Annotated in this window: 52 protein-coding genes, 1 tRNA gene and 2 riboswitches (1 of these 55 cut by a window edge); of the genes, 23 read left to right on the forward strand and 30 right to left on the reverse strand. The window is 74.4% G+C overall.

Going from position 1 to position 56,857, the window contains the following annotated elements; genetic code table 11:
• Together ACI78T_RS16100 and ACI78T_RS16105 are read left to right on the forward strand one after the other, a co-directional pair.
• On the forward strand, positions 1–237 hold a 237-nt coding region (locus ACI78T_RS16100), incomplete at its 5' end, for a hypothetical protein (RefSeq protein ID WP_456559126.1).
• An 83-nt stretch (positions 238–320) separates the two neighbouring features.
• On the forward strand, positions 321–1,718 hold the full coding sequence (locus ACI78T_RS16105; protein WP_456559127.1) for a glycine--tRNA ligase: 1,398 nt from the start codon (positions 321–323) through the stop codon (positions 1,716–1,718).
• Here ACI78T_RS16105 and ACI78T_RS16110 read toward each other — a convergent pair.
• A complete protein-coding gene (locus ACI78T_RS16110) occupies positions 1,688–2,287 on the reverse strand; it encodes a hypothetical protein (RefSeq protein ID WP_456559128.1) in 600 nt (199 codons plus the stop codon). The genes ACI78T_RS16105 and ACI78T_RS16110 overlap by 31 nt on opposite strands.
• 84 nt (positions 2,288–2,371) lie before the next feature.
• Here ACI78T_RS16110 and dusB point away from each other — a divergent pair, with 84 nt between their 5' ends.
• From dusB to ppdK, 3 genes are all read left to right on the forward strand, one after another.
• Complete coding sequence (gene dusB, locus ACI78T_RS16115) at positions 2,372–3,535, forward strand: tRNA dihydrouridine synthase DusB (protein ID WP_456559129.1); 1,164 nt, start codon at positions 2,372–2,374, stop codon at positions 3,533–3,535.
• Complete coding sequence (locus ACI78T_RS16120; protein ID WP_456559130.1) at positions 3,532–3,969, forward strand: hypothetical protein; 438 nt, start codon at positions 3,532–3,534, stop codon at positions 3,967–3,969. Before dusB ends, ACI78T_RS16120 begins: the two co-directional genes overlap by 4 nt.
• Before the next feature lie 159 nt (positions 3,970–4,128).
• Positions 4,129–6,828 (forward strand): pyruvate, phosphate dikinase, encoded by a 2,700-nt coding sequence (ppdK, locus tag ACI78T_RS16125; protein WP_456559131.1) that lies wholly within the window; start codon positions 4,129–4,131, stop codon positions 6,826–6,828.
• An 18-nt stretch (positions 6,829–6,846) separates the two neighbouring features.
• On the opposite strand, the gene ACI78T_RS16130 is transcribed toward ppdK, so the two are convergent.
• From ACI78T_RS16130 to ACI78T_RS16140, 3 genes are all read right to left on the reverse strand, one after another.
• Complete coding sequence (locus ACI78T_RS16130; RefSeq protein ID WP_456559132.1) at positions 6,847–6,993, reverse strand: hypothetical protein; 147 nt, start codon at positions 6,991–6,993, stop codon at positions 6,847–6,849.
• Positions 6,994–7,067: 74 nt separating this feature from the next.
• Positions 7,068–9,290, reverse strand: a complete 2,223-nt coding sequence (katG, locus tag ACI78T_RS16135; RefSeq protein ID WP_456559133.1) for a catalase/peroxidase HPI — start codon at positions 9,288–9,290, stop codon at positions 7,068–7,070.
• Positions 9,291–9,327: 37 nt separating this feature from the next.
• Positions 9,328–9,759: a Fur family transcriptional regulator gene (locus tag ACI78T_RS16140; protein ID WP_456559134.1), complete on the reverse strand. Its 432-nt coding sequence runs from the start codon at positions 9,757–9,759 to the stop codon at positions 9,328–9,330.
• Between the two features lie 116 nt (positions 9,760–9,875).
• On the opposite strand from ACI78T_RS16140, the gene ACI78T_RS16145 reads away from it, so the two are divergent.
• The 4 genes from ACI78T_RS16145 to ACI78T_RS16160 are packed head-to-tail and all read left to right on the forward strand — an operon-like array spanning position 9,876 to position 13,476.
• A complete protein-coding gene (locus ACI78T_RS16145; protein WP_456559135.1) occupies positions 9,876–10,505 on the forward strand; it encodes a YdcF family protein in 630 nt (209 codons plus the stop codon).
• Between the two features lie 9 nt (positions 10,506–10,514).
• Positions 10,515–11,024 (forward strand): hypothetical protein, encoded by a 510-nt coding sequence (locus ACI78T_RS16150; RefSeq protein ID WP_456559136.1) that lies wholly within the window; start codon positions 10,515–10,517, stop codon positions 11,022–11,024.
• Positions 11,024–12,907 (forward strand): DNA primase, encoded by a 1,884-nt coding sequence (dnaG, locus tag ACI78T_RS16155; RefSeq protein ID WP_456559137.1) that lies wholly within the window; start codon positions 11,024–11,026, stop codon positions 12,905–12,907. Before ACI78T_RS16150 ends, dnaG begins: the two co-directional genes overlap by 1 nt.
• A complete protein-coding gene (locus ACI78T_RS16160; RefSeq protein WP_456559138.1) occupies positions 12,904–13,476 on the forward strand; it encodes a hypothetical protein in 573 nt (190 codons plus the stop codon). Before dnaG ends, ACI78T_RS16160 begins: the two co-directional genes overlap by 4 nt.
• A gap of 7 nt (positions 13,477–13,483) precedes the next feature.
• Here the strand turns inward: ACI78T_RS16160 and ACI78T_RS16165 are convergent, their stop codons facing one another.
• A complete protein-coding gene (locus ACI78T_RS16165) occupies positions 13,484–13,693 on the reverse strand; it encodes a hypothetical protein (protein ID WP_456559139.1) in 210 nt (69 codons plus the stop codon).
• 138 nt (positions 13,694–13,831) lie between these two features.
• On the opposite strand from ACI78T_RS16165, the gene ACI78T_RS16170 reads away from it, so the two are divergent.
• A tRNA-Asn gene (locus ACI78T_RS16170) sits at positions 13,832–13,904 on the forward strand.
• A gap of 377 nt (positions 13,905–14,281) precedes the next feature.
• On the opposite strand, the gene ACI78T_RS16175 is transcribed toward ACI78T_RS16170, so the two are convergent.
• A complete protein-coding gene (locus ACI78T_RS16175) occupies positions 14,282–15,106 on the reverse strand; it encodes a class I SAM-dependent methyltransferase (protein WP_456559140.1) in 825 nt (274 codons plus the stop codon).
• A gap of 91 nt (positions 15,107–15,197) precedes the next feature.
• On the reverse strand, positions 15,198–17,744 hold the full coding sequence (locus tag ACI78T_RS16180; protein WP_456559141.1) for an ATP-binding protein: 2,547 nt from the start codon (positions 17,742–17,744) through the stop codon (positions 15,198–15,200).
• A gap of 144 nt (positions 17,745–17,888) precedes the next feature.
• Between ACI78T_RS16180 and helR the strand changes: the two genes are divergently transcribed.
• The gene (gene helR / locus ACI78T_RS16185) at positions 17,889–20,093 is read left to right on the forward strand and encodes an RNA polymerase recycling motor ATPase HelR (RefSeq protein ID WP_456559142.1); all 2,205 of its coding nucleotides are present in this window, start codon (positions 17,889–17,891) and stop codon (positions 20,091–20,093) included.
• 4 nt (positions 20,094–20,097) lie between these two features.
• Here the strand turns inward: helR and ACI78T_RS16190 are convergent, their stop codons facing one another.
• The 11 genes from ACI78T_RS16190 to ACI78T_RS16240 form a co-directional block, all read right to left on the reverse strand.
• On the reverse strand, positions 20,098–21,333 hold the full coding sequence (locus ACI78T_RS16190; RefSeq protein ID WP_456559143.1) for a 3-deoxy-7-phosphoheptulonate synthase: 1,236 nt from the start codon (positions 21,331–21,333) through the stop codon (positions 20,098–20,100).
• Between the two features lie 79 nt (positions 21,334–21,412).
• On the reverse strand, positions 21,413–23,182 hold the full coding sequence (gene cobC / locus ACI78T_RS16195) for an Rv2231c family pyridoxal phosphate-dependent protein CobC (protein WP_456559144.1): 1,770 nt from the start codon (positions 23,180–23,182) through the stop codon (positions 21,413–21,415).
• Complete coding sequence (locus ACI78T_RS16200) at positions 23,179–23,523, reverse strand: cobalamin biosynthesis protein (protein WP_456559145.1); 345 nt, start codon at positions 23,521–23,523, stop codon at positions 23,179–23,181. Before ACI78T_RS16200 ends, cobC begins: the two co-directional genes overlap by 4 nt.
• Positions 23,520–24,368: an energy-coupling factor ABC transporter ATP-binding protein gene (locus tag ACI78T_RS16205; protein WP_456559146.1), complete on the reverse strand. Its 849-nt coding sequence runs from the start codon at positions 24,366–24,368 to the stop codon at positions 23,520–23,522. The genes ACI78T_RS16200 and ACI78T_RS16205 overlap by 4 nt, the downstream gene beginning before the upstream one ends.
• Positions 24,365–25,102 (reverse strand): cobalt ECF transporter T component CbiQ, encoded by a 738-nt coding sequence (cbiQ, locus tag ACI78T_RS16210; protein ID WP_456559147.1) that lies wholly within the window; start codon positions 25,100–25,102, stop codon positions 24,365–24,367. Before cbiQ ends, ACI78T_RS16205 begins: the two co-directional genes overlap by 4 nt.
• Positions 25,099–25,395, reverse strand: a complete 297-nt coding sequence (locus ACI78T_RS16215) for an energy-coupling factor ABC transporter substrate-binding protein (RefSeq protein WP_456559148.1) — start codon at positions 25,393–25,395, stop codon at positions 25,099–25,101. The genes cbiQ and ACI78T_RS16215 overlap by 4 nt, the downstream gene beginning before the upstream one ends.
• Complete coding sequence (locus ACI78T_RS16220) at positions 25,392–26,075, reverse strand: energy-coupling factor ABC transporter permease (RefSeq protein WP_456559149.1); 684 nt, start codon at positions 26,073–26,075, stop codon at positions 25,392–25,394. The genes ACI78T_RS16215 and ACI78T_RS16220 overlap by 4 nt, the downstream gene beginning before the upstream one ends.
• Positions 26,062–27,441: a cobyrinate a,c-diamide synthase gene (locus ACI78T_RS16225; protein WP_456559150.1), complete on the reverse strand. Its 1,380-nt coding sequence runs from the start codon at positions 27,439–27,441 to the stop codon at positions 26,062–26,064. The genes ACI78T_RS16220 and ACI78T_RS16225 overlap by 14 nt, the downstream gene beginning before the upstream one ends.
• On the reverse strand, positions 27,438–28,052 hold the full coding sequence (cobO, locus tag ACI78T_RS16230; RefSeq protein ID WP_456559151.1) for a cob(I)yrinic acid a,c-diamide adenosyltransferase: 615 nt from the start codon (positions 28,050–28,052) through the stop codon (positions 27,438–27,440). The genes ACI78T_RS16225 and cobO overlap by 4 nt, the downstream gene beginning before the upstream one ends.
• Positions 28,052–30,082 carry a putative cobaltochelatase gene (locus tag ACI78T_RS16235; RefSeq protein WP_456559152.1) on the reverse strand — a complete coding sequence of 677 codons (2,031 nt, stop codon included), beginning with the start codon at positions 30,080–30,082 and terminating at the stop codon, positions 28,052–28,054. Before ACI78T_RS16235 ends, cobO begins: the two co-directional genes overlap by 1 nt.
• Before the next feature lie 41 nt (positions 30,083–30,123).
• A riboswitch (adenosylcobalamin (AdoCbl) riboswitch) is annotated at positions 30,124–30,217 on the reverse strand.
• A gap of 51 nt (positions 30,218–30,268) precedes the next feature.
• Complete coding sequence (locus ACI78T_RS16240) at positions 30,269–31,780, reverse strand: cobyric acid synthase (protein ID WP_456559153.1); 1,512 nt, start codon at positions 31,778–31,780, stop codon at positions 30,269–30,271.
• A 51-nt stretch (positions 31,781–31,831) separates the two neighbouring features.
• Here ACI78T_RS16240 and cbiE point away from each other — a divergent pair, with 51 nt between their 5' ends.
• Both cbiE and cobM read left to right on the forward strand, forming a co-directional pair.
• Complete coding sequence (cbiE, locus tag ACI78T_RS16245; protein ID WP_456559154.1) at positions 31,832–33,052, forward strand: precorrin-6y C5,15-methyltransferase (decarboxylating) subunit CbiE; 1,221 nt, start codon at positions 31,832–31,834, stop codon at positions 33,050–33,052.
• Positions 33,049–33,792, forward strand: coding sequence for a precorrin-4 C(11)-methyltransferase (gene cobM / locus ACI78T_RS16250; protein WP_456559155.1), 744 nt, complete (start codon positions 33,049–33,051; stop codon positions 33,790–33,792). The genes cbiE and cobM overlap by 4 nt, the downstream gene beginning before the upstream one ends.
• Here the strand turns inward: cobM and ACI78T_RS16255 are convergent.
• Complete coding sequence (locus ACI78T_RS16255) at positions 33,789–34,871, reverse strand: cobalt-precorrin-5B (C(1))-methyltransferase (RefSeq protein ID WP_456559156.1); 1,083 nt, start codon at positions 34,869–34,871, stop codon at positions 33,789–33,791. The genes cobM and ACI78T_RS16255 overlap by 4 nt on opposite strands.
• Positions 34,872–34,897: 26 nt before the next feature.
• Between ACI78T_RS16255 and ACI78T_RS16260 the strand changes: the two genes are divergently transcribed.
• Entirely contained in the window at positions 34,898–35,635 is a 738-nt protein-coding gene (locus ACI78T_RS16260; RefSeq protein ID WP_456559157.1) for a cobalt-precorrin-6A reductase, read from the forward strand.
• Here the strand turns inward: ACI78T_RS16260 and ACI78T_RS16265 are convergent.
• The 4 genes from ACI78T_RS16265 to ACI78T_RS16280 all read right to left on the reverse strand — a co-directional run bounded on the left by ACI78T_RS16265 (position 35,623) and on the right by ACI78T_RS16280 (position 40,196).
• Positions 35,623–37,119: a precorrin-2 C(20)-methyltransferase gene (locus tag ACI78T_RS16265; protein ID WP_456559158.1), complete on the reverse strand. Its 1,497-nt coding sequence runs from the start codon at positions 37,117–37,119 to the stop codon at positions 35,623–35,625. The genes ACI78T_RS16260 and ACI78T_RS16265 overlap by 13 nt on opposite strands.
• Positions 37,116–37,736: a precorrin-8X methylmutase gene (locus tag ACI78T_RS16270; RefSeq protein WP_456559159.1), complete on the reverse strand. Its 621-nt coding sequence runs from the start codon at positions 37,734–37,736 to the stop codon at positions 37,116–37,118. The genes ACI78T_RS16265 and ACI78T_RS16270 overlap by 4 nt, the downstream gene beginning before the upstream one ends.
• A gap of 73 nt (positions 37,737–37,809) precedes the next feature.
• Positions 37,810–38,634, reverse strand: a complete 825-nt coding sequence (locus tag ACI78T_RS16275; RefSeq protein WP_456559160.1) for a Vgb family protein — start codon at positions 38,632–38,634, stop codon at positions 37,810–37,812.
• Positions 38,635–38,960: 326 nt separating this feature from the next.
• Positions 38,961–40,196, reverse strand: a complete 1,236-nt coding sequence (locus tag ACI78T_RS16280) for a DUF222 domain-containing protein (protein WP_456559161.1) — start codon at positions 40,194–40,196, stop codon at positions 38,961–38,963.
• Between the two features lie 197 nt (positions 40,197–40,393).
• Here ACI78T_RS16280 and ACI78T_RS16285 point away from each other — a divergent pair, with 197 nt between their 5' ends.
• Positions 40,394–41,038, forward strand: a complete 645-nt coding sequence (locus ACI78T_RS16285; RefSeq protein WP_456559162.1) for a dihydrofolate reductase family protein — start codon at positions 40,394–40,396, stop codon at positions 41,036–41,038.
• Between the two features lie 4 nt (positions 41,039–41,042).
• Here the strand turns inward: ACI78T_RS16285 and ACI78T_RS16290 are convergent, their stop codons facing one another.
• The gene (locus tag ACI78T_RS16290) at positions 41,043–42,191 is read right to left on the reverse strand and encodes a precorrin-3B synthase (RefSeq protein ID WP_456559163.1); all 1,149 of its coding nucleotides are present in this window, start codon (positions 42,189–42,191) and stop codon (positions 41,043–41,045) included.
• 70 nt (positions 42,192–42,261) lie between these two features.
• Here ACI78T_RS16290 and ACI78T_RS16295 point away from each other — a divergent pair, with 70 nt between their 5' ends.
• From ACI78T_RS16295 to cobN, 5 genes are all read left to right on the forward strand, one after another.
• The gene (locus tag ACI78T_RS16295; protein ID WP_456559164.1) at positions 42,262–43,368 is read left to right on the forward strand and encodes a sensor histidine kinase; all 1,107 of its coding nucleotides are present in this window, start codon (positions 42,262–42,264) and stop codon (positions 43,366–43,368) included.
• On the forward strand, positions 43,365–44,024 hold the full coding sequence (locus ACI78T_RS16300; protein WP_456559165.1) for a response regulator: 660 nt from the start codon (positions 43,365–43,367) through the stop codon (positions 44,022–44,024). Before ACI78T_RS16295 ends, ACI78T_RS16300 begins: the two co-directional genes overlap by 4 nt.
• Before the next feature lie 78 nt (positions 44,025–44,102).
• Positions 44,103–44,516 carry a hypothetical protein gene (locus ACI78T_RS16305; RefSeq protein ID WP_456559166.1) on the forward strand — a complete coding sequence of 138 codons (414 nt, stop codon included), beginning with the start codon at positions 44,103–44,105 and terminating at the stop codon, positions 44,514–44,516.
• Positions 44,517–44,572: 56 nt separating this feature from the next.
• A complete protein-coding gene (locus tag ACI78T_RS16310; protein WP_456559167.1) occupies positions 44,573–45,142 on the forward strand; it encodes an FKBP-type peptidyl-prolyl cis-trans isomerase in 570 nt (189 codons plus the stop codon).
• A gap of 1 nt (position 45,143) precedes the next feature.
• A riboswitch (cobalamin riboswitch) is annotated at positions 45,144–45,274 on the forward strand.
• 31 nt (positions 45,275–45,305) lie between these two features.
• Positions 45,306–48,911, forward strand: a complete 3,606-nt coding sequence (gene cobN, locus ACI78T_RS16315) for a cobaltochelatase subunit CobN (protein ID WP_456559168.1) — start codon at positions 45,306–45,308, stop codon at positions 48,909–48,911.
• Position 48,912: 1 nt separating this feature from the next.
• Here the strand turns inward: cobN and ACI78T_RS16320 are convergent, their stop codons facing one another.
• Together ACI78T_RS16320 and ACI78T_RS16325 are read right to left on the reverse strand one after the other, a co-directional pair.
• Positions 48,913–49,797 carry a siderophore-interacting protein gene (locus ACI78T_RS16320; RefSeq protein WP_456559169.1) on the reverse strand — a complete coding sequence of 295 codons (885 nt, stop codon included), beginning with the start codon at positions 49,795–49,797 and terminating at the stop codon, positions 48,913–48,915.
• 91 nt (positions 49,798–49,888) lie between these two features.
• The gene (locus ACI78T_RS16325; RefSeq protein ID WP_456559170.1) at positions 49,889–50,488 is read right to left on the reverse strand and encodes a helix-turn-helix domain-containing protein; all 600 of its coding nucleotides are present in this window, start codon (positions 50,486–50,488) and stop codon (positions 49,889–49,891) included.
• A gap of 77 nt (positions 50,489–50,565) precedes the next feature.
• On the opposite strand from ACI78T_RS16325, the gene ACI78T_RS16330 reads away from it, so the two are divergent.
• Entirely contained in the window at positions 50,566–51,525 is a 960-nt protein-coding gene (locus tag ACI78T_RS16330) for an NAD(P)/FAD-dependent oxidoreductase (RefSeq protein ID WP_456559171.1), read from the forward strand.
• Positions 51,522–52,145, forward strand: a complete 624-nt coding sequence (locus ACI78T_RS16335; protein WP_456559172.1) for an SAM-dependent methyltransferase — start codon at positions 51,522–51,524, stop codon at positions 52,143–52,145. Before ACI78T_RS16330 ends, ACI78T_RS16335 begins: the two co-directional genes overlap by 4 nt.
• Before the next feature lie 48 nt (positions 52,146–52,193).
• Here the strand turns inward: ACI78T_RS16335 and ACI78T_RS16340 are convergent, their stop codons facing one another.
• The 3 genes from ACI78T_RS16340 to ACI78T_RS16350 all read right to left on the reverse strand — a co-directional run bounded on the left by ACI78T_RS16340 (position 52,194) and on the right by ACI78T_RS16350 (position 55,786).
• Complete coding sequence (locus tag ACI78T_RS16340; protein WP_456559173.1) at positions 52,194–53,216, reverse strand: acetamidase/formamidase family protein; 1,023 nt, start codon at positions 53,214–53,216, stop codon at positions 52,194–52,196.
• Positions 53,213–54,661, reverse strand: a complete 1,449-nt coding sequence (locus ACI78T_RS16345; protein WP_456559174.1) for an APC family permease — start codon at positions 54,659–54,661, stop codon at positions 53,213–53,215. The genes ACI78T_RS16340 and ACI78T_RS16345 overlap by 4 nt, the downstream gene beginning before the upstream one ends.
• 81 nt (positions 54,662–54,742) lie before the next feature.
• Complete coding sequence (locus tag ACI78T_RS16350) at positions 54,743–55,786, reverse strand: ABC transporter substrate-binding protein (RefSeq protein ID WP_456559175.1); 1,044 nt, start codon at positions 55,784–55,786, stop codon at positions 54,743–54,745.
• Positions 55,787–55,806: 20 nt separating this feature from the next.
• Here ACI78T_RS16350 and ACI78T_RS16355 point away from each other — a divergent pair, with 20 nt between their 5' ends.
• Positions 55,807–56,265: a MarR family winged helix-turn-helix transcriptional regulator gene (locus ACI78T_RS16355; protein WP_456559176.1), complete on the forward strand. Its 459-nt coding sequence runs from the start codon at positions 55,807–55,809 to the stop codon at positions 56,263–56,265.
• 6 nt (positions 56,266–56,271) lie between these two features.
• Here the strand turns inward: ACI78T_RS16355 and ACI78T_RS16360 are convergent, their stop codons facing one another.
• Positions 56,272–56,857, reverse strand: partial view of an esterase/lipase family protein gene (locus tag ACI78T_RS16360; protein WP_456559177.1) — the 3' portion only. 146 nt of this gene lie beyond the right edge of the window; 586 of the gene's 732 nt are visible here — the last part of the coding sequence; the start codon falls outside the window, past its right edge; its stop codon occupies positions 56,272–56,274.

The raw sequence follows: 56,857 nt of genomic DNA on the forward strand, positions 1-56,857 counted from the left end.
CGGAGGCCTCCGCACCGCACGCTCGAGTTCGGCACACCTCCGTCGGTCAACGTGACGGTGGGACCTCGGGCGCGCGCCCGGCGCCGCACCTGGCCCTGGATCGCCGGGCTCGCGCTCGTGCTGCTGGTGCTGGGCGTCGTCCTGCTGGTGATGATGCTGCGCGGCGCGACCATCGACGGCACGGCCGACCTGCTCGGGCAGGCAGGGGTGACCGCCGTCGTCCGCTCCACCGGCTGAGCCGGGGGCCGCCGGGCGGCTGGACGGCGCCAACTACCGTGGGCAGGTCAACCGCCGACCGCCAGCCGGATGGAGCCCTCCGCGTGAGCACCGCCAAGCACGACCCCCAGCGACTCGACAAGGTCGTCAACCTCTGCAAGCGCCGGGGGTTCGTCTTCCCGTCGGGTGAGATCTACGGCGGGACCCGCTCCGCGTGGGACTACGGCCCCCTGGGCGTCGAGCTCAAGGAGAACATCAAGAAGCAGTGGTGGCGGACCGTCGTCCAGAGCCGGGACGACATCGTCGGCCTCGACTCGTCGGTGATCCTGCCGCGCCAGGTGTGGGTGGCGTCGGGCCACGTCGGCGTCTTCACCGACCCGCTGACCGAGTGCCAGAACTGCCACAAGCGCTTCCGGGCCGACCACCTCGAGGAGGAGTTCGAGGCGAAGAAGGGCCGGGCGCCCGAGAACGGCCTGCTCGACATCACCTGCCCGAACTGCGGCACGAAGGGCGCGTGGACCGAGCCGCGCGACTTCAACATGATGCTGAAGACCTACCTCGGCCCGGTCGAGGACGAGAACGGCCTGCACTACCTGCGCCCGGAGACCGCCCAGGGCATCTTCGTGAACTTCGCCAACGTCATGGGCGCCGCCCGCAAGAAGCCGCCGTTCGGCATCGGGCAGATCGGCAAGTCGTTCCGCAACGAGATCACGCCGGGCAACTTCATCTTCCGCACCCGCGAGTTCGAGCAGATGGAGATGGAGTTCTTCGTCGAGCCGGGCAGCGACGAGCAGTGGCACCAGTACTGGATCGACGAGCGGACCCGCTGGTACACCGACCTGGGCATCGACCCGGACAACCTGCGGCACTTCGAGCACCCGAAGGAGAAGCTGTCGCACTACTCGAAGCGCACCGTCGACATCGAGTACCGCTTCGGCTTCCAGGGCTCGGAGTGGGGCGAGCTCGAGGGCATCGCCAACCGCACCGACTTCGACCTGTCGACGCACTCCGAGCACTCGGGCACGGATCTCTCGTACTTCGACCAGGCGACCAACACTCGCTGGACGCCGTACGTCATCGAGCCCGCGGCCGGCCTCACCCGCTCGCTGATGGCGTTCCTCATCGAGGCCTACACCGAGGACGAGGCGCCCAACGCCAAGGGCGGCGTCGACACCCGCACGGTGCTCAAGCTCGACCCGCGGCTGGCCCCGGTGAAGGCCGCCGTCCTGCCGCTGTCGCGCAACGCCGACCTCTCGCCGAAGGCCAAGGACCTCGCCGCGACCCTGCGCCGGAACTGGAACGTCGACTTCGACGACGCCGGGGCCATCGGCCGCCGGTACCGCCGCCAGGACGAGGTCGGGACGCCGTTCTGCATCACCGTCGACTTCGACACCCTCGAGGACCAGGCGGTGACCATCCGCGAGCGCGACTCGATGAGCCAGGAGCGGGTCGCCCTGGACCAGGTCGAGTCCTACCTGGGAGCGCGCCTCCCCGGCTGCTGATCCGCGTGGGTGCGCCGAGGCCGGGTCCCCTGCGCGGGGACCCGGCCCCGGCGCGCCCCGTCGGACCAGCGGATGCCGCTGAGCCCGAACTCCTCGTCGGCCGCCCGCTCCAGCCGGGCGACGGCGGGGAGCCACCCGTCGTCGTCGCCGTTGGCCAGCTGCAGCACCGCAGCCGCGGCGTCGGTCAGCGCGGTGTGCAGGCGCGGCCCCAGCAGCAGTTCCTGGACGTTCAGCTCCTCGTAGACAGCTGTCAGCGGGACGAGGTCGCCGCCGACGAGGAACCCCTCCGGCAGCGGCTGCCCGTGCTGGGCGCGGTTGAGCTCGGTCGTGATCCGCTGCAGCCGGGTGAACAGGTCCAGGAAGGCTACGTAGCGGTCGGTGAGGATCTTCTCCTCGAACCCGGAGCGCCGGCCCAACCGCAGCTTCAGCTCCTCGGCGTAGGCGTCGAGCCGCGCGCTGACGGCCTTCTCGACGACGGTCCTCGCCGCGAACAGGAAGACAGCCCCGACGGCCAGGAGGACGACGACCGGCAGCGAGTAGTCGGCCAACCAGGTCAGCAGCGCATCCACGGCGGCACCTCCCGACGTCAGGAGAAGTGCACCAGAACATCGGGACGTCGTGGGTGACCTGCGTCGCCGCCTACCCTGGGTGGCGTGACCACCACGCTCGAGCCGACGACGACGGCTGCCCTGCCGCCGCTGGAGCTCGGCGCGCTGAGCGTCGACCCCGCGGTCGTGCTCGCCCCGATGGCCGGCATCACCAACCCGGCCTTCCGCACGCTGTGCCGCGAGTTCGGGGCCGGGCTCTACGTCTGCGAGATGATCACCACGCGGGCGCTGGTCGAGCGCAACGAGAAGACCCTCGGCATGGTGCGGGCGACCGCCGACGAGAAGGACGCCTTCTCCGTCCAGCTCTACGGCGTCGACCCGGCGACCGTCGGGCGCGCCGTCGAGATGCTGGTCGACGAGGGCGTGGCCGGCACCCGCCCCGCTCACATCGACCTGAACTTCGGTTGCCCGGTGCCCAAGGTGACCCGCAAGGGCGGGGGATCGGCGCTGCCCTGGCGACGGGTGCTGTTCCGCGACATCGTGCGCTCGGCCGTGCGCGCCGCGGGAGACGTCCCGGTCACCGTGAAGACCCGCATCGGCATCGACGCCGAGCACGTCACCTACCTCGAGGCCGGCCGGATCGCCCAGGGCGAGGGCGCCGCGGCGATCACCCTGCACGGGCGCACCGCCGACCAGCTCTACAGCGGCACGGCCGACTGGGCGCCCATCGCCCGCCTGGTCGAGGCCGTGGACATCCCGGTGCTCGGCAACGGCGACATCTGGGAGGCCGACGACGCGCTGCGCATGGTCGCCGAGACCGGCTGCGCGGGCGTCGTCATCGGGCGCGGCTGCCTCGGCCGGCCGTGGCTGTTCGGCGACCTGGCCGCCGCCTTCGCCGGCCGCAGCGAGCGCGCCTTGCCGACGCTGCGCGAGGTCGCGGCCGTCATGCACCGGCACGCCACGCTGCTGTCCGAGGAGCAGGGCGAGCTGCACGGCTGCACCGACTTCCGCAAGCACGTGGCCTGGTACCTGAAGGGCTTCTCGGTCGGCTCCGACACCCGCCGCGCGCTGGCGATGGTCAGCGGACTCGACGAGCTCGCCGAGCTGCTGGCCGGCATCCCGGACCAGCCCTATCCCGTCGCCGTCCTGGGCGCCCCGCGCGGGCGGACCAGCCCGCCGCGCCCCGTCGCGCTGCCCGAGGGGTGGCTCGACGACCGCGACGACCCGCGCCCGCCGGCGGGCGCCGAGCTCGAGGTGAGCGGCGGATGACGCAGGGACCCTTCCTGTACGACGAGGGCCCCGCGCCGCTGCACACCGGCACGCCCCGCCGGTCGGGCAAGCTGCTCGTCCTCGTGTTCGGCGGCACCGTCGTCGTCGCCGTCCTCATGGTCGTGCTGACGCTGACCCTCAAGGGGACGGCGTCGGACCAGGCCAAGGAGGTCAGCGGGGTCTTCCTGGCCGCGCTCGCCGCCGACGACACGGAGACGGCCTACGACCTGCTGTGCCAGGAGGAGCGCATCCGCCTGGCTCCCGACGAGGTCGCCGGCGACTACTTCGGGGACGGCGACCCGGAGCTCGGCGAGGTCCGCCGGGACGGCGACACCCGGGTCGTGCCCGTCGAGTGGGCCGACGGGACGACCTCCGAGCTGACGGTGATCGGCGAGGACGGCCTCAAGGTCTGCGGGGTCGACGCCGCCGGCTGAGGTCGGCGCGCCGGTGATCCGTGTCACCCGGCCCAGCTCTCGCGCCCGCCGCCGGCGTCCGCCACGATCAGCACACTTCGGTGGACGTTTAGGACGTCTTGCGCCAGGGGGAGTCCTCCACCAGACGTGTTCGCCGGCTGACGATCGCGGAGGTACCAGGTGGCTGACGTGAAGTGGGTCTACGACTTCAGCGAGGGCAACAAGGACCAGAAGGACCTGCTGGGCGGCAAGGGCGCGAACCTGGCCGAGATGACGAACCTGGGCCTGCCCGTCCCGCCCGGGTTCACGATCACCACCGACGCCTGCCGCTACTACCTGGAGAACGGCGGCACCCCGCCCGAGCTGGACGCCCAGGTCAGCGAGCACCTCGCCGACCTGGAGAAGGCGATGGGGAAGACGCTGGGTGACCCGGCCGACCCGCTGCTGGTGTCGGTCCGCTCCGGAGCCGCCGCGTCCATGCCCGGGATGATGGAGACGGTCCTCAACGTCGGCCTCAACGACGACTCCGTGCAGGGGCTGGCCCAGCAGTCGGGCAGCGAGCGCTTCGCCTGGGACTCCTACCGCCGGCTGATCCAGATGTTCGGCAAGACGGTGCTCGACATCGACGGCGAGCTGTTCGACGACGCGCTCGACGAGGTCAAGGCCGAGCAGGGCACCGACCTGGACCTCGACCTCGACGCCGAGCACCTGGAGGACGTCGTCGGCCGGTTCAAGGCGATCGTGCGGGAGCACACCGGCCGCGACTTCCCGCAGGACCCGCGCGAGCAGATGGACATGGCGATCAACGCCGTCTTCGACTCGTGGAACTCCGAGCGGGCGATCATCTACCGCCGCCGGGAGCGCATCCCGGGCGACGCGGGCACCGCCGTGAACGTCGTCGCGATGGTGTTCGGCAACCTCGGTAGCGACTCGGGCACCGGCGTCGCGTTCACCCGCGACCCGGGCAGCGGTGCGCAGGGCGTCTACGGCGACTACCTGCAGAACGCGCAGGGCGAGGACGTCGTCGCCGGCATCCGGAACACCGTGCCGCTCACCGACCTCGAGCAGATCGACGAGGGCGCATACGCCGAGCTCATGGAGACGATGTCGCGCCTGGAGTCGCACTACCGCGACCTGTGCGACATCGAGTTCACGATCGAGCGCAACAAGCTCTGGATGCTGCAGACCCGCGTCGGCAAGCGCACCGCCGCGGCGGCGTTCGTGATCGCCACCCAGCTGGTCGACGAGGGCCTCATCGACATGGACGAGGCGGTCCGCCGGGTCACCGGTGACCAGCTGGCCCAGCTGATGTTCCCGCGGTTCGTCTCCGGCGGGGACGCCCAGCAGCTCACCCAGGGCATGAACGCCTCGCCGGGGGCGGCCGTCGGCAAGGCGGTCTTCTCGTCGGAGGAGGCGGTGAAGTGGGCCGACCGCGGCGAGCAGGTCGTGCTGGTCCGCCGCGAGACCAACCCCGACGACCTCTCCGGGATGATCGCCGCCCAGGGCGTGCTGACCAGCCGGGGCGGCAAGACGTCGCACGCCGCCGTCGTCGCCCGCGGCATGGGCAAGACGTGCGTCTGCGGCGCCGAGGAGCTGCAGGTCGACACCAAGGCGAAGAAGTTCACCGCCCCCGACGGCACCGTGGTCAACGAGGGCGACGTCATCTCCATCGACGGGTCGACCGGCCGGGTGTGGCTGGGGGAGGTGCCTGTCGAGCCGTCGTCCGTCGTCCGCTACTTCGAGGGCGAGATCGACCCGGAGTCCGACGACGCCGACGACCTCGTGCGCAGCGTGCACCGGATCCTCACCCACGCCGACGAGGTGCGGCGGCTGGACGTGCGCACCAACGCCGACACCCCGGAGGACTCCGCCCGCGCCCGCCGCTTCGGCGCCCGCGGCATCGGCCTCTGCCGGACCGAGCACATGTTCCTCGGCGACCGGCGGCAGCTGGTGGAGAAGCTGATCCTGGCCGACGGCGACGACGAGCGGCAGGCCGCGCTCGACGCCCTGGAGCCGCTGCAGAAGCAGGACTTCCTCGAGATCTTCGAGGCGATGGACGGGCTGCCGGTGACGGTGCGGCTGCTCGACCCGCCGCTGCACGAGTTCCTGCCCGACCTCACGGAGCTCTCGGTCCGGGTGGCGCTGGCCGAGGAGCGCGGGGAGCCCGACGAGGGCAGCCTGCGCCTGCTCGCCGCCGTGCGCGGCATGCACGAGTCCAACCCGATGCTGGGCCTGCGCGGCGTGCGGCTGGGGCTGGTCGTCCCGGGCCTGTTCGCCATGCAGGTGCGCGCGATCGCCGAGGCGGCGTGCGAGCGGCGCAAGGCCGGTGGCGACCCGCGGCCGGAGATCATGATCCCGCTGGTCGGCGCGGTGCAGGAGCTGGAGGCCATCCGCGAGGAGTCGGAGAAGGTCCTCGCCGAGGTGTGCGAGGCCGAGGGCGTCGAGGTGAAGGCGTTGATCGGCACCATGATCGAGGTGCCGCGCGCGGCGCTGACCGCCGGCGAGATCGCCGAGTACGCGGAGTTCTTCTCCTTCGGCACGAACGACCTCACCCAGATGACGTGGGGCTTCTCCCGCGACGACGTCGAGGCGGCGTTCTTCCACCAGTACCTGGACAAGGGCATCTTCGGGATCTCGCCGTTCGAGTCCCTGGATCGCGACGGCGTGGGCCGGCTCGTGCAGATCGGAGCGGAGTCGGGCCGGGCGGCCCGGCCGGACCTCAAGCTGGGGATCTGCGGCGAGCACGGCGGCGACCCCGACTCGGTGCACTTCTTCCACGAGGTGGGGCTGGACTACGTGTCCTGCTCGCCGTTCCGGGTCCCCGTGGCCCGGCTGGAGGCCGGTCGGGCGGCGCTGGGCGGGGAGCGCGCCGGGTCCTGACCGCCCGGCGCCCCGGCGTCACTTCTTCTTGTTCTTCTTCCCGCCCTTCTTGCCCAGCTCGCTCTGGGCGGCGGAGCTCTTCCGGGGGTTCTTCTTCCCCTCCTTCTCCGCCTTGGCGTTCGCCTTCTTCGCGGTGTCGCTGCCCTTGCCGCTCTTCTCAGCCATGCTCGGCCGCTACCCGGGCCCGGACGCGCCGACGCCCCGGCCCGCACGAGGCGGGCCGGGGCGTCGGCGGTGGATCAGGCGTGCAGGTCGAAGCGGTCCAGCTCCATGACCTTCACCCAGGCGTCGACGAAGTCCCGCACGAACTTCTCCTGGGCGTCGTCGGCCGAGTAGACCTCGACGATGCCGCGCAGGATGGAGTTCGAGTTGAACACCAGGTCGGCGGCGGTGGCGGTGCGGACGACGTTGCCGTCGGCGTCCCGGCCCTCGTAGACGCCCTCGGCCTCGGCCGACGTGGACCAGGAGATCCCGAGGTCGAGCAGGTTCCGGAAGAAGTCCTGGGACAGGACGCCGGGCCGGTCGGTGAGCACGCCGTGCGGCACGCCCCCGGTGTTGGCGCCCAGGACCCGCAGGCCTCCGACGAGCAGCGTCATCTCCTTCGGGGTCAGCGAGAGCATGTAGGCCTTGTCGACCAGCAGCGTCTCCGGGGAGATCTTGCTGCCCGGGGCGATCCAGTTGCGGAAGCCGTCGGCCCGCGTCTCCAGCCAGCGGAAGTTGTCGACGTCGGTCTGCTCCTGCGAGGCGTCGGTGCGGCCCGGGTGGAACGGGACGGTGACCTGGACGCCGGCGTCGGCGGCGGCCTTCTCGACCGCGGCACTGCCGCCGAGGACGATCAGGTCGGCCAGCGAGACCCGCTTGCCCGTCTGCTGCTCGAACTCGCCCTTGACGCGCTCGAGCACCGGCAGCACGTCGCGGACGCCCTCGTTGGCCGCCCAGCCGATCTGCGGCTCGAGGCGGATCCGGGCACCGTTGGCGCCGCCGCGGTTGTCGGTGCTGCGGAAGGACGCAGCGGCCGACCAGGCGGTGTGCACCAGCTGCGACACGGTGAGCCCGGAGGACAGCAGGCGCTGCTTGAGGTCGGCGATCTCCGCGTCACCCACGAGCTCGTGGTCGACGGCCGGGACCGGGTCCTGCCAGATCAGGTCCTCGGCGGGCACGTCGGGGCCGAGGTAGCGGACCTTGGGGCCCATGTCGCGGTGCAGCAGCTTGAACCAGGCGCGGGCGTACTGGTCGGCGAAGTACTCCGGGTCGTCCCGGAAGCGCTCGGCGTAGGCACGCAGCTCCGGGTCCACCCGCAGCGCCATGTCGGCGGTGGACATCATCGGCGGGTTCTTCTTGCCGGGGATGTGCGCGTCCGGGACCAGCTCCTGCGCCTCGGGGTTCTTCGGCTGCCACTGCTTGGCGCCGGCCGGGCTGGTGACGAGCTCCCAGTCCCAGCCGAACAGGGTGTCCCAGTAGGAGTTGTCCCACTGCGTGGGCGTGGGGGTCCAGGCGCCCTCGAGGCCGCTGGTGATGGTGTCGGCGCCCTTGCCGGTGCCGTTGGGGTTCTGCCAGCCGAGGCCGTTGCCGTGCACGGGGCAGCCCTCGGGCTCCGGGCCGAGCAAGGACGGGTCGCCGTTGCCGTGCGTCTTGCCGAAGGTGTGGCCGCCGGCGATCAGCGCGACGGTCTCCTCGTCGGTCATGCCCATCCGGCGGAAGGTCTGCTTGATGTCGTGCCCGGAGCCCATCGGGTCGGGCTGGCCCTTCGGGCCCTCGGGGTTGACGTAGATCAGGCCCATGGTGACGTTGGCCAGCGGGCCCTCGTCCAGGTTGAGCGGCTCGTCACCCGCGTAGCGCTCGTCGCCGAGCCAGGTGTCCTCGGGACCCCAGAAGACCTCCTCGGGCTGCCAGGTGTCCTCGCGGCCGAAGGCGAAGCCGAACGTCGGCAGGCCCATGTCGTCGTGCGCGACGTTGCCGGCGAGCACGAGCAGGTCGGCCCAGGACAGCTTGCGGCCGTACTTCTGCTTGATCGGCAGCAGCAGGCGGCGGGCCTTGTCGAGGCTGGCGTTGTCCGGCCAGCTGTTGAGCGGGGCGAAGCGCTGCGCGCCCTGCCCGCCGCCACCGCGGCCGTCTGCGATGCGGTAGGTGCCGGCCGCGTGCCAGGACATGCGGATGAAGAGCGGGCCGTAGTGGCCCCAGTCGGCCGGCCACCAGTCCTGCGAGGTGCGCATCAGGGTGCGCAGGTCGGCCTTGAGTGCCTCGACGTCGAGCTTCGCGAACTCGGCCTTGTAGTCGAAGTCCTCACCGAGCGGGTCGGAGTCCCTGGAGGGCTTGTTCAGCACCGACAGGTCGACCTGGTTCGGCCACCAGTCCCGGTTCGTGCGAGGGCGCCCGCCGGTGTGCGACTCCGGCGACGGGATCGCCGGGTTCTCGCTCTCGCTGGTGCTCTCGGTCTGGACCTTGTTGGTCTCGTCCTTCAACGGTGTGCCTCTCTGTGCTGCGGATCGGTCCGGGTGTTCAGGGAGCGGGGGTGCGGGCGCAGGTCGGGCAGCGGCCCCAGTAGATGACCTCGGCCTCGTCGATCGTGTACCCGGCGTGGTCGCTCGCGGTCAGGCAGGGGGCCTCGCCGACGGCGCAGTCGACGTCGACGATGGCGCCGCACGACCGGCAGACCAGGTGGTGGTGGTTGTCCCCGACGCGCGCCTCGTAGCGCGCCACCGAGCCCTCGGGCTGGAAGCGCCGGAGCAGGCCCACCTCGGTCAGCGTGCGCAGCACGTCGTAGACCGCCTGGTGGGAGACCTCGCCGGAGTCGCGGCGGACGATGGTGATGAGCGAGTCGGTGTCGGCGTGCGGGTTGCCGTGCACGGCGGCCAGCACCGCCAGCCGCGGACGGGTGACCCGGAGCCGCGCGTCGCGCAGCATCGTCTCGAAGTCGGGACCGGTCGGCACGCCTCTCACCCTTCCCGATGAGCTTGATCCGATCAAGATACGAACGTCACCGGTCGGGCACGCCACATCCTTCCCGTGCGCCCCGGACCGTCGGTGCGGCGTGGTACCCATGACGCGTGGGCGTGCGCATCGGGAACCTGCTCGGACGGGTGGCCGGCGCCGCCGTCCTCGCGTTCCTGCTGCTCGTCGCCTCCACCGGCCTGGCGATCTGGTGGACCGCGCGGCAGGACTCGCGCCCGGCCTCCGACGCGATCGTGGTGCTCGGCACCGCGCAGTACAACGGCGTCCCCTCCTCGATCTTCGAGGCCCGGCTCGAGCACGCCATCGCCCTCTACGAGGACGGCGTCGCGCCGGTCATCGTGACCGTCGGCGGCAAGGCCGACGGCGACCAGTTCAGCGAGGCCGAGGCGGGCAGGGCCTACCTCGCCGAGCAGGGGGTGCCGGACGACGGCCTGCTCGCCGTGCCGGAGGGCGTCGACACGCTGCAGAGCATGCGGGCGGTGGGCGCGGCCTTCGCCGAGCGCGGCTGGTCGAGCGCCGTCCTGGTCACCGACCCGTGGCACGCCATGCGCGCCCAGCGGATGGCCGAGGACGCCGGCATGGAGGCCGAGAGCTCGCCGACCCGGCAGGGGCCCGCCGTGCAGACCCGCGCCACGCAGTTCCGCTACATCCTGCGGGAGACTGCTGCCTATCTGCTCTACCGGGTGACCGGTGAGAGCGTCGCCGGCGCACCCGGGATCGGCTGAGGGGGACAGGTGCTCGAACTGGGCAAGTCCGGCACCGCCGGCGCCGGCAAGGGCGTGATCCCGGTGTTCCGGGCCGGGTCCGTCGTCGCGACCCTGCGCGCCTCGGACTGGAAGGAGTCGGCCACGGCGGTGGTCGGCGACCGCGAGTGGGTCTTCAGCAAGCGCAAGGGCGTGCTCACCGGCCGCTGGGCGGTCGAGCCGGAGGAGGCCGCCCGCCTGCGCGCGACGCAGACCTCGCTGTGGAAGGGCACCTGGTCGGCCGACCTCGAGGGGACGACGGTCGAGGTGGAGAGCGCCTCGTACTGGAAGGGCACCCACCGGTTCACCTCCGGCGGGCGGGCCGTGGCCGAGAGCGGCACCACCGGTGGCTGGTCGCCTCGCCCGACGCTCACCGTGCACACCGACCTGCCGCTCGACCAGCGGGTCTTCCTGCTGTGGTTGCTGCTGGTCATCAGCCGCCGCAACACCGCGGCGATCAGCGCGGCGACCGGCGCCGCCGTCATCGGGGGGAGCAGCTGATGGCCGGCCGTGGACGGATCCGGGCCGCCGACATCGCGCTGGTCCGCGAGCGCTCGAAGATCGACGAGATCGTCGGCGAGCACCTGCAGCTCAAGCGCGCCGGCGGCGGCAGCCTGAAGGGCCTGTGCCCGTTCCACGACGAGAAGTCGCCGTCATTCCAGGTGACCCCGACGCGCAACCTCTTCCACTGCTTCGGCTGCGGGGAAGGAGGTGACGTCATCTCCTTCGTGCAGAAGATCGACCACCTGTCGTTCTCCGAGGCGGTCGAGCTGCTCGCCGGGCGGGCCAACGTCGAGCTGCACTACGAGGACGACAGCGGCCGGGCGACCGGCGCCCCCGACCGGGCCAACGTCGGCCAGCGCGCCCGCCTGGTCGCCGCCAACACCGAGGCGGCGCGCTTCTTCGCCGAGCAGTTGGGCGCGCCCGAGGCAGCGCCCGCCCGCCAGTTCCTCGCCGAGCGCGGCTTCGACCGGCAGGTGGCGCTCGACTTCGGCTGCGGCTTCGCGCCGGGCGGCTGGGACACCCTGACCCGCCACCTGCGCGGCAAGGGCTTCACGCAGGCCGAGCTGGTCACCGCGGGGCTGGCCAAGGAGTCCTCCCGCGGGACGCTCATCGACCGCTTCCACCGCCGGCTGGTCTGGCCGATCAAGGACATCACCGGCGACGTCATCGGCTTCGGTGCCCGCAAGCTGATGGACGACGACCAGGGGCCGAAGTACCTCAACACCCCCGAGACGCCGCTCTACAAGAAGAGCACCGTGCTCTACGGCATCGAGCGCGCCAAGCGGGACATCGCCCGCCGGCACCAGGCCGTCGTCGTCGAGGGCTACACCGACGTGATGGCCTGCCACCTCGCCGGCGTCACCACGGCGGTCGCCTCCTGCGGGACGGCGTTCGGTGGCGAGCACATCAGCGTGCTCCGCCGGCTCCTCATGGACCAGGACGAGTTCCGCGGCGAGGTGGTCTACACCTTCGACGGCGACGCGGCGGGCCAGGCGGCGGCCATGAAGACCTTCGCCGAGGACCAGCGCTTCGTCGGCCAGACGTTCGTCGCCGTCGAGCCCAACGGCAACGACCCGTGCGAGCTGCGCCAGGAGCACGGCGACGCCGCCGTCCGTGACCTGATCGCCCGCCGAACGCCGCTGATCGAGTTCGTGCTCAAGACGACTATCGCCGCCTACGACCTCGACACGGTGGAGGGGCGCGTCGCGGCACTAGAGAAGACCGCGCCGCTGCTGGCCCAGATCAAGGACCACGCGCTGCGCCCCGCCTACGCCCGCCGCCTCGCCGGGTTGCTCGGCCTGCCCGACGAGTCCGAGGTGATGGACCGCCTCCGCCGGCTGTCCGGCGGCGGGGAGGAGCGGCCCCGCCAGCGCTCCCGCATGCCGCAGCGCACCCCGGACGACGCTGCCATCGAGGTGGAGCGGGAGGCGGTGAAGGCGGCGTTGCAGGTTCCGGAGATCGCCGGGCCCTCGTTCGACGCCATCCCGTTCGACGCCTACACCGACCCCGACTACTCGGCGGTCGCGGCTGCCGTCGCCGCGACCGGGGGCGCCGCCTCCGCGCGGGTCACCGGTCCCGAGTGGCTGGACCAGGTGGCCGCGCAGTGCTCGCGCGAGTCGGCCCGCGCCCAGCTGACCGCGCTCGCCGTCGAGCCGTTGCGGTCGGTCGGCGAGGGCGACGCGCACTACGTCAACGCCGTCCTGGCCCGGCTGCAGGAGATGGCGACCGTGCGCCAGGTGGCGAACCTGAAGAGCAAGCTGCAGCGCATGAACCCGGTCGAGTCGCCCGACGAGTACACGAAGGTCTTCGGCCGGCTCGTGGCGCTGGAGGCCCAGGCGCGCTCCCTGCGCGAGCGCGCGATGGGCGGGCTGACCCCGTGACGCTGCTCGAGCGCGTCCGGCGCCGCTTCGCGCGGCCGCCGGAGCCGGTGCGGGTCGCCGTCCTGGCGTCGGCCGACCCGGACGAGCGGGTGCTCGCGTGGGGGACGCTGACGCGCGACGAGGGCTGGCTGGTGGCCACGAGCCGCGGCCTGCGCGTCGTGCCGCGGGAGGTCACCGACGTCACGGACTCGCCGGTGCTGCCGTGGCACGAGGTCGCCGAGGCACGGTGGTCGAAGGCGGGGGAGGGCGGCAGCTTCGTCGTCACCGCTCTGGTCGAGGTGGAGCCCGGAGTCCAGGCCCGGCAGCCGCAGCGGCGCCACGCCCTCACCGACGCCGGCGACCTGCCGGCGGTGGTCCGCCGCCGGGTGGACCAGACGGTCGTCTCCAGCCAGCGCTCACCGCTGCCCGGCGGGGGAGGGGTCCTGCTGGTCGCTCGCCGGATCCCCGGTCAGCCCGGGCGCGAGTGGACCGTCGTCTTCGACGACGACGAGCGGCGCAGCGACCCGGAGGCGCGCGAGGCCGCCCGGAAGAAGCTGGCCGACCTGGTGGCGGCCGACCAGGTCGACTGAGCCGGGCTCAGCGCGGGGTCTCGTTGCCCATCTTCGCGCGCAGCGAGGAGAGCGCGTCGTCGGCCTTGGCCTGCGCGACGCCCGCGATGCTCTGCAGGCGCGGGTCGTCCTTGGCCTGCTCCCAGCCGCGCCGGATCTGCTCGTAGCGCTCGCGGCCGGCCTTCGAGCCCAGGACGTAGCCCGCGCCGAACCCGGCGAGGAAGGACAGCTTGGCCACGGGAACCTCCGAGACGGTCGGGCGAGATCGGTGATCACGCTACCTGTGTCCTACGCGACGCGACGCGTCGGCGAGGGGGTCCGAGGGCTCTCCGAGGGGTGAGGTAGTCTCGTCGGGCCAGCGGGTCGTACCCGCTCGTCCCCCGTAGCTCAATTGGCAGAGCATGCGACTGTTAATCGCAGGGTTACTGGTTCAAGTCCAGTCGGGGGAGCAAAGCGCAGGTCAGCCGCTCAAGGCGCCCTCCGCACCTGCCGTTGCGACGAACAAGCGACGAACATTCGTCCCCGCCGGTCCGGCTCCCAGCCTCGCGGATCGTTTCGACGTCGCTGATCAGCGTGAGCGCTGCAGGGCCGTCGCCGCCTCCGGGCTCGCCAGGCCGCGACCCATGTAGACGTCCTGGGTCATGCTCCTCGTCCGGCAGCAAGCAACCGACCCGCGGTGAGATCCTCGGGGTAGGACCGCCTGGTCCTCAGCCCTTCAGTGCGCGATCAGCGCCGCCCGTCGGCCCGGAGACCCGCTCGGTTGACCGGTTGGGTCGCCGCGCAGGTACTCGATGGTCAGGCCGGCGAGCAACCCCAGACGCAGACCTCATCCTGGCTTACGGCAGACCACCCTCACCGGATGCGTGCGGCCCTCCTCGATGTTGCGGGCCGAGTTGCGCCACTTCTCAACAGCCCCAGGCCCCATGAGCACATGCAGGCCGAGGGCCGGCAGATCGCCACGCTCCGCCAGTGCCAGGGTCGCCCGGTATCTCTGCAGGTCGTCCTGGCCGGTGTCGGTGACGTCGATGTCGACGAAACCCGCTGCGCCGAGGAGTTCTACGGTCTCCTCGGGCGTCACGAGGAACTCCCCCCGGCCGTCCTCCGACCAGGGCACCGGGTGGTATGTCGGACCCGCGTTTCCTCGGCCGTGTTCCGTGATCGCGAAGAATCCACCAGGTCGGATCACCCGCCAGGCCTCACCGAAGAAGGAGGGCCGGTCCGGCACGTTCATCGTGACGTGCTGGGCGTAGCCGCCGTCAAACGTTCCGTCGCCGTATGGCAGGGCCTGACCGTCCCCCTGTCGCAGGTCGACCACTGCCCCCATCCCGAGCAACTCCGTGAGCCGCCGGCCGGCGTCGATGAACGGCCCAGTCACGTCGATGCCGCTGACCCGGCAACCGAAGCGCCGGGCGAAGTAGCGAGCCGGCCCCCCGAGCCCGCAACCGACGTCGAGCAAGTGGTCCCCGGCCCTGGCTGGAAGAGAGTCGCCAAGCTCGATCGTGGCCGGTAATCCGCGAGCGTGGAAGTGGTCGACCGGGGCGAGGTCCTCGATGGTCAGCGCGTCGAGTGACTTCCCTGCCGCGTGGAGCGCGGTGACGATCCGACCGTAGACATCCTCGCTGGCCCAGTGCTCGGCGACCGCGGTAGTCATCGAGGACTCCCGGCATCTCGGATGAAGGATTTGAGAAACATGGCCATCTCCTCCTCGCTCCTCAGCCGGAGGCAGTCGAGGGAGCACCGCCTCATCTGATCCCCGCCAGGACGCCGTCCAGGACGGCGAAGGGGTCCTCGGAACCTCCGTCCGAGCCGGTCGTCCCCATCGCGGTCCGGTGCACCGAATCCACCAGGCCGGACCACGTCGGCCACGGCGCGACGCCCAGGCGGTCCCGCGTCCGGACCGCCGCCGCCGCCGCCGAGTGCGCGAGGTCCGACCGTTCGTCGTGCAGCGCGATCGCGGCCGCCGCATCGAGGGCCATCGCCGCGTCGGCGAGGTAGTGGCCGTGGTGCAGCGGGGCCAGGCTGTCCCGCAGCGTCGCCAGCGCCGCACTCCAGTCGCCGTCCACGATCTGGACGAGCGCGAGCTGGATGAGCGTCTGCACCTCCTCCGGTTCGCACCGGATGCGCCGCGCGTGCTCGAGCGACGTCGCGAGGTGGGCCCGGGCCTCCTCCCGGCGGCCCGTCGCGGCGAGCACGCTGCCCAGCTTGGCCTCGGCGAGGCTCACCCCCCAGGTGTGCCCCACGGAGGCGAACAGCGACGACGACTCGCGCAGCGCGGCGATCGCCCCCGCCGGGTCGCCGTCCTGCGAGAAGCGCACGAACCCCAAGGTGTGCAGGGTGACCGCAGCCTCGAAGGCCATCCCCTCGCGGCGGAAGACCACCAGCGGCTCCTCGAGCTTGCGTCGCACGTCGGTCCAGTCGCCGTGGTGGGCCCGCGTCCCTGCGTGCACAGCGTCGAGCCTGGCCCGGGTCAGCTCGTCGAGCTCCTCCCGCCGCGCCTGCACCCGCGTCAGCCACGCGTCCGGCTCGCCCACCGCGTCCCGCACGTAGTAGTGGACGATCACGTCCCAGACGAGGTCGACCACCTCCGCCGGGCGGCCGGAGCGCAGCGCGTGGTCCACGGCCTCGCGCAGGTTCGGCAGCTCCGGGTCCAGCCGCACGAGCCACTCGCGCTGCCCGGCGCCGCACAGGCTCGGCATCGCGGTCCGCCCCAGCGCCCGGACGTGGGCGAGCATGCGGTCACGGACGACGTCGGTCTCGCCCCGTTCCGCCAGCCGCTCGGCGGCGTAGGACCGCACCGTCTGCAGCATGCCGAAGCGCGGCTCGCCGCTCTGGCCCAGCTCCAGCGCCACCACGAGGCTCTTGTCCAGCAGCCCCGCGAGCGCGTCCACCGCGTCGACCCCGTCGCCGCACACGGCCTCGGCCCCGGGCAGCGACCAGCTGCCGGCGAAGACGCTGAGGCGGGCGAACACCGCCTGCTCGTCCGGCGACAGCAGGTCGTGGCTCCAGTCCAGCGTGGTCCGCAGCGACCGCTGCCGGTCGGGCAGGTCGCGGCCACCACCGACGAGCACGGCGAAGCAGTCGTCCAGCCGGGCCAGCAGGTCCCGGGGCGGGAGGATCCGGGTCCGCGCGGCGGCCAGCTCCAGCGACAGCGGCAGCCCGTCGAGCCGGCGGGTGATCTCGGCGACGTCGGCCGCGTTCCCCGCCGTCAGGGCGAACCGCTCGTCCACCGCACGGGCGCGAGCCAGGAAGAGCTGAACGGCCGCGGCACGGGCGACGTCCGGGTCGTCCACGCCGGGCACCTCGAGCGGCTCGACGCGGACCTCCTGCTCGGCCGCCGTCCGGAGGGCGTGCCGGCTCGTGGCGAGCACCGTCAGCCGGGGGAGCCGCTGCAGCAGGTCGCTCACGACCCGGTCGGCGCCGTCGATCTGCTCGACGTTGTCCAGGCACAGCAGGACCGGCCGGTCGGCCACCCTGGCCACGACGCTGTCGAACTCGGTCGAGGTGCCCGTGACGTGCCCGCCCGCGGCCGACTCGACGACGCGCAACATCTGGTCGGTGCCCGCGACCTCCGCAAGGGGCACGTAGAGCACCTCCCGCCCGGCGCGCTGCGCCCGGAGCGCCACCTCCGCCGCCACCCGGGTCTTGCCCACCCCGCCGGTGCCGGTCAGCGTGACCAGGCGCGAGGACCCGAGGTGCTCCTCCACCCGCTCGAGCAGGGCGGTGCGCCCGAGGGTCGGCGTCGGCGGCACGGGCACGCTCGCGCCGGGCGGCGGGACGTCGTCCGGGGTGCGCCGGCGGCGGGCGGCCTCGAACGTCTCGCTGAGGAGCACGGCCAGGTCGTCGCGCACCAGCCGCCCGAGCTCGTCGGGGTCGGCGAAGCGCTTGTACGACGCCAGGTCGTCGTCGGCGAACTCCTTCAGCAGCTGCTGCAGCCGCGGCTCCCGGTCGGGCGACGGCGTCCTGATGTAGAGCAGGCGGGGCCGGGCGCCGGCCAGCCGGTACTCGTCCTCGAGCCCGGACACCTGCTCGCCGGGCGCGACCCAGCCGTAGCTGGCCCCGTAGATCCCCAGGAAGACGTCGCTCTGCCGCAGGTAGGCCCGGTAGAGCTCCCGCGGCGCGTGCGGCCGGGCGCCCAGCTCGAACATGACGGGGATCAGCCGCAGCGACTCGACCGCGGCCCGGACGGCCTCGCGCTCGGCCCGCAGCTCACCCATGGTCGAGCTGATGAACACCCGCACCCGGCGGTCCGGTGTGTGGATGACCGCATCTCCCGCGTCCACGGGATCCATGCCGGGAATGGTGGCGTAGCGGGCGGGGTCGCACCACCACCCGGCGTCCGGGACGGGGGAGCACCCACCTCCGTTCCCACTTCAACGTATAGCGCAGCGGGGGGCTTGCGGCAAGACCCCGGTCCGGCCCCACACTCGCTCGTCGTGACCCGTCTGACCAGCATCTTCGCCCTTCCCGATCACCTCTCCGCCAAGGACGACCCGGCCCTCGTCGCGGCCGACGAGGAGCACTTCGCCGTCATCGCGGAGAGCCTGCAGCAGACGATCTCCGACCTGTCCGACCGCCTCGAGGCCGAGCGCCGGGCGCCGGGTGGCACCGGGCAGGAGGCGCTGGACCGCGACCTCGAGGTCCACCGGCTCACCGCGCGCCTGCGCACCCTGCGCCGGTTCGGCCTCGACCTGTGCCTGGGCCGCATGGACCCCGCCGACGGCTCCGCGCCCGTCTACGTCGGGCGCCTCGGCCTCACCGACAGCACCGGCCGGCGGCTGCTGATCGACTGGCGCTCCCCGGCGGCCGAGCCGTTCTTCGGCGCCACGCACGCCGACCCGATGGGCCTGGCCGCCCGCCGCCGGTACCGCTGGACCCGCGGGCGCATCACCGACTACTGGGACGAGGTGTTCACCGCCGAGGGGTTCGACGGGCACGCCGCCGCGCTCGACGACCAGTCGGCCTTCATCGCCAGCCTGGGCGGCACCAGGTCGGCGCGGATGCGCGACGTCCTGGGCACGATCCAGTCGGACCAGGACGCGATCATCCGGGCCGGCTCCGACGGCGCCCTGGTCGTCGACGGCGGCCCGGGGACCGGGAAGACCGTCGTCGCCCTGCACCGGACGGCCTACCTGCTCTACGCCGACTCGCGGCTCGGCCGGCACCGCGGCGGGGTGCTGTTCGTCGGGCCGCACGAGCCCTACCTGGCCTACGTCGCCGACGTCCTGCCCAGCCTCGGCGAGGAGGGCGTGCCGACGTGCACGCTCCGCGATCTGGTCCCGGAGGGCGCCACCGCCGTGCCGGAGGCGGACCCCGAGGTCGCGCGGCTGAAGGCGCCCGCGCGGTGGACGACGGCGGTCGAGGCGGCGGTGCGCTTCTACGAGGAGCCGCCGACCGGGCGCACGGAGGTCGTCACGCCGTGGGCCACCGTGCCGCTGGACGCCGACGACTGGGCCGAGGCGTTCGGCACCCGCGACCCGGGCACGCAGCACAACGAGGCCCGCGACCAGGTGTGGGAGGCGCTGCTGCGCATCCTCGTCGACAAGCTCCGGCACGAGCTCGACGAGGAGGAGCCGGAGGACGACGACGACTTCGACGCCTACGGGCTCGCGACCGAGGACCCCGACGCGGGCTACCGGCGGTCGCTGGCGGGCAACCGCGACCTCGTGCGGGCCTTCGGGCAGGCCTGGCCGCTGCTGGAGCCGGCCGACGTCGTGGCGGACCTGTGGTCGGTGCCGGCCTACCTGCGCCGGTGCGCGCCCTGGCTGACCACCGACGACGTGGCGCTGCTGCAGCGCGCCGACCCGGCCGCCTGGACCGTGGCCGACCTGCCGCTGCTGGACGCGGCCCGGCTGCGGCTGGGCGATCCGGAGGTGTCCCGGCGCCGGCGCCGCCAGGAGGCCGCGGCCGCCGCGGACCGCCTCCGCATGGCCGACGTCGTCGCCGACCTGATCGCCACCGACGACTCCGACATGATGATCATGTCGATGCTGCGCGGGCAGGACCTGCGCGGCGCCCTGGTCGACGAGGCCGCGCTGCCCGCGGTCACCCCGGACGTGCTCGCCGGCCCGTTCGCGCACGTCGTCGTGGACGAGGCCCAGGAGCTGACCGACGCCGAGTGGCAGATGCTGCTGCAGCGCTGCCCGTCCCGGAGCTTCACGATCGTCGGCGACCGCGCGCAGGCGCGGCACGGGTTCACCGAGACCTGGCAGGAGCGCCTGGAGCGGGTCGGGCTCGACCGCGTCCACGTGGCGTCCCTGACGATCAACTACCGGACGCCGGAGGAGGTCATGGCCGAGGCCGAGCCGGTCATCCGGGCCGCGCTGCCCGACGCCAACGTGCCGACGTCGATCCGCAGCAGCGGCATCCCCGTCCTCCACGGCCGGGCCGCCGACCTCCAGCGGATCGTCGACTCCTGGCTGGCCGAGCACCCCGAGGGCACCGCCTGCGTGATCGGCGCCCCGTCCTTCCGGCCGCCGGCGCGCGTGCGGTCGCTCACCCCGGTGCTGGCGAAAGGGCTGGAGTTCGACCTGGTCGTCCTGGTCGACCCGCGGTCGTTCGGCACCGGCATCGAGGGTGCGGTGGACCGCTACGTCGCGATGACGCGGGCGACGCAGCGGCTCGTCGTCCTGACCGGCTGAGCGGTCAGCGGGCGCGGCGGGCGCGCGCCGCGCCCGCGAGCTCCTCGAGGAGGACGGCGGTGGTGTCGAGGTCGACGCAGGCGTCGGTCACGCTCTTGCCGTACTCCAGCGCGTCGGGGTGCTCCTGGTCGAGGTCCTGCCGGCCCGCGACGAGGTTGCTCTCGATCATCACGCCGCGGATCGCCGTCTCGCCGCCGGCGATCTGACCGGCGAGGTCCTTCACCACGTCGATCTGCCGCAGGTGGTTCTTCTGGCTGTTGCCGTGCGAGGCGTCGACCACCAGGACCTCGGGCAGGCCGCGGGCGCGCAGCTTGGCGCGGGTCTCGGCGACGTGGGCGGCGGAGTAGTTCGGGCCGTCCTTGTCGCCGCGCAGGATCACGTGGCCGGTGTCGTTGCCCGTCGTCGACAGCTGGGCGGAGATGCCGTGCCGGTCGACACCGAGGAACTCGTGCGGCGCCCGTGCCGCGATGACCGCGGAGATCGCGGCGTCGATGCTGCCCTCCGGCGAGTTCTTGAAGCCGACGACGGCGGAGAAGCCGGACACCCGCTCGCGCGCGGTCTGGTCCGTGACGTTCCGCGCGCCGACACCGTTGTAGGTGACCAGCCCGTTGACGTACTGCGGGGTCAGCGCGTTGAGCGGCTCCGCCGCCACCGGGACGCCCAGGCCGGTGATCCGGCACATCAGCATGCGGGTGGCGACCAGCCCGACGCTGATCCGGTTGGACCCGTCGAGGTAGGGGTCGTAGGCGAAGCCCTTCCAGTCCACCTCGGTGCGCGGCTTCTCGGTGTAGGTCCGCATGACGATCTCGAGGTCGTCGGCGTACCGCTCCCGCATCTCCCGGAGGAACTCGGCGTACTCGACGGTGGCCGCCGGGTCGTGGATCGAGCAGGGCCCGGCGATGACGGCCAGCCGCTCGTCGTCCCCGCCGATGATCGCGGTCATGTCCCGCCGTCCGGCCCGGGTGGTGGCCGCCGACTCCTCCGACAGCGGGACCACCGACGCCACCGCCTCCGGGGTGACGACGAGGCTCTGCCCGGCGATGCGGGCGTTCATCAGGCCCGCCACGTCCACCGTCTCGGTGTCGGCCAGGCCGAGCTGCTCCCGGACGCCGGGCAGCAGCTCCGCGTGCATCTCGTCGATCCGCCGGTTCACCAGGCGCTGCACGTCGAGCAGGTGGTCGGCGATGCGCGCCGAGACCTCGAGGATCCGGTCGGCCGGCGGGTCGTCGTGCTGGGCCATCGGGGTGAGCTCCTCGGGTGACGGTCGGACGACGTCCAGTCTCCCACCCGGCCCCGAACCGCCTCGGAGAGCGGCCGGATCAGCGGGCGGTCAGGCCCACGACGTCGCCCACGACCCAGACCGCCGGCGGGCGCACCGCTTCGCGGGCCATGGTCTCCGCCAGCCCGGCGAGCGTCGTGCGGAGCACCCGCTGGTCGGCGCTCGCGCCGTCCACGACGACCGCCACCGGGGTGGACGGCGCCCGGCCGTGCTCGACGAGCGCGGCGGCGATCGACGGCGCGGTCTCGACCCCCATGAGGACGACGACGGTGCCGCGCAGCCGGCCCAGCGCCGGCCAGTCGACCAGCGACGACGGGTGGTCCGGCGGCACGTGGCCGGAGACGACGACGAACTCGTGGGTGAGCCCGCGGTGGGTCACCGGCACACCGGCGAGCGCCGGGACGGCGACGGCGCTGGTCACGCCCGGCACCACCTCGACCGGCACGCCGGCGGCGGCGCACGCCTCGACCTCCTCCATGCCCCGTCCGAAGACGAACGGGTCACCGCCCTTGAGGCGGACAACCCGGCGCCCGGCGCGGGCGTGCTCGACCAGGAGCTCGTTGATCCGCTCCTGCGCCATCGCCCGGCCGCGCGGCAGCTTGGACGCGTCGACGACCTCCACGTGCGGGGCCAGCCACGACAGCACCTCCTGCGGGGCGAGGTGGTCGGCGACGACGACGTCGGCCTCCACCAGCGCCTGCCGGCCGCGCACGGTGATCAGACCGGGGTCGCCCGGCCCGCCACCGACGAGGACCACCCGACCGGCCGGTCGCGGCGCGGGTGACGCGGGGCTGCCCGCGAGCACCGCGGTGAGGGCCGCCGCGAAGGCGCGCGAGGTGCCCGGGTCGCGGACGGCGACCCGCAGGTGGTCGGCCGACAGCCCGGGGAAGGTGTCGCCGCGGCGCACCGCCCACCCGAGGCGCCGCAGCTCCGCCCGGACGCGCCCGCCGTCGGGCACCCGCAGCAGGACGAACGACGACTCCGGCCGGCCCTCGACCGTGACCCCCGCCGGCAGCGCCTCGAGCAGGGCGGCCCGGTGCGCGGCCAGCTCCCGCGCGGCTGCCTCGGCTTCGGCCCGCGCGGCCGGCGTGGTGCAGGCGGTGAGGGCGGCCAGCGCGGGGGTGGACACCGGCCAGTGCGGCTGGTGGGCGGCGAGCGCCGCGACCAGGTCGGGCGACCCGAGGGCGTACCCGACCCGCAGCCCGGCCAGGCCCCACGTCTTGGTCAGGCTGCGCACGACGAGGAGGCCGGAGAGGTCGGCGAGACCGGTCAGCGACTCCGGCTCGCCCGGGACCGTGTCGGCGAACGCCTCGTCGACCACCACCAGGCGGCCCGGCCGCACCAGCTTCGCGAGCATGGCGGCCGGGTGCAGGACCGACGTGGGGTTGGTCGGGTTGCCAAGGACGACGAGGTCGGCGTCGTCCGGGACGGCGTCGGGTTCGAGCCGGTAGCCGTCCTCGGCTCGCAGCACCAGCCGCTCCACCGGGTGCCCGGCCGCGCGTAGCGCCGCCTCCGGCTCGGTGAAGGACGGGTGGACGACGACGGCGCGCCGCGGCGCGACCGCCCGGGCGACCAGCGTGAACGTCTCCGCCGCGCCGGCGGTCAGCAGCACCTCGGCCGGGTCGCGGCCGTGCGCGGCGGCGACGGCGGCACGGGCCGGACCCGCGTCCGGATAGGCCGCACTGCGGTCCAGGGCGTCGTGCAGGACGGCGCGCAGCCAGGCGGGCGGCGCGTCGGCGCGCACGTTGACGGCGAGGTCGACGAGCCCGGGCGCGACCTCGGTGTCGCCGTGGTGGTGGAGATCGGTCACCGGGCCACCGCCACCGTCACCCGGCCGTGCACCGTCTTCGGCACCACCAGGGCGCCTCCCGCGATCAGCGCCGCCGCCTCGGCGACCGACGGCGTGCCCACCCGCGCGGCCACGCCGCCGGACGGCGACGGCACCGGCACGCGGGCCAGCTCGGCCGCGGGGTAGCCGGTCAGCGGCCACCCGCGGCTGACCGCCGCCGCCACCACCCCGATCTCCGCCGCCCGGACGTCCAGGGTCGCCAGCCGGACGTCGGTGCTGCCGGCCGGGAGGACCGCGTCCACGGCGGCGAGCACCTCGTCGGCGCCGACGCCCGAGGTCGTGCCGATGCCCACGACGGTCACGTCGGCACCCCCGGTCGGTCGGGCAGGGCGGCCAGCAGCGCGGGGACGTCGCGGGGGAGGGCGGCGTCGTCGGGGAGCAGGCCGAGCGCGCGGAGGCGGGCGCCCACGGTCAGCGCCCAGGGCCGTTCCAGCCGGGCGCGGGCGAGCAGCGCGTCGTCGCCGAGCAGGTCGCCGGGTGCGCCCTGCACCACCGCGCGGTCGACGACGACGGCGACGTCGTCGGCCCAGCGCAGCGCCAGGTCGACGTCGTGGGTGCTCATGACCACGGTCGAGCCGTGCTCCCGCAGTCGGGCCAGCGCGGCGAGGGTCTCGGCGACGGCCGAGGGGTCCAGGCCGGCGGTCGGCTCGTCGAGCAGCAGGACGCAGGGGCGCATCGCCACGGCGCCGGCGATCGCGACCCGCTTCCGTTCGCCGTAGGAGAGCTGGTGGGTGGGCCGGCCGGCGAGGGCGTCGACGGCCAGCAGGTCCAGCGCCTCGGCCACCCGCGCCCGGACGTCGTCCTCGGGGAGCCCCAGGTTGAGCGGGCCGAACGAGACGTCCTGCGCGACGGACGCGCTGAACAGCTGGTCGTCGGGGTCCTGCAGCACCAGCTGCACCTCCTGCCGGTGCGCGCGCAGCCCGGCGCGGGAGTGGACCAGCGGCAGGCCGTCCAGCAGCACCGCCCCGGCGGAGGGACGCAGGGCGCCGGAGAGGCAGCGCAGCAGGGTGGTCTTTCCGGACCCGTTGGCGCCGAGCACGGCCAGTCGGCGCCCGGCGGGGACGGCGAGCGAGGCGCCGTCCAGGACGGGGCGGCCCCGCTCGTAGCCGGCGACGAGGCCGTCGGCGGTCAGCGTCCGGTGGCTCATGCGATCGCCAGGCTCGTGGCGGTGAGGGCGGCCAGCCCGGCGACCGAGGAGGCGAGGAACGCCCGGGACGACGGCAGCACCTCCGGCAGGACGCGCAGGCCGGTCTCCATGCCCCGGCCGGCGAGGCCTTCCTGCATCCGGCGGGCGCGGTCCCAGGAGCGGGTGAGCACGGCGGCGGCCAGCAGCCCGGACGAGCGGTACGAGCGGCGCAGCGACGAGTGGCCCATCCGGGCGGTCTGCGCCTCGCGGATGGTGCGCAGGCTCTCCAGCAGCACGAACAGCAGCCGGTAGACGACGGCGGCGACCTCGACGACCGCGGCCGGCACCCGGAGCCGGCGCAGCGCGGGAAGCAGGTCCGACATCGGCGTCGTCGTCGCCAGCAGCAGGACCGCGGCACCGCCGGCGAGCGAGTGGCCGGCCAGCGACCCGGCGCGCGCCGCGGCGTCGGGCGCCCAGCCCAGGCCGCCGCCGGACACCGAGACGACGGCGGTCAGCGCCCCGACGGCGACGAAGGCAGCCGGCAGCCGCACGGCCCGGAGGAACGTCCGGGCAGGTACGCGGGCGGGACCGAGCGCCAGCCCGACCGCGGTCGCCCCGACGAGCAGGCTGCCGGGCCACGCGGGGAGCAGCAGCGCGCACACCACGAGGCCGCCGCAGAGCAGCAGCTTGTCGCCGGGGGAGCGGCGCCGCCAGGCGCTCGCCCACGCGGCGTCGTCCACGGCCAGCCCCGTCACGGTGACGGATCCCGGTCCTGCGCGAGCCGCCGCCCGCGCAACCGCCCGAGGACGTAGCCCAGCACCCCGCCGCCGACGGCCGCCTGCAGCGCGAACAGCCCCGACTCGACCTCGCCGGCGGGGCTGAAGACCGACTCGAACCACGGCGTGTAGCCGTCGGCCTCCAGCTCCTCGGTGACGGCGGCGTCGGTGCCGCCGTACTCGGAGGTGCCGCCGTCGACGAGCAGGGGGACGGCGAACAGCGCGACGACGGCGACGACCAGCAGCACGTTCACCACGACCCGCCGGTTCACGCGGCACCCCCGGCAGGAGCGGGCTCGAGCAGCCCCAGGCGCTCCAGCTCGGGTCGGGCGTTGACGGTGAGCACCCGGAAGAGCAGGACGCCGAGCAGCCCCTCGCCGATGGCCAGCGGGATCTGGGTGACGGCGAAGACGCCGAGGAACTTGGCCGCGGCACCGGCCAGCCCGGTGCTCGCGTCGGGGAAGGCGAGCGCCAGCTGCAGGGACGTCGTCACGTAGGTGGCGAGGTCGGCGAGCAGCATCCCGGCGAAGACGCCGGCCAGCAGCCCGCCACCGAGGGCCCGGGTGAGCCGGTAGGCGCCGTAGCCGGCCCAGGGTCCGACGACGGCGAACGCGAACGCGTTGGCGCCCAGGGTGGTCAGCCCACCGTGGGCGAGCAGCAGCGCCTGGAACAGCAGCACGACGGTGCCCAGCAGCGCCATGACCGGTGGCCGGAACAGGATCGCGCCGGCCCCGGTGCCGGTCGGGTGGCTCGAGCTGCCCGTGACGGAGGGCAGCTTGATCGCGCTGAGCACGAAGGTGAACGCTCCGGCCGCCCCGAGGAGCAGCGTCGAGTCGGGGTTCTCCCTCACCTCCTTGACCACCGCGCGGGCGCCGTGGACGACGAACGGCGCGGCGGCCAGCGTCCAGCCCACGGCGTGCGGCGCCGGCAGGAACCCCTCAGCGATGTGCATGCCGCACCCCCTCCGGGAGCCGCGCCGCGGCGGCCACGAGCCGGGAGGCCATCCCCGGCGATCCGGCCCAGTGCAGGTGCAGGTAGGAGGCGTGGACCCCGCCCGCGACGAAGCCCTCGGGTCCGGCGCTCGACCACTGCCAGGCGGGCGTCGCCCCGGCACCCGGCTCGGCGTGCGTGCGGTGGAACTCGTGCCCCCGCACCCGGCTCCCGGCCTCGGCGAGGACGGAGTCGGCCGGCGCCACCGCCGCGCGGTAGCCCAGCGTCAGCCTCGGCGTCATGGCGGTGCGGACGTCGAGCACGCCGCACATCGGGACGCCGTCGAGCTCGCGGGCGAGGTACAGCAGCCCCGCGCACTCCGCGGCGATCGGCGCGCCGCGCGCGGCGAGCGCGGCGACGTCGGCGCGCAGGGGTTCGTTGGCCGACAGCTCGGCGGCGTAGACCTCGGGGAAGCCGCCGCCGACGACCAGTGCCGCCGTCCCCTCCGGGAGCGCCTCGTCGCGGAGCGGGTCGACCGTCACGACCTCCGCGCCGGCCGCCTCGAGCAGCTCGGCGTTCTCGGCGTAGCCGAAGGTGAACGCCGGCCCCCCGGCGACGGCGATCCGCGGACGGCCGGGCACCGCCGCCACCTTGGCCGAGGGGTCCCACGGGGTCGCGGACAGCGGGGGAGCGGAGCGGGCGAGGGCGAGGACGGCGTCGAGGTCGACCCCGTCGGCGACGACGTGCGCCAGCCGCTCGACGGTCGCGACCGCCTCGGCCGAGCGCTCGGCCGCCGGGACCAGCCCCAGGTGGCGGGACGGCGTGTGCAGCTGGTCGAGCCGGCGGATCGCGCCGAGGACGGGCACCCCGGCCGCACCCAGCGCCTCGCGCAGGATCGCCTCGTGCCGGTCGGTGCCGACCCGGTTGAGCACCACCCCGCCCAGCCGGACGGACGGGTCGAAGGTGGCGAAGCCGTGCACCAGCGCCGCCACGGACCGGGCCTGCGACGAAGCGTCGACGACCAGGACCACGGGCGCTCGGAGCAGTGCGGCGACGTGCGCGGTCGAGGCGAAGCCCGGCTCGACCGAGGGGTGCGTGGCGCCGTCGAACAGGCCCATCACGCCCTCGACGACCGCCAGGTCCGCACCCCGCGCCCCGTGCAGGAAGAGCGGCGCGACCCGCTCCTCGCCGGCCAGCCACGGGTCGAGGTTGCGGCCGGGACGCCCGGCGGCGAGGCCGTGGTAGCCGGGGTCGATGTAGTCGGGGCCGACCTTGTGCGGGGAGACGGTCAACCCGCGGCGGGTGAGCGCGGCGATCAGGCCGGTCGCGACCGAGGTCTTGCCCGCGTTGCTCGAGGGCGCGGCGACCACGATGCGCGGGAGGGTCACCACTCGATCCCCCGCTGGCCCTTCTGACCGGCGTCCATCGGGTGCTTCACCTTGGTCATCTCGACGACCAGGTCGGCGGCCTCGACGAGCCGGGGGTGGGCGTCGCGTCCGGTGATCACGACGTGCTGGCTGCCGGGCCGGCCCACCAGCGTCTCGACCACGTCGTCGACGTCCACCCAGCCCCACTTCACCGGGTAGGTGAACTCGTCGAGGACGTAGAAGCGGTGCGCCTCGGCGGCGAGGTCGCGCTTGATCTGCGCCCAGCCCTCCGCGGCGTCGGCGGCGTGGTCGACGTCGGTGCCCTGCCGGCGCGACCAGCTCCAGCCCGAGCCCATCTTGTGCCAGACCACGGGTCCGCCCTCGCCGGTCTGCTCGTGCAGCCGGCCCAGCGCGGTCAGCGCGTTCTCCTCGCCGACCTTCCACTTGGCGCTCTTGACGAACTGGTAGACCGCGATCGACCAGCCCTGGTTCCAGGCGCGCATGGCCATGCCGAAGGCGGCGGTGGACTTGCCCTTCATCTCGCCGGTGTGCACGGCGAGCAGCGGGCGGTTGCGGCGCTGGCGCGTGGTGAGCCCGTCGTCCGGGACGGCGGTGACCTGTCCCTGCGGCATCAGGCCGCCCGTCGCGCGGAGCGGACCGTGGCCGCCAGCGAGTCGGCGGCCAGCTCCTCCAGCCGCAGCGTCTCCGCGCCGAGGTGCGCGCCCAGCGTGGCCGCCAGGCCCAGCCGCACCGGCCCGGACTCGCAGTCGACGACGACGGCCGCCGTGCCGCTCGCGGCGAGCAGCCCGGCCGCGGCGTGCGCGTCGGCGAGAGAACCGCCGCCCCGAGCCCCGGTCGCCCGGCCGTCGGTGACGACGACCAGCAGCGGCCGCCGCTGCGGGTCGCGGACCCGCTCGACGCGCAGGACCTCGTGCGCCCGCAGCAGCCCGGCGGCCAGCGGCGTGCGGCCGCCGGTCGGTAGGTCGGTCAGGCGGGCGGCGGCAGCCTCCACCGACCAGGTCGGCGGCAGCGCGAGCTCGGCGTCCGCGCCGCGGAAGGTGATCAGCCCGACCTTGTCCCGCCGCTGGTAGGCGTCGAGCAGCAACGAGAGGACGGCGCCCTTCACCGCGCCCATGCGTGAGCGCGAGCCCATCGACCCGCTGGCGTCGACGACGAACAGGACCAGGTTGCCCTCGCGGCCCTCGAGCGTCGACTGGCGCAGGTCCTCCCGGGCGATGTGCAGGCCGGGGCCGGTGCGCCCGCGGGCCACCTGGTGCGGCGCGGCGGCCAGCACCGTGCCGGTGAGGTGCAGCTTGGTGACGGTGCCCGACGGGCGGACCGACCCGACGACCCGGCCGCGCTCGCTGCGGGCCCGGGACCGGCGGCCGGAGGCGCCCGCGCCGATGCCGGGGACCTGGAGCCGGCGGGTGCGGAAGGGGTCGGTCGGCGCGGCCGCCGCGCGGTCCGGCGCGGACGAGGCCTCGGCGTGCCCGCCGCCCTCACCTCGAGGCGCCGTCGTGGGCTCACCCCCGCCGTCCTGGGGGCCATTGTGGCCACTTCGGCCCTCAGGGGAACCGGTGCCGGGGCCGTCGTCGTCCGGGCCGTCGTCGTCGGGGTCGGTCGGGTCGTCGGGGCGGGCGTCGGAGAGCGCCTGGTCCAGCGTCTCGTCGTCCAGCCCGGGGGCGTCGAACGGGTTCCGGCGACGGCGGTGGGGGAGGGCCAGCCGGGCGGCGACCCGGACGTCGTCCTCGGTCACCTCGTCGTGGCCGCACCAGGCGGCGTGGGCGAGGGCGGCGCGGGCGGTGACCAGGTCGGCGCGCAGGCCGTCGACGTCGAAAGCGGCGCAGACGGCGGTGACCTGGCGCAGCGCGTCGTCGGAGAGGACGACGTGCGGCAGCCGCGCCCTGGCGGCGGCGATGCGCTCGGACAGCGCCGACTCCTCGGCGGCCCACTGCGCGGCGAACCCGGCGGGGTCGGCGTCGAAGGCGAAGCGCCGGCGGACGACCTCGGCGCGCAGGTCCGGGTCGCGGGGCGCGGCGACTTCGACGGTCAGCCCGAACCGGTCGAGCAGCTGCGGCCGGAGCTCGCCCTCCTCGGGGTTCATCGTCCCGACCAGGAGGAACCGCGCGGCGTGGCGGACCGACACCCCCTCGCGCTCGACGTAGGCGGTGCCCATCGCTGCGGCGTCGAGCAGCAGGTCGACCAGGTGGTCGTGCAGCAGGTTGACCTCGTCGACGTAGAGCACGCCGCGGTGGGCGGCGGCGAGCAGGCCGGGCTCGAAAGCCTTCACGCCCTCGGTGAGCGCCCGCTCCAGGTCCAGCGAACCGACGACGCGGTCCTCCGAGGCGCCGACGGGCAGCTCGACCAGCCGCGCCGGCCGGGTCGTGCCGGGTGCGCCGGCGTCGTGCGGGCCGTCGGGGCAGGCCGGGTCAGGAGCGGCCGGGTCGCAGGCGAAGCGACAGCCGGCGACGACGTCGACCGGGGGCAGGACGGCGGCGAGCGCGCGCACCGCCGTCGACTTGGCGGTGCCCTTCTCGCCGCGCACCAGCACGCCGCCGACCGCCGGGGAGACGGCGTTGAGCACCAGGGCCAGCCGCATGTCGTCCATGCCGACGACGGCGCCGAAGGGGAAGTTCATGCGCGGATACGGCGCACGGGTCACGCGTCCTCTCCCCGGGTGTCCACGCCCGGAGGTGGCAGGAGCGCGACGGCGGGAGTTCCTGACTCACCGGCAAGGCCGGCTCACAGTGGCGGGACCGCGCCGGATTCTCACCGGGCTTCCTCCACTGCCGTCGCGTGTGGCGCGGTCATCAGACCACAGCCGGTTCCGGCGCCGACAGCCCCCCGGTCAGCGGGCCGCGGAACCCGGTGGCAGGAGCGGGAGCCCCGCGGGCGCGCCGCCCTCGATCAGCCGCCACAACGCGTCGGTGTCGGCGTGCTCGGCGATCAGGTCGCCCAGCCGGTCGAGCCGCTGCTCGCGCACGGCGGCGAACTCCGTGCCGGGGGCGGGGACGAACCGGCGGCCCGCGATGGCCGCGACCTCGGCGAGGAAGGCCCGCCGGAAGCCGTCGTTCTCCAGCGCGCCGTGCCAGGTGGTCCCGAACACCGAGCCGGCCCGGGCGCCGTCCAGGAACGGCTGCGCGGCGTCGTCGACCGCGACGATCCCGTGGTGGATCTCGTAGCCGTGCACCGGTTGCCCCAGCGCGGTGCCGACCGGGCGGCCGAGGGTCTTTTCCGGCGCGAAGCGCACGTCGGCGGGCAGCAGGCCGAGCCCCGGCACGGTGCCGGCCCGCGACTCGACGTCGTCGGTGATGGTGCGGGCCAGCATCTGGTGGCCGCCGCAGATGCCGAGCACCGGGCGGCCCCCGGCGGCGTGCCGGGCGACGGCGTCGGCCATGCCGGTCTCGCGCAGCCAGCCGAGGTCGGCGACCGTGGCGCGCGTGCCGGGCAGCACCACCAGGTCGGCGTCGCCGAGCTCTTCCGGACGGGTGGCGTAGCGGACCAGGACGCCGGGCTCGGCCGCCAGCGCGTCGAGGTCGGTGAAGTTGGACAGCCGGGGGAGCCGGGCGACCGAGACCCGCAGGACCTCGTCGCCGTGCGGGTCCCCGCCCGACGACGCCGCGGGGACGTTCAGCGAGTCCTCCACGTCGAGGGCCGCGCCGGGGAGCCACGGCAGGACGCCGAGGGTGGGCCGACCGGTGAGCCGCTCCAGCTCGACCAGGCCCGGGCGGAGCAGCCGGACGTCGCCGCGGAACTTGTTGACCAGGAAGCCCGCGACCAGCCGCTGGTCGGCCGGCGGCATGAGCGCGACCGTGCCGTAGAGCGCCGGGAAGACGCCGCCCCGGTCGATGTCGCCGACGACGAGCACCGGCAGGTCGGCGGCGGTGGCCAGCCCCATGTTGGCGATGTCGTCGGCGCGCAGGTTGATCTCGGTGGGGGAGCCGGCCCCCTCGCAGACGACGACGTCGAACCGGGACCGCAGGTCGGCCAGGCAGGACAGCACCTGGTCGAGCAGGGCGGCCTTCATCGGGCGGTACGAGAGCGCCGTGACGTCGGCGACCGGTCGGCCCATGACGACGACCTGGCTGGCGTCGTCCCCGCCCGGCTTGAGCAGCACCGGGTTCATCGCGGCCTCGGGCTCGACGCGGGCGGCGGCGGCCTGCATGACCTGCGCCCGGCCGATCTCCGCGCCGTCGGCGGTGACCATCGAGTTGTTGCTCATGTTCTGCGCCTTGAACGGCGCCACGGAGACGCCCTGGCGCACCAGCCAGCGGCAGATGCCGGCCGTCACGACCGACTTGCCGGCGTCGGACGTCGTGCCGGCGACGAGCAACGCGCCCCGGGTTCCGCTGGTGCCCACGGCGGACATGATGCCGACCGCCGTCGGAGCGCCTCCCTAGGATCGGCGCCCGTGCCCGCCGACCGCCCGACGCCGCTCGTCGTCGTCGGCATCGGTGCCGACGGCTGGGACGGGCTCGCACCGGCCTCCCGAGCCGAGGTCGAGCGGGCGGAGGTGCTGCTCGGCAGCGCCCGCCAGCTGGCCCTGGTGCCCGGCTCCGTCGGTGCCGAGCGGGTGCCCTGGCCGTCCCCGCTGAGCGAGGCGCTGCCCGGGCTCGTCGAGCGGTTCGCCGGCCGCTCGGCCGTGGTGCTGGCCAGCGGTGACCCGATGCTGTCGGGCATCGGCACGACCCTGACCCGGCTCCTGGGCGCCGACCGGGTGCGGGTGCTGCCGGCGCCGTCGTCGGTGTCGCTGGCCTGCGCCCGGATGGGCTGGGCGGTGGAGGACACGACGGTGGTGACCCTCGTCGGCCGTCCCGTCGAGCTGCTGCACCCGCACGTGCAGCCCGGCCGCCGGCTGCTGGTGCTCGGGTCGGACGGCGGGACCCCGGCGCAGGTCGCCGCCCTGCTCACCGCGCGGGGCTTCGGCGCCAGCGGGCTCACCGTGCTGGGCGACCTCGGCGGCCCAGACGAGTCGGTGGCCCCCGGGACCGCGGCGGCCTGGTCGGGGGCGTCGCCCGTCCTCGCCGTGACCGCCGTCGAGTGCGCCGCCGACCCCGGGACGGCGCCGCTGCCGACGACGCCGGGGCTGCCCGACGACGCGTACGAGAACGACGGGCAGCTCACGAAGTCCGACGTCCGGGCGGTGACGCTCGCCCGGCTCGCGCCGGTGCCCGGCGGGCTGCTCTGGGACGTCGGGGCGGGCGCCGGCTCGATCGGCATCGAGTGGATGCGGGTGCACCCGGCGTCGCGCGCGGTGGCGGTGGAGTCCTCGCCGGAGCGGGCCGCGCGGATCGGCCGCAACGCGCAGCGGCTCGGCGTCCCGCACCTGCAGGTCGTGACCGGGCGCGCGCCCGAGGCCCTGGCGGGGCTGCCCGCACCCGACGCCGTCTTCGTCGGCGGCGGGGTGACGGCGCCGGGGCTGGTCGAGGCGTGCTGGGACGCGTTGCCGTCCGGTGGCCGGCTGGTGGCCAACGCGGTGACGGTGGAGAGCGAAGCCGTGCTGGCCGCGTGGTTCGCCCGGGTCGGTGGTGGCCTGGTGCGGATCGGCGTGCAGCACGCCGAACCCGTGGGCCGGTTCACCGGCTGGAAGCCGGCGATGCCGGTGACGATCTGGAGCGTGAGCAAGCCGTGACCGTGCACTTCATCGGCGCGGGGCCCGGCGCCGCGGACCTGATCACCGTCCGGGCGGCGCGGATCATCGCGAGCGCGCCGGTGTGCCTGTACGCGGGGGCGCTGGTGCCTCGGGAGCTGCTCGACACCGCCCCGTCGGGGGCGCGGCTGGTGGACACCGCGGACCTCGACCTCGACCAGATCACCGCCGAGCTGCGCGCCGCGCACGAGGCCGGCCTCGACGTGGCCCGGCTGCACTCGGGTGACCCGTCGGTCTACAGCGCGATGGCCGAGCAGATGCGCCGCCTCGACGCGCTGGGCGTGCCCTACGACGTCGTCCCGGGCGTGCCGGCGTTCGCCGCCGCGGCCGCCTCCCTCAAGCGCGAGCTGACCGTGCCGGGGGTGGGCCAGACGGTGATCCTCACCCGGACGTCTGCCCGCTCCACGCCGATGCCGCCGGGGGAGGACCTCGCCACCCTGGGCGCCTCGCGCGCGACGCTGGTCCTGCACCTCGCCGTCCAGCGGATCGCCGAACTCGTGCCCGAGCTGCTGCCCCACTACGGGGCCGACTGCCCGGTCGCCGTGGTGGCGCGCGCCAGCCGGGACGACGAGCTGATCCTGCGTGGGACGCTGGCCGACATCGCGGCGCAGGTTGAGGTGGCCGGGGTGAAGCGGACGGCGGTGGTGATCGTGGGCGCGGTGCTGACCGCGGGCCAGTTCCCGGACAGCCACCTCTACTCGACGAGTCGATGCCGCGGCTAGGCCCGCCCGACCACCGTCCCGCCGCGGTCGATGACGACGACGTCCACCTCGACCGGGGCGCCGAGCAGCACGCCGAGCGCGGTCTCCCGCGCCCCGGCCGCCACGAGGTCGCCGAGCGGGAGGCCCTCGGCCTGGCACTGCTGGAGCGCGTCGAGCGCGGTGTTGGCGTGCCGCACGCCGTCGACCAGCTCGGGGGAGCCGCCGGCCTCCCGGACGCGCGCGGCCAGCGACTCCGTCGAGACCTGGGAACGGCCCGAGTGCAGGTCGAGGTGACCGTCGGCGAGCTTGGCGAGCTTGCCGATGCCGCCGGCGATCGTCAGCCGGGGGACCGGGTGCCGGCGGAGGTACTTGAGGACGGCGCCCGCGAAGTCGCCCATGTCGAGGAGCGCGTCCTCGGGCAGGCCGTACAGCTCGGTGACGACCCGCTCGCTCGTGCTGCCGGTGCAGCCGGCGACGTGCTGGTGGCCGGCGGCGCGGGCGACGTCGATGCCGCGGCGGATCGAGTCGATCCACGACGAGCACGAGTACGGGACGACGACGCCGGTGGTGCCCAGGATCGAGAGCCCGCCCAGGATGCCCAGCCGCGGGTTCCAGGTCTTGCGCGCCAGCTCCTGGCCGTGCTCGACGGAGATCTCGACGACGACGTCGCCGGTGCCGCCGTGGCGGGCGGCGACCGCGGCGACGTGCTCGCGCACGAACTGCCGGGGCATCGGGTTGATCGCGGGTTCGCCGACCGGCAGCGGCAGCCCGGGCTTCGTGACCGTGCCGACGCCCTCGCCGGCGCGGAAGGTCACGCCAGTGCCCGGCTCGCCGGGGGTCACCCGCGCCGAGACCAGCGCGCCGTGGGTGACGTCGGGGTCGTCGCCGGCGTCCTTGACGATGCCGACGGTGGCGGCGCCGTCCTCGAGCAGCTCCGTGGCCAGCGCGAAGGACGGGTGCTTGTCGTTCGGGAGGTCGATGGTCACCGGGTCGGGGAACTCGCCGGTGAGCAGCGCCGTGTAGGCCGCGGTGGTGGCCGCGGTCGCGCAGGCGCCCGTCGTCCACCCGTAGCGCAGCCCCGTGCCGCCGTCCCTGCTCACGTGATCAGCATGCACGGGCGCGTGCTGTGACCGGCCGGGTGCTGCTGCTGGGCGGCACGGGGGAGGCGCGACGTTTGGCGGAGGCGCTCGCCGCCGAGGGCGTCGACGTCCTCAGCTCGCTGGCCGGGCGCACCGCCGATCCGGTGCTGCCGCCGGGCGAGGTGCGCATCGGCGGGTTCGGCGGGACCGAGGGCCTGGCGGCCTGGCTGCGGGACAACCCGGTGCGGGCGCTGGTCGACGCCACGCACCCCTTCGCCCGGGAGATGACCGAGCACGCTGCGCGGGCGGCCACCGGGACCGGCACCCCGCACCTGCGCCTGCAGCGGCCGGGCTGGCGTGAGCAGCCGGGGGACGACTGGCGCCGGGTCGGCTCGCTGGAGGAGGCCGCCGAGGCCGTCGCCGGCTTCGCGCACGTGTTCGTCACCACCGGCCGGACCGGGCTGGGCGCCTTCGCCGGCCTGACGCAGGAGGTGCTGGTCCGCGCGGTCGACCCGCCCGAGCCGCCGCTGCCCCGGCGCACCACGGTCGTGCTCGAGCGGGGGCCGTTCAGCGTCGAGGACGAGCTGGCGCTGATGCGGGCGCACGCAGTCGACGTCGTCGTCACCAAGGACTCCGGCGGGCACCTCACCGAGGCCAAGCTGACCGCGGCACGGCAGCTCGGGATCCCGGTCGTGATGGTGCGCCGCCCTCCGCTGCCGCCCGGCATGACGGTGGTCGAGACCGTCGAGGACGCGCTGGCCTGGCTGCGGGCTCAGCCCGGGTAGGTCCGCGGGGTGTAGACAGCGCCGCCCGCGCTGACCCGGGTGCGCGAGGACCCGATGATCAGCAGGCAGCGCATGTCGACGGTCTCGGGGTCGAGCTCGGCCAGAGTCGTGACGGTGAGCTGTTCCTCGAGCCCGCCGACGTCCCGGCCGACGACCACCACGGTGTCGGCCGACCGGGTCTCCAGCAGCACCTTCTGCGCCTCGCCGAGCTGGTGCGGCCGGTGCTTCGAGCGCGGGTTGTAGAGGGCGATCACCAGGTCGGCCGCGGCGGCGTGCCGCAGCCGGTCGACGACGACGTCCCACGGCTTGAGGACGTCGGACAGCGACATCACGCAGAAGTCGTGGCCCAGCGGCGCCCCCACCTTGGCGGCCACCGCCTGGGCGGCGGTCAGCCCGGGGACGACGCGGACCGGGACGTCGGCGAACTCGGGCCGGCCGGCGACCTCGAGCGCCGCGGCGGCCATGGCGAAGACGCCGGGGTCGCCGCTGGAGACGACGGCGACCCGGCGCCCGGAGCGGGCCAGCTCCAGCGCGTGCGCGGCGCGCTCGGCCTCGACCCGGTTGTCGCTGGGGTGGCGCACCTGGCGCGGGTTGGCCGCGACCCGGTCGAGGTAGGGGCCGTAGCCGACGAGGTCGTCCGCCGCATCGAGCGCGGCCGCGGCCTCGGGCGTCGTCCAGCTCCGTGACCCGGGGCCGAGGCCGACCACGACGACCTCGCCGGGGTGCTGCTCCTCGGCCGCCGGTCGCTCGGGCACGGGCATGTCGCCGGTGAGCGGGCTGGGCAGCAGGGCGAGCGAGAAGTAGGGAACGCTCGCCGGGTCGACGTCGGCCAGCGGCAGGGTGCGCTGGCGGTCGGTGGTGGCCCGCTCGACGTAGAGGGCGCGGTCGAGGACGCCGGCCCGGTCGAAGGCCTCGCGCACCTCGGGGAAGGTGCGGCCGAGCTTCATGACCGCCGCGGAGTCCGTCGTCGACAGCCACTCCGCGAGCTCGTCGGCGCCGAGCGTGCCGGGCAGGACGGTGAGCACCTCGTCGCGCTCGACCAGCGGACGGCCGACCGCGGCCGCCGCGCCGCTGACGCTGGTCACGCCCGGGACCACCTCGGTCGGGTACCGGTGCGCCAGCCGCTTGTGCATGTGCATGTACGAGCCGTAGAAGAACGGGTCGCCCTCGGCCAGGACGACGACGTCGCGTCCGGCGTCGAGGTGGGCGGCCAGCCGGGCGGCGGCCGCCTCGTAGAACTCGTCGATGGCGCCCTGGTAGCCACCGGGGTGGTCGGTGGTCTCGGTGGTGACCGGGTAGACGAGGAGCTCCTCGATCTGGCCCTCGCGCAGGTAGGGCTCCGCGAGGCCGCGGGCGACCGAGCGCCCGTGCCGGGCGGCGTGGAAGGCGACGACGTCGGCCGCGCCGATCAGCCGGGCGGCCTTGACCGTGACGAGTTCCGGGTCGCCGGGCCCGAGGCCCACCCCGTAGAGACGTCCGGTCATTCGACGTCGCTCGCGATCGCGTTGACCGCGGCGGCGGTCATCGCGCTACCCCCGCGGCGGCCGCGGACGACGAGGAAGTCGAGGTCGGACGCGGCGAGGGCGTCCTTGGACTCCGCGGCGCCGATGAAGCCGACCGGGACGCCGAGCACCGCGGCGGGCCGGGGCGCGCCCGCGGCGACCATCTCCAGCAGGTGGAACAGGGCGGTCGGGGCGTTGCCGATGGCGACGACGGCGCCCTCGAGCCGGTCGCGCCACAGCTCCAGCGCGGCCGCGGTCCGCGTGGTGCCCAGCTCGGCCGCGAGCGACGGGGTGCGGGGGTCGTTCAGGGTGCAGACGACGTCGTTGTCCTTGGGCAGCCGGCGCCGGGTCACGCCGGAGGCGACCATCTCGGCGTCGCAGAGCACCGGAGCGCCGGCGTCGAGAGCCTGACGTGCCCGCTCGACGACGGCGGGGGAGAAGGCGAGGTCCTGCACCAGGTCGACCTGCCCGCAGGCGTGGATCATCCGGACCGCGACCCGGGCGACGTCCTCGGGCAGCCCGGTGAGGTCCGCCTCGGCGCGGATGGTGGCGAACGACTGCCGGTAGATCTCGGCGCCGTCCTTCTCGTACTCGTACATCGGCTGAGCGGGTCCCCGTCGGCTCGGTGGTGGCGCAGGAGCGCGGTGCGGGGGCGAGGCTACGTCTCGCCGGTCAGCCGGTCGGCACCCGCTGGACGACGAAGGCGTCGTGCGCGGTCAGCCAGACAGCGCCGTCGGTCACCGCGATGCTCCCGCTGCCGGCCGCGGGACCGAGAACCCGTACGACCTCGTCGGTGCCCGGATCCACCGCGGTGGCCAGCTCGCTCTCCGTGCGCACCCACACGGCTCCGTCGCCGAACGCGATGTCGCCACCGGGGATGCGACCGTCGGAGACCTGGATGGTCGCCGCGACCTCGTCGGTCTCGGGGTCGACACGGGAGACCGTGCCGTCGTCCTGGTTCATCACCCAGACGGCGTCGTCCCCGACCGCCATGAAGCGGGAGCCGAAGCCCGTCTCCACCGTCGCCTGCGTGCTGCCGTCGGCCGGGTCAACCCGCACCACCGATTGCTGCGAGGTGGCCACCCAGAGGGAGCCGAAGCCGCCGCGCAGTGCCTCGGCGGCCTCGGGCGCGGGGAAGGTGTCGCGCACCGTGCCGGTGAGGGGGTCGACGGCGACCAGCAGGCGGTCGCCGCCCTCGCCGTCGATCAGCGCCCACACCGCGTCCTCGGTGACCGCCAGCGACGACTCGACCCGGATCCCCGGCTCCGGCAGCGGTATGCGGGCGGTGACCGTGCCGGAAGCGGGGTCGATCCGGACGAGCGTGGCGAACAGGTCGCCGGTTCCCTCGCCGGCCCACACCGACCCGAAGCCCTGCTCCATCGCCAGCGGCACCTCCGCCGTGGGTACCTGGGCGCGCACCTCCCCGGTGGCGGCGTCGTAGCCGACGATGCCGGGCTCGACCCCGGAGACCCACACGGTTCCGTCGACGGCGAGCATGAAATCGGGGAAAGGTCGGGCCTCGATGGTCAGCGCGCCGAGCGAGGCGACATCCTCGGCCTCGGGCAGCGGTGCCGCGGACGTGGAACTCGCCGCGCCTGACGTGGACGACGCGCCGGAGTCCTCACCTTCGCCTCCGCATGCTTGCAGGAGGCCGGCCGCGACAGCTGCCGCCGCGAGCAGGGGAAGCGCCCGTCGGGCCTGAGTGGAACGGCGTGGCGAGCCCATGCCCGGCCTCCTGTGGAGGCGGGCACCCACCGCCTCGACGACGTGCCGCAGAGGATGGCAGCGGCAGGCGGGCGGCGGAACGCCTTTCGCCGCCCGCGTCAGACAAGCAGCGTTGTGCCGATCAGGATCTCGGTGCCGTCGGGTCGCCAGGTGCGCCATCGGCCGTCGGGTTGTCGTTCGACCGAGAACCCGTGGTGGACCTTGGTGTGGTGGCGCTCGCACAACAGGGCGCTGTTGTCGAGGTCGGTGTCGCCGCCGTGGATCCAGTGGACCAGGTGGTGGACGTCGCACCAGTGGGACGGGGCGTCGCAGCCGGTGAACACGCAGGTCCGGTCGCGGTGCTCGACGGCGCGGCGCAGATGGGGCGGGACGACCCGTTTGGTGCGGCCGAGTTCGAGCGGCTGGTCTTCCGGGCCGATCACGATGCGGCTGATCGACCCGTCGCAGGCCAGCCAGCGGGCGCGGGCGGCGGAGATGGTGGCGCCGAACCCGGTGGTGGCGGCGGCCGGTCCGGTCGAAGGGTCGGCCAGATCGGCGAGCGGGATGGTGACCACGACGTGCGGCTTCACCGTGCGCAGCACCGGCAAACCGCCGGCGGCCAGGGCGGTGTCGGCCAGCTGCACCAGCGCGTCCCCCTGCTGCTGGGCACGGGTGCGCAGATCACCGGCCGGCCGGTCGGCCTGCACGATCGATTCCAGGGCGGCGCAGAACTTCTCGCCGCCGACCGCGTCGAGCTCGAACCGGCCGCTGACACTGCCGTCGTCGTGGCGGGCGATCGACAGCAGCCGGCCCTCGGTCGGGTCGGGCTCGGCGCCGTCGGGGTCCAGCCGGGACAGGACGTGCCGCACCACCCTGCTCAGGGCGGCGTGCGGCTGGGTGCTCGCGACGTCGGCCAGCGTCCGGTCCACCTCGGCCAGGTCGATGCCCTGGCCGACCGCCTCGGCCTGCACCTCGACGGCGGCGACGGGAGCGAGCACGGCCACCTGCTCGGCGGTCACCGCGCCGGCCGCGGCCACCGCCGCCACCGCCGGCAGCTGCTCGAGCGCTCGGCCGTTGCCCACCAGCCGGGCCGCCTCCCGGGCCGAGAGCCGCAGGTGCCCGCGCAGCCACGACCGCATCGACACCAGCCCGTCCCGTTCGGGCGCCTGCCCGTTCTCGCCCTTGCGGACGGTGGTGGCCAGTTCGGCGTCGACGGCGTTGCGCACCGCCACCAGCAGCGCGGTCCGGTCCAGCACCTGATCGGCGGTCACGAGGTCCCCGCGCGGGCAGGTGTCCACGGCGTCCAGCAGCGCCTGCAGCAGCTCCCGCACGACACCTCCCACCTCTTCGATCACTTGTTCGAAGACTACCGCCGATCAACCTCCCGCGCAGGAGGAATCCCCAGGTCAGCGTCCTGTCCACAGCTTGCTGCCAGGCCTTGTCGAGGGGCGGTGACCTCGATAGGAAGGCACCTCCGCACTCACCGGCGCACCGATGAGTTCCGCCGGCGGCGACGGTCGGATCCGTCGTCGACCACCATCGAAGGAGCCCCGTGCCGCAGCTGCTGAGAGTCCAGAACTTCACCGTCTCGCGCGACGGGTTCGGTGCGGGCGAGGGCCAGACCCTGGAGCGGCCGTTCGGGCACGCCGACCCGCAGGAGCTGATGGCATGGGCGCTGGCCACGGCCAGCTTCCCCAACCGTTCCGCCCCCGGCGGCAGCCGCGGCTTGGACGACTACTTCATCCGCGACTTCTCGCACGGCATCGGCGCCGAGATCATGGGCCGCAACAAGTTCGGGCCCCAGCGCGGCCCGTGGCAGGACCACGAGTGGACGGGGTGGTGGGGCGACGAGCCGCCCTTCCACACACCCGTCTTCGTCATGACCCACCACGAGCGCCCGTCGTTCACGCTCTCCGACACGACGTTCCACTTCGTCGGCGGCGAGCCGGCCGACGTGCTGGAGCAGGCGCGGCAGGCAGCGCAGGGCAAGGACGTCCGGCTCGGTGGCGGGGCCACCGTCGTCCGCGAGTTCCTGGACGCCGACCTGGTCGACACCCTGCACGTGGCGGTCGCGCCGCTGGAGCTCGGCGCGGGCACGCGGCTCTGGGAGTCACCCGACGAACTGCGCGACCGCTACCACGTCGACGTCGTGCCGAGCCCGAGCGGCGTGACCCACCACCTGTTCTGGCGGAGGTGACGGGTCAGCCGATCCGGTAGCCCGACCCCGTGGCGATCACGTCGACGACCTCGCCGGACGGACGGCCGCAGCGCCGCTCGCAACCCACCCAGTGCTGCCGCGCGCCCTCCGCCGAGAGCGATCCGGAGGCCACCGCACGGACGACGTCGCCGCGCACGTCGGCCAGCGACTTCGCGCACCCCGGACGCCCGGCGCAGGCGGTGACCCGCAACCAGGGGCTGCCGGGCTCGAGGACCAGCCCGGCCGCCGAGAGGACACCGGCGGCCGACGCGTCCGGCAGGTCGGGCACCACGACGCTGCGCCACGGAGTCAGCTGCAGGTCGTCGACAGCCGTCCGGGCCAGGAGCTCCGCCTGCTCGGCGGTGAGCCGGCCCAGCGGCACGACGGCGACCAGTGCCGTGCGGCCGTCGTCCTGGGTCACCACGCCTGCCGGCCCGACGGCCGGGGGCGGAGGAACGGATAGGGGAGGACCCGAAGACTGGCCCAGCGCCGCCGCGATGCGCGCCGGCCCGTCCACCAGCTCGACCACCCGCCAGGCGGTCCCGCCCTGGGCGGCGCGCTCGTCCAGGAAGGCGCGCGTCGCCGCGAGGGCGAGCCCGACCGCGTCACCCGCCCCGCAACGGAGCCCGGTGTCAGCACCGGCCAGCAGCAGCGCCACGGTCGAGCGGTCGACCGCCAGCAGACCGACGTCGGCACCGAGACCGGCGACGTCCCCGCGGCCGTCGTCGAAGGCCGCCAGGAAGCGGCCCGGCAGCCCGGCCAGTGCCGGATCCGCGCACATGCCGGCGTCGAAGCCCGCGACCCAGGGCCGCACGTCGGCCAGACCGCCGGCCCGGCCGCTGAGCACGCTCGCGAGCACGTTGCGCGCCGTCTCGTGGGTGGCGCTGGGCAGCAGACCCACAGCAGCCAGCCGGTCGCCCAGCTCGCCTTCCGCCCCGCTCCGCACCCCGCGCAGCTGGACGTTCCCCCGACTGGTCAGCTCCAGAGCGCCGTCACCCAGGTCTCGGGCGGCGGCGGTCAACGCGAGCAGCTGGTCGACGGCCAGCGCGCCACCCGGCACCCGGACCCGCGCCAGCCCGCCGTCGGCGGCGGCATGCGTCTGCAGCGCGCCGGGGCAGGCATCGGCGCGCTCGCGGGTCGGGAAGGCGGTCATCGCGCTGCCGAGGTTAGGCCTCACCCGAAGGGTCGTTGACCGGTAGTGCGCGCCGCCGCACAGTGATCGCGTGAACCGCGCTCTCGCCGTGCTGACCTGCGGGGCGTTCCTCACCCTCGCCGCGGAGGCCACCGGGCTGCAGCACCCGCTGCCCCCGATCCTGGCGGCGCTGGCCTTCTCCATGCTCGCGACCCTCGGCTACCGCTGGGTGGACCGGCAGCCGGCACCACGCCGCAGCCGGTTCGCGGGTCTCTACGTCCTGGCCGCGCTCCCGCTCAGCTACCTGGTCTTCATGGCCGGCAGCACCGGCGTCGGCGCCACCCTGCTGTCGCTGGTGCTTGTCAGCCAGAGCGTGCTGCTGCTCCCGCTGCCCGCCGCCGTCGTGGTCGCCGCCGTCGTCCCGCTGGTGCATCTCGGGATGCCGATGGCCGACGGGCTCCGCACGATGCTCGGCACCTACGTCGCCGCCGCGTTCACCGCGGTCATCACGGAGCTCCTGCGGCGCGAGCAGCGAGCCCGGGCGGAGCTGGCCGAGGCCAACGCCCGCCTGCGCGGGTACGCGGCGCAGGCCGAGGAACTGGCGACCACCCAGGAGCGCAACCGGGTCGCCCGCGACATCCACGACGGGCTCGGCCACCACCTCACCGTCGTCCAGATGCAGGTCCAGGCAGCTCGCGCGGTGCTCGCGTCGGACCCGGCGCGCGCCGACGAGGTCCTGGCCAAGGCGCAGCAGCAGTCGACGGAGGCGCTCGCCGAGGTGCGCCGATCGGTGGCCGCGCTGCGCGCGCCGCGCACGACACCCCCGCTGCGCGAGGCCCTGGAGGCGCTCGCCCAGGAGACGTCGGCCGCCGGCGTGCCCACCGACCTCGCGGTCAGCGGGCCGGTCCGCCCCCTGGCCGCGGACGTCGAGGAGTCGCTGTTCCGCGCCGCCCAGGAGGGGCTGACGAACGTGCGCAAGCACGCTGCCGCCGGCTCCGCCCGCCTGGCCCTGACCTACGGCGAGGACGGCACCGTGCGGCTCGAGGTGCGCGACGACGGGCGCGGCACGACCGACGCGCCCGCGGCCGGTTTCGGCCTGCTCGGCCTGCGTGAACGCGCCTCCCGGCTGGGCGGTTCCGTCGAGGTGGAGTCGCAGCCGGGCCACGGGACGACGGTCCGCGTGGCGGTGCCCGGATGAGCCGGCAACCCGTCCGGGTGCTGCTCGTCGACGACCAGGCGCTGTTCCGGGAAGCGCTGGCCACCCTGCTCGAGGTGCGCCCGGAGATCGAGGTCGTCGGCGAGGCGTCGAACGGTGCCGAGGCGATCGACCGGGCGGTCACCCTGCGGCCCGACGTCGTCCTCATGGACCTGCACATGCCGGTACTGGACGGCATCGCCGCGGCCCGGCGGCTGCGCGTGGAGCAGCCCCACGTCCGGGTGCTGGCCCTGACCACGTTCGACGACGACGAGGACGTGTTCGCCGCCCTGCGTGCCGGCGCCGTCGGCTACCTGCTGAAGGACGTCACCTCCGACCGGCTCGTCGAGGGCGTGCTCGCCGCGGCCCGCGGCGAGTCGGTGCTCCAGCCGTCGGTCGCCGCCCGCGTGGTGGCCCGGTTCGCCGCGCTGCCCGACGACGCCCCGCCGCGGCCCCAGCCCTTGGTCGTCCCGTTGTCGGACCGCGAGCTGGAGGTGCTGCGCCTGCTGGCCGACGGGGGCAGCAACCGGGAGATCGCCGCCGCCATGTTCCTGGCCGAGGGCACCGTGAAGAACCACGTCACGAACGTGCTGGCCAAGCTAGGCGCACGCGACCGGACCCAGGCGGCCCTGCGCGGGCGGGCGCTGGGCCTGGTCTGACGGTCATGCCCAGGAGGTGACCCCGGTCGTGACGTCCGGCACCTGACCGGGGCGCCGAGGCGGCCGACGATCCCCGGCATGACCACCGAGAGCCTGTCCACCACCCCGCACACCCGCACCCGCGCGCACCGCGTCCGGCACTTCGCCCGCCACTACGTCGAGATGGTCGTGGCAATGCTCGTCGGCATGCTCGTGCTGGGCCCCGCCGAGGACCTGGTCTGGCCGGACCTCACCGCCCGCGCCGACGTCGGTGTCATGGTCATGGCGACCAACATGGCGATCGGCATGGGCGCCTGGATGCGCTTCCGCGGCCACTCGTGGCGGGGCATCGCCGAGATGTCGGCCTCCATGTACGCGCCGTTCCTCGTCCTGCTCGTCCCGTACTGGGCCGGCGCCATCGGCGAGCACGCGCTGATGACCTGGGGTCACGTCCTGATGCTCCCGGCGATGGCGGCGGTCATGCTGCTGCGCCCCGACGAGTACGTGCACTGACCGCGTCGGCCGCCGTGGTCCACTGGGTCGACCGCCCGTGCCGACCCAGGAGATCCATGAACCGCCGCACCACCCCGCGCCTGCTCGCCGTCCCCACCGCCGCGATCGCGGTCGTCCTCTCCCTCACAGCCTGCGCCGACGACAGCGCCGGCAGCACCGGCAGCACCAGCAGCGCCGCGGAGGAGACGACCGCGCAGGCGTGCGAGGACCGCGCGGCGACGTCCGACGCCCCGGACGAGGTCTCCACGGACCTCGCGGTGAAGCCGGAGGTCCCGACGACCGACGCCGCCCCGCCGTGCGAGCTGGAGATCAGCGACGTCGTCGTCGGCGAGGGCCCCGAGGCGGTGGCCGGGACGTCGGTCGCGGTCAAGTACGTCGGGGGCTTCTACGGCACGGGGGAGGAGTTCGACTCCTCCTGGAGCCGCGGGCAGGAGGAGACGCTGCCGGTGACCGTCGGCGCCGGCCAGGTGATCCCGGGCTTCGAGCAGGCGATCGAGGGCATGCACGTGGGCGGCCGGCGGATGGTCGTGATCCCGAGCGAGCTGGGCTACGGCTCGACCGCCCGTGGACCCATCCCCGCGGACTCGACCCTCGTCTTCGTCCTCGACCTGGTCCAGGTCGGCTGACGGCGGCACGGGCCCGGTAGCGTCTGGGCTCCATCACGGCAGTCAGCGAGGAAGCCGGTGCGATTCCGGTGCGGTCCCGCCACTGTGAGCCTTCGGGTGAGCCAGACACTCCGGCTGCCGTGCCCTTCGACCCGGGGCGCGGACCCCGAGTGAGGCAGTGCGCGTGTTCACGTTGCTCTCCACCAGCGACACCGACCTGCTCTCGGCGCGCGCCAGCGGCGCGGGCTGGCGCCTGGGCAACCCGGCCCGGCTCGACGACGCCGGGATCGCCGCGCTCGTCGACGGCAGCGAGCTGGTCGTCGTCCGCATCCTGGGCGTCCGCCGCCAGTACGAGGACCTGCTGGCGCCGCTGGTCGCCGGGCCGGCGCCGGTCGTCGTCCTCGGCGGGGAGCAGGTGCCCGACGCCGAGCTGATGGAGCTCTCCACCGTGCCCATGGGCGTGGCGACGGAGGCGCACGGCTACCTCGCGCAGGGCGGCCCGGACAACCTCACCCAGCTGCACAGGTTCCTGTCCGACACCGTGCTGCTGACCGGCGAGGGCTTCGAGCCGCCGTCCGTCGCCCCCGACTGGGGTGTTCTCGAGCGCGAGAGCCGGGGAAGCGGTCCGACGGTCGCCGTCCTCTACTACCGCGCGCACCACCTCGCCGGGAACACGGCGTTCGTCGACGCCCTCTGCACCGCCGTCGAGGACGCCGGCGGCCGCGCGCTGCCGGTCTTCGTCAGCTCGCTGCGCTCGGTGCCGCCCGAGCTCCTCGACGTCCTCCGCACCGCCGACGCCCTGGTGGTCACGGTGCTGGCGGCCGGCGGCTCCCGCCCGGCCACGGCCCAGGCCGGTGGGGACGACGGGGCGTGGGACGTCGGGCAGCTCGCCGCGCTGGACGTGCCGGTGATCCAGGGCCTGTGCCTCACCCGCTCGCGCGCCGACTGGCTCGCCGACGACGACGGCCTCTCGCCGCTCGACGTCGGGAATCAGGTGGCGATCCCCGAGTTCGACGGCCGGCTGATCAGCGTGCCGTTCTCGTTCAAGGAGACCGACGCCGACGGCCTGACGCACTACGTCGCCGACCCCGAGCGCGCAGCCCGCGTGGCCGGCACCGCCGTTGCGCACGCCCGGCTCCGGCACACGCCGCCGGCCGAGCGGCGGATCGTCGTGATGCTGAGCGCCTACCCGACCAAGCACGCTCGCATCGGCAACGCCGTCGGGCTCGACACCCCCGCGTCGGTCGTGCGGCTGCTCGCCGCGATGGCCGGCCAGGGCTACGACATCGGCCCGTTCGACGGGCCGGACGCCCTGCCCGGCGTCGCCGACCTGGACGGCGACGCGCTGGTGCACGCGTTGATCGCCGCGGGGGGCCAGGACGCCGACTGGCTCACCGAGGAGCAGCTCTCCGGAAACCCGGTGCGCATCCCGGCGGCCCGGTACCGCGCCTTCTTCGACACGCTCCCGGAGGACCTGCGGGCGGCGATGGTCGAGCACTGGGGCGAGGCGCCGGGCTCGCTGTTCGTGGACGGCGGCGACATCGTCTTCGCCGCCCTGCGCGCCGGCAACGTCGTCGTCATGGTGCAGCCGCCCCGCGGCTTCGGCGAGAACCCGATCGCGATCTACCACGACCCCGACCTGCCGCCGTCCCACCACTACCTGGCCGCCTACTGGTGGCTGCGGTCGGAGTTCGGGGCGCACGCGCTCGTGCACGTCGGCAAGCACGGCAACATGGAGTGGCTGCCCGGCAAGACCGTCGGGCTCTCCGCCTCGTGCGGCCCGGACGCCGCGATCGGCGATCTGCCGCTGGTCTACCCGTTCCTGGTCAACGACCCGGGGGAGGGGTCGCAGGCCAAGCGGCGCGCGCACGCCACCCTGGTCGACCACATGGTGCCGCCGATGGCGCGGGCCGACTCCTACGGCGACATCGCCCGGCTCGAGCAGCTGCTGGACGAGCACGCCAACGTGGCGGCGATGGACCCGGCCAAGCTGCCGGCCGTCCGGGCGCAGATCTGGACGCTGCTGCAGGCGGCCAAGCTCGACCACGACCTCGGGCTGGCCGAGCGGCCGGAGGACGACCACTTCGACGAGATGATCCTGCACGTCGACGGGTGGCTCTGCGAGATCAAGGACTCGCAGATCCGCGACGGCCTGCACGTGCTCGGATCGCCGCCGGCCGGTCAGGACCGCGTCGACCTGGTGCTCGCGATGCTGCGTGCCCGGCAGATCTGGGGCGGCTCGGTCGCGCTGCCCGGGCTGCGCGAGGCGCTGGGTCTGACCGAGGACGGCACCGCCGGGCTCCGCCGCACCGACGAGGTGGAGGCGCAGGCCGAGGCGCTCGTCTCCGCCATGGAGGCCCGCGGCTGGGCCGCGGACTCCGTGGACGAGGTCGTGCGCGAGGTGCACGGCGGGGACGACGAGGGTGTCGCTGCGGTGCTGCGGTTCGCCGTGGCCGAGATCGTGCCGCGGCTGGAGCGCACCACCGACGAGCTCGACGCCACGCTGCACGCGCTGGAGGGCGGCTACGTGCCGGCCGGGCCGTCCGGGTCGCCGCTGCGCGGGCTGGTCAACGTGCTGCCGACCGGGCGCAACTTCTACTCCGTCGACCCCCGCGCGGTGCCGTCGCGCCTGGCGTGGGAGACCGGCCAGGCGCTGGCCGAGTCGCTCGTCGAGCGCTACCGCGCCGACACCGGCGAGTACCCGCGCTCGGTCGGGCTGTCGGTCTGGGGGACGTCGGCGATGCGCACCTCGGGGGACGACGTCGCCGAGGTGCTCGCGCTGCTCGGCGTCCGCCCGGTGTGGGACGACGCCTCGCGGCGGGTGACCGGCCTCGAGCCGGTGCCGCTGGAGGAGCTGGGCCGCCCGCGGATCGACGTGACGGTGCGGATCAGCGGCTTCTTCCGGGACGCCTTCCCGCACGTGGTGACCATGCTGGACGACGCCGTCACCCTGGCCGCCTCGCTCGACGAGCCGGCGGAGCAGAACCACGTGCGGGCGCACGTCGACGCCGACGTCGCGGAGCACGGCGACCGGCGGCGGGCGACCACACGGGTCTTCGGCTCGAAGCCCGGCGCCTACGGGGCCGGCCTGCTCTCCCTGATCGACAGCCGGAACTGGCGCGGGGACGCCGACCTCGCCGAGGTCTATGCCGTCTGGGGCGGATACGCCTACGGCCGCGGCCTCGACGGCGTGCAGGCGCGGCCCGACATGGAGGCCGCCTACAAGCGGATCGCCGTCGCGGCCAAGAACGTGGACACCCGCGAGCACGACATCGCCGACTCCGACGACTACTTCCAGTACCACGGCGGCATGGTGGCCACGGTCCGCGCGCTGACCGGCAACGCGCCCGCCGCCTACGTGGGCGACTCGACCCGGCCCGAGCAGGTGCGCACCCGCTCGCTCACCGAGGAGACCTCCCGCGTCTTCCGGGCGCGGGTGGTGAACCCGAAGTGGCTGGAGGCGATGCGTCGGCACGGCTACAAGGGCGCCTTCGAGCTCGCGGCGACCGTCGACTACCTGTTCGGCTACGACGCCACGACCGGCGTCGTCGCCGACTGGATGTACGAGAAGCTGGCCCAGACCTACGTGCTCGACCCCGAGAACCGCGAGTTCATGGAGAAGAGCAACCCGTGGGCGCTGCACGGCATCGCCGAGCGCCTGCTGGAGGCGGTCGACCGCAAGATGTGGGCCGAGCCCGACCCGGCGCTGCTCGCCGAGCTGCAGCAGGCCTACCTCGACACCGAGGGCGACCTGGAGGGTGGCGAGACCCCGGCTCAGCAGCCGGTCTGAGTCAGCCGACCGGCGTGGCGGCGTCCTCGGCCTCGATGGCGGCGTTCCACTCCCGCTTGCCGGCCTGCCAGCGGTCCTCGGTGTCGCCGCGCCGCCAGTAGCCGGAGATCGAGGTGAACTCCGGGTCCAGCCCGCGCTCGGCGCGCAGGTGGCGGCGCAGGTCGCGGACGGCGTACGCCTCGCCGTGCACGAACACGTGCCCGGTGCCCGGCGGGAGCGGGGTCGCCTGGACGGCCTGGACGAGGGCCACGCCGGGCAGGGCGTGCCCGCGGTGCAGCCACCGCAGCTCGACGCCGGGCGAGAGCGCCAGGTCGGTCTGCTCCTCCTCCGGACCGGTCACCTCCACGAAGACCAGGGCGCGCGCGCCGACGGGGAGCCGTTCGAGCGTCGCGGCGATCGCGGGCAGGGCGGCCTCGTCGCCGGCCAGCAGGTGCCAGTCGGCCTCCGGGTGCGGGGCGTACGCGCCGCCCGGGCCCATCAGCTGGATGACGTCACCCGGCTGCGCCGCCGCGGCCCACGGGCCGGCGAGCCCCTCGTCGCCGTGGTGCACGAAGTCGATGGTCAGCTCACCGGTCGCGGCGTCCCAGGCGCGGACGGTGTAGGTCCGGGTCACCGGCCACTGCTCGCGCGGCAGCTCCGCCTGCAGCTGCTCGACGTCGAACGGCGCGGTGTAGGACGCGCCGGCGGGCGCGAAGAAGAGCTTCACGTAGTGGTCGGTGAACTCGCCGGCCGGGAAGCCGGCCAGCCCGTCCCCGCCGAGCACCACGCGGATCATGTGCGGGGTGATCCGCTCGGTCCGGAGCACCGTCCCCACGCGCGGCGCGCGCCGGCGGCGACCGCCCCCGTCCGGCGAGGGGGCGGGACGTGCCGGGGACAGCTCGGTCATGCGGATCCTCCAGGAGACCGGCGCGACGGACTGCCGCGACCAGGTAAGGGCAACCTTAGTCGCCGCTCCCGCGGGCGGGCTGTGAGATCGGTCAGCGCCGCCCCGCGGGCTCGGCGCGCACGTGGATCCGCTCGCCCTGCGGACCGAAGAGCGCGAGCACCTCGGCCGGCTCCCGACCGGGGTTGGCCATGGCGTGCGGGGTGCGGGTGTCGAACTCGGCCACCTCGCCGGCGGCGAGGGTCAGGTCGTGCTCGCCCAGCAGCAGGCGGAGCCGCCCGTTGAGGACGTAGAGCCATTCGTGGCCCTCGTGCACCTTCTGCTCCAGCTCGCCGCCCGGCCACCGTGGCGGGTAGACGATCTTGTACGCCTGGAGGCCGCCCGGCCGCCGGGTCAGCGGGATCATCGTCAGCCCGTGCCGCTGGATGGCCCGCTGGTGTATCCGCGGATCGCCGGTCTCGGGTGCGTCCACCAGCTCGTCGAGCGGCACCTGGTGCGCGCGGGCCAGCGGGAGCAGCAGCTCCAGGGTGGGCTTGCGCTGCCCCGACTCCAGCCGCGACAGCGTGCTCACCGAGATGCCGGTGTCGGCCGACAGCTGGCCGAGCGTCGCCCCGCGCTGCACCCGCAGCGCCTTGAGGCGGGGACCGACCGCGGTGAGCACCGACGCGAAGCCGGCATCGTCCTCGTTTGCCATACCGGCAACGATAGTTGTCATTCCGGCTCCGTGGGGTGGACAGTCGCCAGGACGACCCCGAGCGGAGGAGAGAGCAGATGGAACAGCGGTACGACGTGGTGGTGGTCGGGGGCGGCGCCGCCGGGCTGAGCGGGGCGCTGGCCCTGTCCCGGGCGCGGCGGAGCGTTCTGGTGGTCGACGCGGGCGCTCCTCGGAACGCGCCGGCCGGGCACGTGCACAACTACCTGGGGCGCGAGGGCACGCCGCCGGCCGAGCTGCTGGCGATCGGCCGTGGCGAGGTCGCCGGTTACGGCGGCGAGGTCGTGACCGGTGAGGTGGTGCGCGCGGAGCCTGTGGACGACGGCTTCGCCGTCCACCTCGCCGACGGCGGCCGCGTGCACGCCCGCCGGCTGCTGGTCACCACCGGCCTGACCGACGAGCTGCCCGACGTCACGGGCCTGCGGGAGCTGTGGGGCAGCGACGTCCTGCACTGCCCCTACTGCCACGGCTGGGAGGTGCGCGACCGGGCGATCGGCATCATCGGCGGCCCCATGGGCGTGCACGCCGGGCTGCTCTGGCGGCAGTGGAGCGCCGACGTGACGCTCTTCCGGCACACCGGCCCCGAACCCACCGCGGAGGAACGGGCCCAGCTGTCCACCCTCGGCGTGCGGATCGTCGAGGGCGAGGTCGTGGCGGTCGAGACCACCGACGGGCGGCTGTCCGGCGTCCGGCTGGCCTCCGGCGAGGTGGTGGCGCGGGAGGTCGTCGTCGCGCCGCCCCGGATGACCGCCAACTCCGCCGTGCTGCGCTCGCTCGGCCTGGAGCCGGTCGAGTTCGAGATGAACGGGAACGTCTTCGGCACCTACGTCCCCTCCGAGGCGATGGGCGCCACCGCGGTGCCCGGCGTCTGGGTCGCGGGCAACGTGGCCAACCTCCAGGCGCAGGTGATCTCCGCCGCCGCGGGCGGCCTGAACGCCGCGGGCCAGATCAATGTCGACCTCATCACCGAGGACGCGCGCCGCGCCGTCGAGTCGGCCCGGCTGGGCGAGGTGGCGTGACCGTGTACGACGAGCAGCACTTCGAGGAGCGCTACCGGTCCACCGACGCCCTCTGGAGCGGGCGGCCCAACGCGCAGCTGGTCCGGGAGGCCGCCGACCTGCCGCCGGGGTCGGCTCTGGACATCGGCTGCGGCGAGGGTGCGGACGCGATCTGGCTGGCCGAGCGGGGCTGGCGGGTCACGGCCGTGGACTTCGCGCGGACCGCGCTGCAGCGGGGCGAGCAGCACGCCGAGGCCCGCGGTAGCGAGGTGGCCGACCGGATCGGCTGGGTCCACGCCGACGTGACCCGGGAGGTGCCGGGGGAGGCGTTCGACCTGGTCTCCGCGCAGTTCATGCACCTGCCGCCCGAGCAGCGCCGGGCGCTGTTCGCACGGCTGGCGGACGCGGTCGCGCCGGGAGGAACGCTGCTGGTGGTGGGGCACGACTTCAGTGATGTCGCCGCCGGGGCGCACCGGCCGCCGGAGCACGAGCGGTTCTTCACCGCGGACGAGGTCGCGGCCGGGCTCGACCCGGACGGGTGGGAGGTGCTCGTCGCCGAGGCGAGGCCGCGGCCGGCCCACGTGCACGAGGGTCAGGACATCACCGTCCACGACGCCGTCCTGCGGGCACGCCGGAGGTGACCACGGGCCGCCGGGTCGCCGTCCTCGACGACGACCCGGCGGCCCGCTTCAGCGCTGCGAGAGGTAGGCGGCGGCGGTGGCCCGCAGCCGGTCGTGCACGCCGTCGGCGACGACGGCGTCGGCCCCCAGGTACTGCTTCGCCAGCTTCGCGACCATCGTGTAGTTGGTGTCGACGACGTTGCCGGCCGGGGCGAGCCCCGCCTGGCTGACCAGCTGGTAGGCGTCCAGGTGGTCCCATCCGGTGAGATCGGCGGCCCAGGTGACCAGGTCGTGCTGGCTGACCCGGTAGGCGTCCTCCAGCGGCCGGGTGGAGCCGGTCGACATCAGGAAGTCGTCGCTCTCGATCCGCGGCCAGGCGGGACCGCCGCCCTTGACCAGTTCGACGACGACGACCGTCCGCATCGCCGCCTCGACCGCGGTGCCGCAGACCTCCCCCTCGCCCTGCCGGCAGTGGCCGTCACCGAGCGACAGCAGGCCGCCGGGGACGTTCACGCCGAAGTAGGCCGTCGTCCCCGCCCGCATCTCGGGGGTGTCCATGTTCCCGCCGTGCGCGCCGGGCGTGATGCTGGCGAAGACCTCCCCGCCGGCCGGTGCCACGCCGATCGTCCCGTGCATCGGGTCCAGCGGGAGCTCGACCTCGGGGCCGCCCTTCCGCGGGCGGAAGAGGCAGGTGCCCTTCTCCCGATCGACCTCGTAGACCCACACGATCTCCTCGAGCGGGTCGTGCAGCATCGCGGTGTTGTGCGTGGCCGTCAGCGCCCCGAAGTGCGGGAAGGTGGCCGACACCGCCCAGTCCCGAGCCGGTGCGATGTCGACCAGGTGCACCGCCAGCGTGTCGCCGGGTTCGGCGCCCTCGACCGCGATCGGACCGGTCACCGGGTTCAGGTAGGGGAACTCGCAGACCTGGCTCGGCAGGTCGTCGGCGCTCCGGACCCGCCCGCCGAAGCAGTCCTCGGTCTGGAGCTCGACGACGGTGCCGGGCTTCACGGTGATGAGCGGCTCCCCGCCCCCGAACGTGTAGCGCAGCTGGTCGGGGGTGGGCGACAGCCGGACGACCTCGAGATCGGTCACAGGTTCTCCTCCGCCTTCAGCTCGGCCTCGCGGCCGGTGGCGAGCAGGGCGACGACCAGCACGACGCCGACGCCCAGCCAGATCAGGCCGATGGTCTGCGCCGCCAGCTCGGCGTTGATCATCACGTACAGGAGGATCGCGAAGCCGACCACCGGGACGACGAGGTGCAGCCACCAGTTCCGGCTCTTCTGCCGGACGAGGTAGTGCACGACGACCGAGACGTGCAGCAGGAGGAACGCGGTCAGCGCGCCGAAGTTCACCAGGGTCGACAGCGTCCCGATGCCGTAGTCGTCCCTGGTCGTCATGTAGAGGCCGAGGGCCAGCGAGACGAGGGCGACGGCGAGGGTGGCGTTGACCGGCACGCGGCGGGTCGGGTGGACCTTCGCGAGGAAGCCCGGCAGCTGCTTGTCACGTGCCATGGCGAACAGCAGCCGCGAGGTGGCCGCCTGCGCGACGAGCGAGTTGGCGAAGCCCCACGCGATGGCGGTGGCGACAGCGGTGAGCGTGCCCAGCCAGGCGCCACCCGCGACCTCGGCCGCGTCGTAGAACGCGGTGCCCGCGGCGTCGCCCTCGGCGATCAGCGTGTCGGGGTCGGGCACGAGCAGGGCGGCCACCCAGGTCTGGACGATGAAGAGCGTCCCGGCCAGCGCCAGCGCCGCGATCATCGCCTTGCCGATCGAGCGCGCCGACTCGCGGTTCTCCTCGGCGAGGGTGGAGATGCCGTCGAAGCCCAGGAAGCTCAGCACGGCGATCGAGACGGCGCCGAAGACGAGCTCGAGCGAGAACGTGTCGCTGTTGTAGACGGGGGAGAAGTCGAAGCCACGGCCCTCGCCGCTCGCCAGGGCGACGATCCCGATGACGAGGAAGATGGCCAGCACGATCAGCTCGGCGACCAGCATGATGCGGTTGACCCGGGCGGTGAACTCGATGCCGAAGTAGTTGACGATCGTGTTCAGGACGACGAAGGCGACCAGCCAGACCCACACCGGCACCGACTCGTAGATCGAGTTCATCGCGATGGAGGCGATCAGGTAGAGCAGGCCCGGGACGAGCACGTAGTCGAGCAGGATCATCCAGCCGGCGATGAAGCCGACCGGCTGCGCGATGCCGCGGCCGGCGTAGGTGTAGACGGAGCCGGCCATCGGGAACGCGCGCGACATCTGCGAGTAGGACGCCGCGGTGAACGCCATGGCGAGGCCGCCGATCGCGTAGACCAGCGCGACCATGCCGCCGGAGGCCTGGAAGACGCTGCCGAAGATGCCGAAGGGCGCGATCGGCACCATGAAGATGAGCCCGTAGACGAGCAGGTCGGTGAAGCTGAGCGAGCGCTTGAGCTCCTGCTGGTAGCCGAAGGCCTCGACGCCCGGGTCCCCGGTGGCCGGGATGGGGCCGCGCGCGGCGCCGGGGACCGGGCCGGCCGGATCGGTGGTGCGGTGTTCGCTCATGGGGGGCTCCTACGTCTCAACCGGCGCGTGGCCGGGCCGGGGAGAGAGTAGGCCCAACTGCTTCCATGTGGAAGTAACGATTCAGCCTCGCGGGAGGCCCGCCAGCTCCCGGAAGGCGAGCCCGTCGGCCTGCGCCAGCCGCGCGCCGGCCCGGGTGCTCCGGGCGGGACGGCCGTCGGCCAGGGCGGCCGCCCGCCGGACGCCGTCGTAGACACCGCGCGCGTAGGCGCACACGACCGGAGCACCGGGTCCCGACCGGCGGGCGTGGCGCTCCTCGAGGGCCAGCTGGCCCTCGTCGGCGCCGCCGTCCGCCGCCGCGAACGAGGGCATGCACGCGAAGAGACCGCCGGTGCTGTCGCCGCCCAGCGCGTAGAGCCCGTTCTCCTCCAGTGCTCCGGACAGCCGCACCACCCGGCGGTCGAGGCCGGCCCGCGTGAACTCGCGGTTGAACGCGACCAGGTCGCGGCCCACCAGGCTGATCAGCACGGCGTCGGCCCGGGTGCGCGAGACGAGGTCGAGCAGCGCGCCGACGTCGGTCGGGCCGAAGGGCACCAGCGCCTCGCCGACGACCTCGCCACCCACCTCGGCCAGCACGCGGTGCGCGGCGCGGTGCACCGCCCGCGGCCACACGTAGTCGGTACCCAGCAGCACCCACCGGCGGGCCCGGCGGTTGCGCACCAGCCAGGCGACGGCGTCCGCGTGCTGCTCCAGCGGCGCGGCGCCGATCCGGACCACCCCCGGACGACGGCGGCCGCCCTCGTGCGGCGGGGTGAAGACGTAGCGGACCCCGGGAGGCAGGGCCGACTCCAGCGCCCGGTGCACGTCGCTGGTGTGGAAGCCGACGAGCAGGTCGAAGACCCCCTCCCGGTGCAGCATCGCGGCCTCGGCGGCGACCACCTCCGGGGACCGGCCCGAGTCCAGCGCCACCAGCTCGACCGGCCGGCCGCCGACCCCACCACCGGCGTTCACCTCGTCCGCGGCGAGGCCGGCCAGGTCGAGGGCGGAGGGAGCGGTCATCGCCAGCGGCCCGGTCAGGGGCACCGCCAGGCCGACGCGCACGGTGTCCGGGGCCGGACCGGACAGCAGGACCTCCCACGGGTCCAGGAGTCCGGTCGGTCGGGGCACCGCATGAGTATGGTGCCGCCATGGGTCCAGCAGGGGGCGCGGCAGCCGAGGCGTCGCCCGGCCGGGTGTCCGACGACCTCGTCGAGCTGCTGACGGTGACCCAGCGACGCGTGGCGCGCGGCGTCGCCGCCGTGCTCGCCGAGGACGGCGCCACGCTGGACGGCTACCGGCTGCTCCGCTCGCTCGCCGGGAGCGCCGGCCGGTCGATGGGCGAGCTCGTGGCCGCCCTGCACCTGCCGGCACCGACGCTCACCCGCCTGGTCGACGGGGCGGTCGACGCGGCGCTGGCCTACCGGCTGCCCGATCCGCAGGACGGCCGCAAGGTCGTCGTCCACCTGTCCGAGCCCGGCCGGGTGCGGCTGGCCCGGCTGGAGGCGCTCGTCGGCGCGCACGAGTCCGCGCTCGCCGCGTCGCTCGGTACCGAGCGGGTCGCCGCGCTGGTCCGGGCCCTCACGGAGCTGGCCGCCGAGGAGCGCTGAGCCCGCTCAGCCCTCGGGCGGGAAGAGCGCGCCGAGCCCGAACCGGGTGGGCCGCTCGAACGGGCGCCAGCCGTGCCGCGGCTGGGCCAGCCGGTCCGCGACCACCCAGAGGACGGCGGGGTCGTGCCCCATCCCGAGGTGGCTGCTGCGGACGGCGACGTTCTCGCTGGTCGGCCCCGTCTGCTGGCGGCACGCCTGCCAGTCGACGACGCCGTCCCACCGGGAGTAGACGGCGGTGCTCGGGACCGGCAGCGGGCGGGACAGCGCCGTCCGCGGTCGCTGCCGCGGCCCGGCGAGCCACGGCTGGTGGGAGGCGAAGGGGGAGCCGAGCGAGACCACCTGCCGGACCTGGCGGGGGCTCTGCCGGGCCAGCCGGCGCGCGTAGATCCCGCCCAGGCTCCAGCCGACGATGCTCACCGCCGTCCGGTGCTCGGCGGCCAGCCGGTCGAGCAGGCGGGTCAGCCCCTCGTCGATCTCCCTGCTCGGGCGGTTGCGGCCCAGCTCCCAGCCGACCACCGGGTAGCCGAGCCGCCGCAGCCACGTGCGCAGCACGCGGGTCGAGACGTCGGAGGCGAGGAAGCCGGGCAGCACC

This window comes from Blastococcus sp. SYSU D00922 (genome assembly GCF_054050495.1).

Excerpts from the sequence above, each read along its gene's own strand:
- ACI78T_RS16120 (WP_456559130.1), top strand. The coding sequence starts at position 3,532 with ATGACGCAGGGACCCTTCCTGTACGACGAGGGCCCCGCGCCGCTGCAC.
- ACI78T_RS16130 (WP_456559132.1), bottom strand. The coding sequence starts at position 6,993 with ATGGCTGAGAAGAGCGGCAAGGGCAGCGACACCGCGAAGAAGGCGAAC.
- dnaG (WP_456559137.1), top strand. The coding sequence starts at position 11,024 with ATGGCCGGCCGTGGACGGATCCGGGCCGCCGACATCGCGCTGGTCCGC.
- ACI78T_RS16175 (WP_456559140.1), bottom strand. The coding sequence starts at position 15,106 with ATGACTACCGCGGTCGCCGAGCACTGGGCCAGCGAGGATGTCTACGGT.
- ACI78T_RS16180 (WP_456559141.1), bottom strand. The coding sequence starts at position 17,744 with ATGGATCCCGTGGACGCGGGAGATGCGGTCATCCACACACCGGACCGC.
- ACI78T_RS16190 (WP_456559143.1), bottom strand. The coding sequence starts at position 21,333 with ATGGCCCAGCACGACGACCCGCCGGCCGACCGGATCCTCGAGGTCTCG.
- ACI78T_RS16205 (WP_456559146.1), bottom strand. The coding sequence starts at position 24,368 with ATGAGCCACCGGACGCTGACCGCCGACGGCCTCGTCGCCGGCTACGAG.
- ACI78T_RS16220 (WP_456559149.1), bottom strand. The coding sequence starts at position 26,075 with ATGCACATCGCTGAGGGGTTCCTGCCGGCGCCGCACGCCGTGGGCTGG.
- cobO (WP_456559151.1), bottom strand. The coding sequence starts at position 28,052 with ATGCCGCAGGGACAGGTCACCGCCGTCCCGGACGACGGGCTCACCACG.
- ACI78T_RS16265 (WP_456559158.1), bottom strand. The coding sequence starts at position 37,119 with ATGACCGGACGTCTCTACGGGGTGGGCCTCGGGCCCGGCGACCCGGAA.
- ACI78T_RS16270 (WP_456559159.1), bottom strand. The coding sequence starts at position 37,736 with ATGTACGAGTACGAGAAGGACGGCGCCGAGATCTACCGGCAGTCGTTC.
- ACI78T_RS16275 (WP_456559160.1), bottom strand. The coding sequence starts at position 38,634 with ATGCTCGCCGTCGACGGAACCGTGTGGGTCTCCGGGGTCGAGCCCGGC.
- ACI78T_RS16290 (WP_456559163.1), bottom strand. The coding sequence starts at position 42,191 with ATGACCGCCTTCCCGACCCGCGAGCGCGCCGATGCCTGCCCCGGCGCG.
- ACI78T_RS16300 (WP_456559165.1), top strand. The coding sequence starts at position 43,365 with ATGAGCCGGCAACCCGTCCGGGTGCTGCTCGTCGACGACCAGGCGCTG.
- ACI78T_RS16305 (WP_456559166.1), top strand. The coding sequence starts at position 44,103 with ATGACCACCGAGAGCCTGTCCACCACCCCGCACACCCGCACCCGCGCG.
- ACI78T_RS16310 (WP_456559167.1), top strand. The coding sequence starts at position 44,573 with ATGAACCGCCGCACCACCCCGCGCCTGCTCGCCGTCCCCACCGCCGCG.
- ACI78T_RS16320 (WP_456559169.1), bottom strand. The coding sequence starts at position 49,797 with ATGACCGAGCTGTCCCCGGCACGTCCCGCCCCCTCGCCGGACGGGGGC.
- ACI78T_RS16325 (WP_456559170.1), bottom strand. The coding sequence starts at position 50,488 with ATGGCAAACGAGGACGATGCCGGCTTCGCGTCGGTGCTCACCGCGGTC.
- ACI78T_RS16330 (WP_456559171.1), top strand. The coding sequence starts at position 50,566 with ATGGAACAGCGGTACGACGTGGTGGTGGTCGGGGGCGGCGCCGCCGGG.
- ACI78T_RS16345 (WP_456559174.1), bottom strand. The coding sequence starts at position 54,661 with ATGAGCGAACACCGCACCACCGATCCGGCCGGCCCGGTCCCCGGCGCC.
- ACI78T_RS16355 (WP_456559176.1), top strand. The coding sequence starts at position 55,807 with ATGGGTCCAGCAGGGGGCGCGGCAGCCGAGGCGTCGCCCGGCCGGGTG.